We start from the raw sequence: 57,330 nt of genomic DNA, 5'->3' as shown, positions 1-57,330 counted from the left end.
TGGCGGTGCCGTACGACAAGTTGTACCTGGCGGGGCAGACCGCGCCCTCGCCGGGGATCACGCTGATCAAGGGACGGCTGAACGTCGCCGCCGACGACTGCGTGATCCAGCACGTCCGCGTCCGCCTCGGCGACGCGGGCTACGACGAGCCCACCGAGAGCTGGGCGCTCGACGCGGTCAACACCGCCGACGAGACGCGGAACAACGTCATCGACCACGTCTCCGCGAGTTGGAGCGTGGACGAGGTGCTCTCGGTCGGCTACGACACGAGCGACACGACCGTCTCGAACTGCCTCATCGTCGAGGCGCTCCACGACTCGGTCCACCCCAAGGGGAGTCACGGCTACGGCTCGCTCATCGGTAACAACGCCGAGAACGTCGCCCTGCTGGGTAACGTCTGGTCGCAGAACACCGACCGCCACCCGCGGCTCAAGGAGGGCACCGAGAGCGCCGTCGTCGGCAACGTGGTGTTCAACTACGAGGACGGGACGTGGCTGGACCCCGACACGGACGCGAGCATCGAGGGGAACGCCTACCTCGGCCCGCGCACCGACGAGGCCAACGTGTTCGCCGAGGACGGCGTGACCACCGCCGTCGCCCACCTCGCGGACAACTACACCGACGGCGACGTGCCGATGGTCGACGACGACGTGAGCGTGGTCGACGAGCGGCCGCTGTGGCCCGAGGGACTCGAACCGCTCGCCTCCGAGCGGACGGTCGAACACGACCTGCAGAACGCGGGCGCGCGGCCGGCCGACCGAACGTACCACGACCGGCGGGTCGTCGAGGACGTTCGGGAGGGCGTCGAGAACTACATCGACAGCCAGGAGGAGGTCGGCGGCTACCCGAGTCTCGACGAGAACACCCGGTCGCTGACCGTCCCCGCGGGCGGGACGCGCGCGTGGCTCGAATCGCACGCCGCCCGCGTCGAACGGCCGCAGGTGGAGTACTACCAGGTCGACTTCGTCGCGGGCGAACCGATCGAGGAACTCGGCGAGGACGGCCTGTACGCCGACGAGGACCGCCTGATGCGGTTCGCACGCGGCACGCCCGGCGAGGGCTTGGTCGACAAGGACACGGCGTGGCCGAGCGCGGAGCTACGCGACTGCCTCGACTACGGCCACATCTACGCGCCCGAGTCGGGGACGGGGACGGTCGACTTCACCGTCGCCGACGACTGCGAGGAGGTGACGCTGTCGCTGGCGGTCCACTCCGCGCCCACCGCCGAGTTCTCGATGGACACCGTCGACCAACAGGAACTGCTGTACGCGACGACGGAGACGTACGGTCCCGGCGACCACTCCATAGCCGTCGAACTCCCGACCGACGACTGAGCCGGTCCGGCGATAGTTCCCCTCCGGGGAACTCATCGGACGCCGGTACGCGCTCGCGGGCGGGGTCGCCGAGGCGTCGTGTGCCGCGAGACCAACCTTTTTGCCCGGCGGCGCGGACCCGCCGGTCGTGGCGGCCGAAGCGCTCGGGGCGTCGCGGATACGGTACCGGACGGGAGCCGTCGCGCTCGTCGGCGTCTCGCGGGTCGCGTGCGGGTCGCTGTTCGGGACGGCGGTCGCGGTGTACCTGGGCCGGACCGGGTCGCCGTTCACGGTGAGTCTGGCGTACGCCGCCTTCTCGTTCGGACTGCTCGCGTTCGCGCCCGTCTGGGGCGCGGTGGCCGACATCACCGGGCGGCGGCGGCTGATCCTCACCGCGACGGCGTTCCTGTCGGCGCTGGCGGTCGCGCCGCTGGCGTTCCGAGTGTCGGTTCCGCTCCAGATCGCCTGTCGCGGCCTGTTCGCGGTGTTCACCGCCGGGTTCCAGTCGACGATGCTGACGCTCGTGAGCGAGTCGGGCGGCGAGGCGGGTCGCGGTCGGTCGGTCGGCTTCTACAACAGCGCGCGGTCGGTCGGGTCGATCGGCGGACGGCTGTTCGTGGGCTACCTCGTCGGCGTGTTGGTGCCGACCGACCTGTACCTCGTCGTCGTCGGTCTCGGTCTCGCGGGCGGCGTGGCGACCCTGTTCCTCCACGACCCCACGTCGGGGATGGGCGCGTCGCTGACGGCGTCGCGGCTCGCCGCGGAGGTCCGCCGGCGGGCGCTCCCGCGGGGAGCGAGCCGGACGCTGTTCCGCGAGACGGGGCTGGGCTGGCTCTACGTCGGCATCGCGCTCCGGAACGTGACCGAGAAGGGGTTCGTCTCGGTCGTCCCGGTGTACCTCGTCGCCGACGTCGGCCTCTCGGAGTTCACGATGGGCGCGGTGCTGGCTGTCAGCCCCGCGGTCCGGATCGGCTCGATGTACGGGTTCGGGCGGCTGAGCGACGCTATCGGACGGAAGAAGCTGATCGTCGGCGGTCTCGGCGGCAGCGGGGTACAGGCGCTGGCGGCCGTCGCCGCGTTGCTCCCGGCCGCGGCGCTCGCCCGGGTCGGCGTCAGCGGCGCCGTCTTCGTCGTCCACGCGGTGACCTACTCCGCGCTGACCGTCGGAACCGTCGCGTTCGTCGGCGACGTCGCGCCCGACGACCGCGAGTCGGAGCTGATGGGGCTGCGCTCGACCGCGCGCGGTCTCGGCGGCGTGGTGGGACCGCTCGTCGTCGGCACGCTGGCGACGTGGTTCGACTACGCGACCGCGTTCACCTGCATCAGCGTGCTGGCGTTCGTCGCCGCCGGGCTGGTGGCCGCGACGCTCACCGAGAGCCTCGAACCCATCGATAGCCCCGACGGCGGGACGTGAGCGGTCCCCGGCGGACGGTCCACGCTCGGCCACGACCCCTCACGACGACAGCTTGAAGGAACGGCTCCACCCGTGTCCGGTATGGCCTACGAGATAGCCACGATACCCGGCGACGGCATCGGCCCGACGGTGGTCGACGCGGCGCGCCCGGTGCTCGAACGGTTCGGCGCGGACGCGGGCGTCGACGTGACGTGGACCGAGTTCGACTGGGGCAGCGACCGCTACCGCGCGGAGGGGGCGATGATGCCCGACGACGGGCTGGAGACGCTCGAACCGTTCGACGCGATCCTCCTCGGCGCGGTGGGCGACCCCGAGATACCCGACCACGTGACGCTCAACGGGCTGATGCTCCCGATCCGCAAGGGGTTCGACCAGCAGGTGTGCAAGCGTCCGTCGACCCTCTACGACGGCGTGGAGTCGCCGCTCCGGGGGTACGAGGACGGCGACATCGACCTCGTCGTCTTCCGCGAGAACACCGAGGGCGAGTACGCCGACATCGGCGGCCGCGAGCACCGCGGTCACCCCCACGAGGTGGCGGTCCAGTCGGCGGTGTACACCCGGCGGGGGACCGAGGCGGTGGTCCGCGCGGCGTTCGAGGCGGCGGCCGACCGGGCGGGCCACCTGACGAACGTCACCAAGTCCAACGCGCAGGCGCACGGGATGGTGTTCTGGGACGAGGTGGTCGCCGACGTGGCCGCGGAGTTTCCGGAGGTGGAGGTGGAGCGCCTGTTGGTCGACGCCGCGGCGATGGACCTGGTCCGCCGGCCCGACGAGTTCGACGTGCTGGTCGCCTCCAACCTGTTCGGCGACATCCTGACCGACGTGGGCGCCATCGTCTCGGGGAGCATGGGACTGGCGCCGTCGGCGAACCTCAACGTCGACGGCGACTACCCCTCGATGTTCGAACCCGTCCACGGCTCCGCGCCCGACATCGCGGGCGAGGGAGTGGCGAACCCGCTCGCGACGCTCCTGTCGGGAGCGATGCTGTTCGACCACCTCGGCGAGTCGGACGCCGCCGACGCGCTCGAAGGTGCGGTCGCCGACCAGTTGGCCGACCCCGACGCGCCGCGCACGCCCGACCTCGGCGGGAGCGCAGGCACCGAGGAAGTGGCGGAGGACGTGCTCGCGCGCCGGTAACCCCCGAGCCGGCGGTGGGGCGCGCCTCCGATGCGGTCACTCGGACGGTCCGATCGCACCCCGACTGCCGCCGGCTACTCCGTCCGGAGACGGTCGGTCGGGTCCCAGCCGCCGAACACCGCCTCTCGCGTGTGGTCGGCCGCCTCCTCGTCGGTTAGCTGGTGTGACCACTCCACACGCTCGTCGGGCGCGTACCCCGGACCCTCGTTGCGGTACTCGGCGTAGAAGGCGGTCTCCTCCTTGTCGGGGTCGTCCCAGTTGTGCCACCCCGCTGGCCGGACGTGCGGACCGAGATACGAGTTCAGCACGACCGTCCGCGCGTGCGGGCGCCACGGCCGGCCGAGGTAGACCGACCCGTCGGGCCCCTCGCCCACGAACCGGCAGTCGTCGAACACGTAGCCGAACGGCTCGCCTTCGGGGGTGGAGGCGGCGGTCACGTAGCCGCTCTCGCCCTTCGAGACGACCTCACACCCCTCGAAGAACGCGGTCGCCCAGCCGAACACGAAGTCGACCGTCCCCTCGATACGGCAGTCGCGGTAGTACTGACGGGTGCCGCGGCCGTGCGTGTAGAGGGTGTCCTGGTTGCCGACGAACCGGCAGCCGTCGAACACCGCGCGGTCGCTGTCGACGCGGGCGGCGACCGCCTGCCCGACCCGCCCGGCGTCGTTCTCGAACGTCAGGTCGCGCGCGGTGAAGCCGTCGCCGAACAGGAACGCGCTCGCGGAGCCGCTGGTGCCGAACTCCCCGCCGAACCCGTCGGGCTTGCCGTTGTGGTCGTCGTGCGTGAGCACCGTCTCCGCGGCGCCCTCGCCGACGAGCGTCACGTTCGTCTTGTGGGTGGGGACGACGAGTTTCTCGTCGTACCGGCCCGCACGCACGAGGATGCGGGTCTCCTCCTCGCGGAAGGCCGGCACCGCGCCGACCGCCGCCCCCACCGTCTCGAACTCGCCGTCGCCGGCGCCGTCCACCACGATGTCGTAGTCGTCCCGGTCGCTCGTCATGACGCGTGAGCCTCCGGCCGCGGGGGACATATACGCTCCGTCGTCAGTCGGCGGTCAGGGGCTGGGCGTCGACGATCCGGTCGTAGTAGTCGGCCGCGCGGTCGGCGTCCGCCTCCGAGAGGCCGGTCAGCGGCGGGCGGACCGGTCCCGCCCGGTAGCCCGCGAGCCGCATCCCCTCCTTGACCGCGGGAACGTTGTTCGCCGCCGCGAGCGAGTTCCCCTCGCCCGTCTCCTCGCGGAGGTCCTCGAACGGTCGGATCGCCCGCTGGAGGCGCCGCGCGCGCTCCCACTCGCCCGCGTCGACCGCCTCGAACAGCGCGAGCGTCGCCTCGGGCGCGAAGTTACCCACCCCGGTCGTGTAGCCCGCTGCCCCCTCTACCGCGTACGAGAGCGCGAACCGCTCGGCCAACCCGTTCACCCACGTCACCTCCCCCGGGGCGTCCGCGACGGTGGCGGCGAACTCCTTGACGTCGTTGACCGCGAACTTGACCGCGACCACTGACTCGCGCTCGCTCAGGTCCGCGAGCACCTCGCGGGTGAGCTCCGGGCCGCGCTTGTATATCACCACCCCGAGGTCGGTCGACTCACAGACCGCGCGGTAGTACTCCCGCAACCCCTCCTCGTGGACGTACGTGTGGTCGGGGTGCATCACCATGACCGCGTCCGCGCCCGCGTCCTCGTAGGCGTCCGTCAGCGACCGCACGGTCGCGAGGCTGCCGCCCGCGCCGCCGGCGACCGTCGCGTCGTCGCCCGTCGCCTCGACGTGCGTCCGGACGACCCGCTTCCGTTCCGCCTCCGAGAGCGCGTAGTACTCGCCCGTGTTCCCACAGGGGACGAACAGTCGCGCGCCCGCGTCGTACAGGTCGGCGACGTTCTCGGCGAGCGCGTCGTACCGGACGTCGGCCGCGTCGTCGGTGAACGGCACCGCGGTCGTGAACGCCACGTCGCGAAAGCGTCTCCTGAGGGCATCCTCGTTCATCATCCGTTAGGGTTCGACCGAACGATTAAATAAGTTCTTCGTCCGGTCCGGGTCACCCGCCTCCAGATCCATCGGTCCCGGTCGGTCCGAACCAATCGGTTCCGAACTTGGCGGCGTACTGGGCGTACGAGTACTCGCCGACTTCGATGACGAGATACCGGAAGACCGGGTTCTCACCGTCCTGCGGACCGTACGTTCGCCACCGACTCTTGTTCATCCAGTAGCCGCCGATGCCGCCCTCCTCGCTGACGGCGAACAACGGGATCGACTGGTTGTAGATCCAGGCCACCTCCTCGACGAGGCGTCCCCGCTCCTCCTCCGAGAGTTTCGTCTGGAGCCGCCGCATCTTCTCGTAGACGTTGACCTGTTCGAGGTCGCCGTCGGGGTCGCCGACCGGATACGGCACCTCGACCGTCTCGTCCATCCCCCACTCCCGACGGACGTCGATGGAGTCCCCGCTCCAGTTCTTCCGGAAGGGGAAGTCGAGTTCGAAGTCCTTGAGCGCGAGTTTGATGATCGAACCGGGGTACGACGCCATCATGTGCCAGTCGCCGGACTCGAGCGTCTCGCTGTTCCGAATCGACGCCTCCTCCGCCGTCATCTGAGTTCGGAGTCCGAACTCGTTGAGGAACGCCTTGATCCGCTGTGAGACCTTGAAGTGGTTGTTGTCCTCGTTCGTCGGCATCGTGTACAGTTGGAGAGTCACCGGCTCCCCGTCGGCGTCGTGCCATCGGCCGTCCTGCTTCGTCCACCCGGCGTCTTCGAGCAACTGCGTCGCTCGTTCGGTGTCGACGTCCTCCTGCGTGTGGGCGTACTGTTCGAACGACTCCAACGTATCGTTCGGCCAGCCCTCGGCGTCGCCGCCGAAGTGGAGCACCTCCATATCCTGACCGAGCCCGGTGTAGTATCGATCCTCCATCCAGTACTCCTCGTAGGAGGGGTTCCACGACGCGAGCGGCTTGCGCGGGACGACGTGCGCGATGGCCTTCCGGACCCGGCGGTCGCCAGTGATCGGGTCCTGCATGTTGAACCGGTACCCGATCGAGAGGTCCCGCATTCGAGGGTTGATCTGCTCGACCGGGAACGACTCGGCCGGTTCGAACCCGATGTCGCGCATGTCCTGCCGAGCGCTGTCGGACAGAGGTGGGTAACTGATGTCGAGGAGTTCCTCGGACATCGCCTGGGTGCGCTGTTGCTGGTTCGGGAAGTACGTCGACTCCAGCGTGTAGTCGACCTGATCGCCCGTGATCTCCCCTTCGGCCCACTCCGCCTCGCTGTAGGGACTGTAGTAGTCGTCGTACGGCTCGAACCGCAGCGTCTGTCCCTCGACTGCCGTGGGGTTCCACACCGAGTTTCCCGGGAGAACCGAGGAGTCGGTTATCGGCGCCTTGACCTCGTTCGTCAACTGCGTCTGCGCGTCCGCGAGTGCATCGTCCGTCGTGGCGTCGTCGTACAGGTCGGCGTACTTCCCCCAGTTGTCGCGGTGGGCCCAGAGCCACGACTCCCGCTTGGCGTGCCCCCACATGAACAGTTCCGGGCTCATGTCGGGCGTGAGCAGTTCGAACTGGAGTTCGTACTTCCCGGTCGCCTCGACGTTCTCGTAGGCGGGGCGGGTTCCCCATCCCTTGTGGACGAGTCCCATCAGCTGTCCGATCTTCAACTGCGTGACGAGGTCCTCGGCGACGAGATCCGAGCCGTCGTGCCACGTGTACGTGTCCCGGAGGACCCAGGTGACGGTCCCGTCGTCGTTGAACGACCACTCTTTCAGGATCATCCCCTTGGTCTTGTTCGCGACCTGGTCGTGGACCGCCAGCATGTCCCACATCGGGAACCCCCACCGGAGGTCGTCGAAGTGGTGAGAGGGGGCGTACCAGTTGAACTGGGCGTCTTGGGGGACCACTTGGGTGATGATATCGAGCGTAGAGTCGTCGCTCGTGTCGGTCGTCTCGGCGGTGGTGTCCGGCTCACTCGACGTGCCGTCGCCCTCCTCTCCGCCCATACAGCCCGCCAATCCGGCGAGCGCGGCCCCACCGCCGAATGCCTTTCCGAGTAGACGGCGCCGCGTCTGGGTCGGCACCGAGCCCCACTCGTGATCGTCGATCCAGGTCTCCGAATCGCTACTGGTACGGTCTGCCATACCAGGGGGCGTGAGTCTAATCAGATAAAAAGATTAGGATTAATCGGGGGTAGGACGCAAGAAGGTAGCTACGGCGAGTCGGTCAGACGCGTCGGGAGCGGTACACTCCGGCGGAACGTTTATTCGGCCGCTCGTGGATCCCCCGAGGGTGAACCGAGACGCCGAGGAGACCGGAGGCGCCGGAGACGTTCGGGACGTTCGCGAGTACGGTGCGACGGGGGACGGCGAGTCGCTCGACACCGAGGCGATCCAGGGGGCGCTCGACGACTGCGCGGCGAGCGGCGGGACCGTGGTCGTCCCGCCGGGGACGTACACCACCGCGCCGCTGACGGTCGGCGACGACACGACGCTCGACCTCCGCGCGGGGGCGACGCTGTCGTTCGTCCGCGACCACGAGGCGTTCCCCGCCAAGGAGAGCCGGTGGGAGGGGTGGGACCAGACCGGCTTCCACCCGTGTCTGCTGGTCGAAGACGCCGAGAACGTGGAGATAACGGGCCGGGGGACGGTCGACGGCCAGGGCGACTACTGGTGGCAGTTCTACGGCGTCGACGACGACGAACTCCCCGACGACCTGGCCGAGCGACTCGCGGAGTTCGACGCGGCCAACGACCGGTCGGACGACGTGAGCAGTTTCACGCTCCGCCCGCCGCTGTTCCAGGTGAGCGAGTCCGAGAACGTCTCCGTCTCCGGGGTCACGCTGCGCAACTCCCCGTTTTGGAACACGCACGTGGTCTACTCCGAGGACGTCACGCTCCACGACCTCACGATAGAGAACCCCGCGGACGCGCCCAACGGCGACGGCATCGACGTCGACTCCTCGCGGTTCGTCCGGATCAGCGACACGTACATCAACGCGGGCGACGACGCCATCTGTCTCAAGTCGGGGAAAGACGAGGAGGGTCGCCGGGTCGGCCGCCCCTGCGAGAACGTCGTCGTCACCAACTGCACCGTCGAGGCGGGCCACGGCGGCGTCGTCGTCGGGTCGGAGACGGCGGGCGACGTGCGTCACGTGACCGTCACGAACTGCACGTTCACGGGGACCGACCGCGGCATCCGGATCAAGTCGACGCGCGGCCGCGGCGGTACCGTCGAGGACCTCCGGTTCGACACCATCGTGATGCGCCGGGTGGCGTGCCCGTTCGTGATCAACGGCTACTACCAGACCGACATCGACAGCGACCCCGTGGCCGTCGACGAGTCGACGCCCGCGGTCCGCGACGTACACTTCCACCACGTCACCGCCAAGGAGGTGGAGTCGGCCGCCTTCCTGACCGGACTCCCCGAGCGACGCTTCGGCGGCATCACGTTCGACGACGTCGACATCGAGGCGACCCGGTCGTTCGACGCGACGGACCTCTCGCCCGCGATGGCGAAGGGGTACGAACAGCAACACGGGATGTTCTGTAAGTCGCTCGACGACGTCTCCTTCAACGACGTCCGGGTGACCGTCCCGGACGGGACGCCGCTCACCGTCGAGGAGAGCACCGCGGTCACCCTCGACGGGTTCGAGACCGAAGGCGGGGCGCCGCCCGCCGTCCGCGCCGTCGACGTGGAACTGCTCCGCCTGCGCGGCTGTACCGCGCCCGACGGCGGCGACGCGTTCGCCCGCGTCGGCGGCGACGCCCCCGGCGCCGTCTCGCTCGGCGGCAACTACGGTCCCCTCTCGGACGCCGTCGTCGTCGACGAGGGCGCCGATATCGAGGTCCGGGAGTAGCCCGGACCGCGTCCGCGCCGCGGGCGCCGTCCCGCCGGGACGGCGGACTCGACTCGATTCACCGAACTCGATCGGGATGGGGGAACGGCGGGGTGAGACGCCGCGCTCGCTCGCGGTCGGTCGCGGCGCAGGGGTTTTGTTCCGGCCGCGCCGACCCGCGGTATGACACGGATCGCGGACCGCGACCGACTCGCGTCGACACCCGAACGGGCGCTCGCGCTCGACTGTATCGAGACCGCGGTCGAGGCGGCCGACCCCGAAACCGCGACGCTCGCGGCGGTCGACCGCGACGGGGAGACGCTGACCGTCGGCGACCAGCGGTACGACCTGACGGAGTACGACGAGGTCCTCGTCGTCGGGGGCGGGAAGGCCGCCGCCGGCGCGACCCGCGCGCTCGAATCGGTGCTCGGCGACCGCCTCTCCGGGGGGGTGGTCGTCACGAAGGAACCGGCCGCCGTCGAGGGGGTCCGGAACGCCGTCGGCGACCACCCGCTGCCGAGCGCGCGCAACGCCGAGGCGACGGCCGACCTCCTCGCGCGCCTCGACGCGGCCGGCGAGCGGACGCTCGCCCTGTTCGTCCTGACGGGCGGCGCGAGCGCGCTCTTGACCGCCCCCGCGGGCGACGTGACCGTCGACGACCTGCGTGCGACCACCCGGGCGCTGCTCGACGCGGGCGCGCCCATCGGCGAGGTGAACGCGGTCCGGAAGCACCTCTCGGCGGTCAAGGGCGGTCGGGTAGCCGCGGCGGCGGCGCCGGCGACGGTCGCGAGCCTGCTCGTGAGCGACGTGGTGGGCGACGACCCCTCGACGGTGGGTAGCGGCCCGACCGTGCCCGACCCGACGACGTACGCCGACGCGCTCGCCGTCCTCGACCGGCGGGACCTCCGCGTTCCGGACGCCGTCCGCGACCATCTCGACGCGGGGACGGAGGGCGCGTTCCCGGAGACGCCCGCGCCGGACGACCCGGCGTTCGACCGCGCGAGCGTCCACTTCGTCGCGGACAACGCGACGGCGCTCGACGCCGCGCGCGGCGTCGCCGAGGCGGCGGGCTACGAACCCGTGGTGCTCACCTCGCGGCTGCGAGGGGAGGCGCGCGAGGTGGCCAAACCCATCGTCGCCGTCGCGGAGGAGGTCGCGGCGTCCGGCGACCCGGTCGACCCGCCGGCCGTCCTGCTCGCGGGCGGCGAGTGCACCGTCTCCGTCGCGGGCGAGGGCACGGGCGGGCCGAACCAAGAGTTCGCCCTCTCGGCGGCGCTCGAACTCGACGCGGACGCGACCGTCGCCGCCGTCGACACCGACGGCGAGGACGGCAGTACCGACGCCGCGGGCGGTGTCGTCGACCGCGGGACGGTGACCGACCCCGAGGCGGCGCGGGCGGCGCTCCGCGACAGCGACGCCGGGGCGTACCTCTCGTCCGTGGGCGCGGCCGTCCGAACCGGTCCGACCGGGACGAACGTCAACGACGTGGTCGTGGTGGTCGTTCCCGAACGGCCGAGGTGAGTCGCACGCGCCGACGGTCGTCCCGCGTCGTCGGCCGTCGGCGGCGAGTCGGCGGCCGCCGACGCGACGAGTCGCGTCCGTCGCTCCCCCCGCCCCGGGGGTCCGCCGAGAGACACCGGCTTTCCGGTGGAGCGCCGACGATATTCCCCGTGTCTCGGCCGTCGATCCGCCGCGAGTCGACCCGTTCGCCTCTGACGAACCCCCTCGTCCGAGCGGCAGTTTCGGGCGCACCGCGTGAACGGTCACCGAGCGGCGGTTAGCGACCGGATAGTGAGGAACTGCGACCCGTCTGACTGACTGGTCCGGGCGATCCGACCGCAGGAATTACAGTAGTATCGCCGTAATCGAACTCCGCGACCGTTCGCGTCCCCCGATCGATTCCGGACCCAACCCCGAACGGTCGTTTCACGCCGCTCGACCGCTCAGTCCGGAAAACTACCGACGGAGCCGCGAGAGAGGCCGGTCGAACTGCCGGCGATATGTTCTCGTAGAGGGAACAGCTATCGAGGCGGCGGAGTTCGTCGTTCGACCGCCGTATCGGTATCTCGGTCCCTGTATCGACCGCCGAGGGAACCTCGTCGAAGCCGAACGCTGCCGGGCGCTGGAGGGCGGTCCGGCCTGGCGACCCGCGGCGCTGATCGCCCGAGCGTTCGACGCCGCGCTCACCGATGTCGGTGGCGGAGCCGTCGGCGGGGACGGTGATGGACGGTCGGGGACAGTCCGACCGGTGCCGCCCTTCACCGACGGCCGAAGAGCGCGCGGAGACGACTCGCGAGCCCCGCCGACTCGTCGGTGCCGTCGCCGCGCTCCCACCCCGCCTTCTCGGCCGCCTCTCCGACCGGGACGAACTCCCAGCCGGTCCCCTCGGCCGCCATCCGGTCGTCGCGGCTCGTGCCGACGAGGACGTGCCGCGGGGTGTCGGTTTCGGCCCGGAGTTCCCGGAGCGCGAGCCACTTGTCCCGGTCGCCGAGTTCGAAGTCGTGTCGCAAGTCGCGCGCCCGCAGGAACGCCCGCACCGCCTCGGTGTCGTTGCCGACCACGCCGACGTACCGACTCCACTCGCGGGCGTCCGCGAGCACCGCCCCCGGGCGGGCGAACTCCTCGAACGCCGCGAACGTGAACGCGAGCGTCAGCCGCCCTCCCTCCTCGCCGTCGGTCGTCACACCCATGGCTCACCACTCGCGCCCGCGGAGGAAAACGGCTGGGGTGGCGGACGCGCCGACCGGACCGAGGGGGGTCTTCCGACCGCCCGACCGGTCTCCGATTCTCCCTCCCTCGTTGGCTGGTCGTGCGCCTCACGAGCTCTCGAATAGTATTCTATCTGTGCTATTCCCAAATTGGGATCTACTTTCTAGATTCTACCTGTTCTGGCTATTCCTTCTAGAGAAACGTCGAGCGGCTAGTTCACTCGGGCGGGCCGTCGGGGTCAGCCCTTCGAGTCGTCGTCCGGGTTCGCCCGCGCGGACTCGAACCGCTCGGCCACCTCGTCGACGAGGTCCTCCTCGACTACCGTCCGGAGGAGCGCGTCGGTCATCTCGCGGACCACGATCTCACGGTACCCTCGGTCGTCGAGTTCGCGTTCGAGTTCGTAGTTCAGCCACGCGTCGAACGCCTCGACGGTCGCCTCGCGGGCGTAGAAGGGCCGCTGGACGGCCGCCTCGTACGAGAACGCGCGGTCGGTCAGCGGGTCGCGGTCGGCGCCCCCCGCGGCGTCGGAGTCGCCGGACGGCTCGTCGGCTCCGTCCGCCTCGTCGTCGAGCGTCTCGCCGAGGTCCGCGAACGGGTCCTCCTCAGCCACGCCGGACCACGCCTCCCGCCTCGGTGACGTGCGCGAGTTCGTCGAAACAGGCGAGCTGGTCGCAGTCGGGGTCGTAGTCGAGTAAGGGCTGGCGCTCGCCGTACGCCTTCGTGATGCTCGTGCGGTCGCGGATCCCCGGCCGCGGCGATATCTCCCCCGCGTCGACCGCCTCCCAGTCGGTGATGCGTGCGAAGTTCGGGATCCGGTCTTGGAGGCTCTCGTGGGCGTTCAGCCGTTCGAGCAGCCGCCGGTCCTGCGTTCGCTGGTCGATCCGGTCGCTCAGCATGTTGGGGACGAGCGCGAGCACGTCGACGTCCATGTGCTGGCGGAGGGGGGCGATCTGGCGTTCGATCGTGCGTTCGAGCCCCGAGACGGCCTCGTTGCCCGGCGCGAGCGGGAGGACCAGGTTCGCCGTCGCAACCAGCGCGTTGTCGGTCAACCGCGAGCGGTACGCCGGCGAGTCGGTCACGATGTAGTCGTACCGCTCGCCCAACAGCGGGTCGACGACCTCCCGTTTCAAGAGCGACGACGGCTGGAACACGTCGCCGACCACGATCTCGCGTTCGACCTGTTCGAGGTTCTCGCTCGACGGGAGCAGGTCGAACTCGAAGCCGGTGTCGTAGATCACCGCTTCGGGCTCGGTCTCGCCGAAGAACACGTCGCCGACGTCCTCGTCGGTGTCGTGGTACCGGTCGTCGAACCCCAACCCCACCGAGGCGTGTCCGTTGGGGTCGAGATCGACCAGCAGGGCGTCGTGCCCGTGTGCCGCCAGTTGGCGCGTCAGGTTGACCGCGATGGTCGACTTGCCCACTCCACCCTTCAGCATGCAGACCGAGACCGCCCGCGGCTCGCTGTCGCCGTCGGGCGAGTCGTACGGACTATTCGGGCTATTCGTTCTATCTATGCTTCCTCCACTATTCTCCGTACCCATGCTCGAACCGGTCGTCCGGTCCGTACAACAGCCTTTCGGTCGGGGAGCGGAGACGGGTGAACCACGACGGCCGCGATCAGAATAGCTCGCTATTCCAAAATAGCTCTTTGCGGAGCGGGTCATCCCGGTAGTCGTCGGTGGTGTACCTCATCGTTCCAGCGCGGGCGCGACCCCACTAGCCGGGGCCGGGACGCCTATCTCACGCGCGGATTCCCACCGGCTGGGAATCCGCCATCCGTTCATCGTCCGCCTCCCCGTTCGCTAGAGAGACGCAGACAGTCGGATGGGACCTCCCGAGCCGACCCGGACCACTCATGAGCAACAGGGTATCCAACACCGAAACCGACCGCGTCGCCGAACGCGACCCTGCCGAACAGAACGACGAGCGGGCCTGCTGTCCCGAGTGTGAGGGGCAGGTAGTCCACGACGACCGCGGCGAGTCGTGTTGTGCGGACTGCGGGCTGGTGGTCGACGCGGACGCGGTCGACCGCGGGCCGGAGTGGCGCGCGTTCGACGCGGCCGAACGCGACGAGAAGAGCCGGGTGGGCGCCCCCACCACCCACACGATGCACGACAAGGGCCTCTCGACCACCATCGGCTGGCAGAACAAGGACGCTCACGGCCGTGCGGTCGACGCCCGGAAGCGCTCGCGGCTCGAACGGCTCCGGACGTGGGACGAGCGCTTCCGGACGAAGGACGCCCACGAACGGAACCTCAAGCAGGCGCTCGGCGAGATCAGCCGGATGGCCTCCGCGCTCGGGCTGGCGGAACCGGTCAGGGAGACGGCGAGCGTCGTCTACCGCCGCGCCGTCGAGGAGGAACTGCTCCCCGGCCGCTCCATCGAGGGGATGGCAACGGCGTCGCTGTACGCGGCGTCGCGACAGCAGGGGACTCCCCGACAGCTGAGCGCGTTCGCGAGCGTCAGCCGGGTCGAGGAGATCCGGGTCCAGCGGGCGTACCGCTACCTCTCGCGGGAACTCGGTCTCCGGATCGAACCCGAGGAGCCGGCGACGTACGTCCCGCAGTTCGCCTCGTCGCTGGAGGTGAGCGACGAGACCGAGCGGCTGGCGCGCGAACTGCTCGACGTCGCGACGACCGCCGGCGCACACAGCGGGAAGAGCCCCGCGGGGCTGGCCGCGGCCGCGCTGTACGCCGCCGCCCGTCTCACCAACGAGTCGCTGACGCAGGCGACGGTCAGCGACGCGGCGCGGGTCAGCCGCGTCACGATCCGCAACCGGTATCAGGAACTGCTGGAAGTGTACGGGGAGGCGTCGTGACTCGGGGCGTGTCGGCCCGGACGGGCCGGCCGGTCCGCCCGACCCGGCCGCGTCGAACGACCCCGCCGCGGCGGGCGACCGGACCGACCCGGTCGGCCGCACCCGGAGGCGGGTCGTCGAGGAGAGCGTTTATCCCCCCGGTCGGTCAGTGAACGCACGAGGTGACCGCCGTCCGACCGTCCGCCGCGACGCCGGCCGCGACGCGACCCCGACTCCCCGGGGGGGAACGGCACGTGGCCGGTGACGCGCCCGACCCCCGCCGGACGCGAGCGCGCACGCCCCCGGCCCCCGGGTCGCCCGCGTCGGACCCGCGACCGAGCCCTCACGTTCCGGCGCCCGCAGAGCGGGGGCGCCGACCCGACGGCGGGTAACACGATGGTCCGCGACCCGGCACCCTCGGAGGAGTCGCCGTCGCTGCAGACGGTCCTCGAAGCGTTGGACGACGCCGACTGCCGGGCGATCCTCCGCGAGACGACAGAACCCATGACCGCGAACGAACTCAGTGACACCTGCGACATCCCCACGTCGACGCTGTACCGGAAGCTCGAACTCCTCAGCGAGGCCGCCCTCGTCCGCGAGCGGGTCGCGATCAACCCCGGCGGCGGGCGGACCACGCGCTACGTCCGCGACTTCGACGACGTGACCATCTCGATGGACGACGGGGAGTTCGACGTCGCGGTCGAGCGGCCGGCGCGGGGTGCCGACGAGCGGCTGGCGGACATCTGGTCGAAGATGGGTGACGAGCTGTGATGTGGGTCGACACCGCGATCATCGCGGTCAAGACGGTGACCCTGCTGTTGGGGAGCGGCATCACCTACATCGCCTACAAGGCCCACCGCGGGACGGGCGCGCCGTCGCTCCGGATGCTCGCGGTCGGGTTCGGCACGGTCACGCTGGGGGCGCTGCTGGCCGGCATCGCCCACCAACTGCTGTCGGTCCCGCTGGAGGTCGGCGTGCTGATCAACAGCGTCCTCGTCGCGGTAGGGTTCGCGGTGATCATGTACTCGCTGTACCTCGAACGCGGGTGACCGGGGTCGGCGGCGCGGCTCAGAGCGGGCGGTCGAGGTCGGAGAACCGCTGGACCAGGTCGCGGACCGCCTCCTGTTTGTAGTAGCCCACGACCGACAGCACCACCACGACCCCGACCAACGCCATCGCGCCCGCGAACCGCCCGCTCGCCAGTTCGCCGCCCGCGTACACCGTGAGGACGTACGCCGGGAGGCGGCCGATGGTGATGGCGACCATGAACGTCCGGAGCCGCCAACTGGTCAGCCCGGCGAGAAAGCAGATGGCGTCGTCGGGCAGGCCCGGGACGATGACGAACGCGAGCAGTCCCGGGAAGCCGACACGCATGACGAACCCGTCGAACCGCTCGACGACGTCCTCGGTGAGCATGTCCTCGACGAACCCCCGGCCGTACCGCTTCGAGAGCGAGAAGGCGATGGCGCTCCCGAGGAGGACGCCGACGAGGCTGTACACCGTCCCGGCGACCGGGCCGAACAGGTAGCCCGCGACGAACGCGACGACCTGCCCGGGAATGGGAGCCAACACGACCTGTGCCGTCTGGAGGAGGGTGAAGACGACCGGCGCGAGGACGCCGAAGCTGTCGACCCACAGGCGGAGTTCCCTCTGGTCGAAGACGAACGGCGCGTACCGCCGGAGCGCGAGGTAGAGGGCGCCGAACCCCGCGACGACGCCGACGACGAGGAGGACGGCCCGGCGGCGGGCTTTCGCCGACGAGAATAGCTCCATCTACTTCGGCCGGAGGGGACGCCCCGACTTCAATGTATTCGCTCGGACCGCCCGAGCGGCCCGGTCGACCGGACGGGCACACCCGGATGATATATCCACATATGGAAAGAACGATGGATATAATGCGGGAATAGTTTGAACAATACTCCCTCACCGCGAACGGAATCGTGCGAAGACGACGGTGAAGACCCGGGTCGCGGGCCGGCGCGGCGGGTCGACCGACCGGAGTCCCGGGTGACCGCCGGCTCCCTCCCGACCGGCGAGCGGTACGCTTTTGCGGGTCTGACGGCTGTCCGATCCCGAAGCGTGAGCGACGACGCGACGGACGACGGCGCGGGCGGCGAGAGCACGACCGGCGGGAACGCGACCGGCGGCGAGTCGGGAGACGACGCGACCCGACCGCTCGACCGGGCGGTGGAGTGGGTGCTCCTCCACGGCAACCGCGCGATCATCGCCGCGGGCATCGCGGCGGCGTTCGGTGCGGCGTTCGCGGGAGCGCACGCGCTCGGGGTCGCGCCGTTGGCCGACCCCAAGCCCGTGTTCTACCTGTTCGGCGGGCTGGTGAGCGGCAACCTGACGCTGATCACGGTCGTGGTGTCGATCAACCAACTCCTGCTCTCACAGGAGTTGAGCACGCCCGGCGAACTCGGCTCGGAGATCCAAGAGACGATCGACTACCGCGAGGAGGTCGAAACCGCCAGCGGTCGGATCGCGCCGGTCGAGCCGCTGGGGTTTCTCCGGCTGCTGTTCGAGAACACGCGCCGGGAGGCCCAGCGGCTCGGCGGGCTCGCGGCGTCGGAACTCGCGTCCGACGAGCGCGCGCAGGTCGACGAACTGGTCACGGGGATCACCGACCACGTCGACCGGGTCGACGCGCTACTCGAACGGTCGGGGTCGGACGTCTTCAGCGTGCTCTCGGTCACACTGACCACCAACTACGCCCGTCAGATCCACCGGATCCGCCGGTTCCGCGACCGATTCGACGGCGAACGCGAGGTCGCCGACTCCGTCGACGACGCGAGCGAGCGGCTGATCCAGGCGCTCCGCAACGTCGACGTCGCGCGACAGTACTTCAAGTCGATCTACCTCCAAGACGAACTCTCGCAACTGTCGCGGGTCCTCCTGTACGCGGGCCTCCCCGCCGAGGCCGCCGCGGGGGCCGGCCTCCTGTTGTTCACCGGCGCCGGCGGAGCCACGGGGACGCTCGGCGGGTGGGAGACGGTCGACCTGCTCGTCGTGTTGCTTGCCGTCGGGTTCCTCCCGCTGTCGTTGCTGTGTTCGTTCATCCTCCGGATCACGACCGTCGTCCAGCGCACCACCGCCATCCTGCCGTTCACGACGCCCAGACAGGAGCGGTGAGCGGGGCCTCGACCGACGGCGCGGGCGGTCGATCCGCTACTCCGCCGCGCCGTCGGGCAGGGGGACCGAGATGGTGTGCTCGCCGGGACCGAACGACTCCGTCGCGCTCTCGAGGAGGGTCTGGTGGGCGACCGACTCGGCGTCGAACGTCTCGTCGGGCATCGAGTGGACCGCCAGCGACAGGACCACCCCCTCGCAGTCGTCGGCGACGGTGAACGTGACGCTCGCGGTGCCGTCGTCGTGTTCGGTGATGTGGCCGTAGTCGACGCAGTCGCGGACCTCCGCGCTCGGCCACGCGGTGTCCTTCTCCGTGATGCCCTCGCCGGGCGTGCCGAACGCGTACCGCAGCAGCCGGTCCTGCTCGGCGTACAGCGTGTCCGCCGAGAGGTTCTCGATGGGGTCGCCCGCGACGAAGTCCACCTGGTATTGGGGGACGTTCGTCCGCACGCCGGGGTCGCCCGCCGCGACGGAGAAACTCGCGTCCGTCCGGACGGGCGCGTCGGGTTCGGTGACGTACTCGACGACCCGGAAGTTCGTCTCCCACTCGTCGGGGGTGAGCCGGCAGGCGACGTAGCCGCGCTGGTTGTTGTAGTAGCGGACGTTGTCGTTGTCCGCGAGCACCTGCCGGCCGAACTCGTCCATGTCGGCGCCGTCGCCGCCCGACGAGATGGACGTGGCGACGAACTCGGTGGCGACCGTCGGCGAGTCGTCGTTCCGGTAGTCGCGCACCACCTCGTTGGCGAAGTTGGAGTGGAAGTCGCCCGTGATCACCACGGGGTTGTCGACGGCGTCGAACGCGTCGAGCACCGTGTCGCGGTCGGCGACGTAGCCGTCCCACTGGTCCATCCGGTACCCCTCCTCGGGACCCGCCTCGAAGTCCATCGCCGCGAACGGCACCTGGTTGGCGAGCACGTCCCACGTCGCGTCCGACGATTCGAGGTTGTCGACCAGCCACTCCTCTTGGGCGTCGCCGAGGATGGTCCGCTCGTCGTCCAGTCGCGCCTCGCAGTCGACCACGCTGAACCCGTCGTCACACGCCTGGTCGGTGCGGTACTCGCGCGTGTCGAGCACGTTGACCTCCGCGAGGTCGCCGAACGTGAACTCGCGGTAGAGCTTCTGGTCGGGACCGTCGGGCATCTGCGCCGGCCGGAACGGCATGTGCTCGTAGTACGCCTTGAACGCGGCCGCGCGGCGTTCGAGGAACGACTGGAGGTCCTGCTCGTCGGGGTCTTGGGGGGTGTCGCCCGCCCAGTTGTTGTCCACCTCGTGGTCGTCGCGCGTGACCAGCCACGGCGCGCTCGCGTGTGCGGCTTTCAGGTCCTCGTCGGACTTGTAGAGGCCGTACTGGAGGCGGTAGCGGTCGAGCGTCGTCGGCTCCTCGCGGTACGCCTGCGGGACGGAGACGCCGCGTTCGCCGCCGTTCGCGTCGATGCCGTACTCGTAGATGTAGTCGCCGAGGTGGACGACGAAGTCGAACTCCTCGTCGGCCATGTAGCGGTAGGCGGTGTAGAAGCCGTTGTACCACGCCTGACACGACGCGAACGCGAACCGGAGTTCGTCGGGGCTGGCGTCGGCCGCCGGCGCGGTCTTGGTCCGACCGACCTCGCTCTCTACTCCGCCGGCTTCGAACCGGTAGTAGTACTCGGTCGCCGGCCGGAGTCCCTGGACGTCGACGTGGACGGAGTGGGCGGACGAGGGGTCCGCCGAGGCGGTGCCGGTCTGGACCACGTCGGTCATCCCCTCGTCGGTCGCGACGGTCCACTGGACGGGCGTGGACTCGTCGGGCATGCCGCCGCCGACCTCGTACGGGTTCGGCGCGAGCCGCGTCCACAGCACGACGGAGTCGGGCAGCGGGTCGCCCGACGCGACGCCCAGCGAGTAGGGGTCGTCGGTGAACTCGCCCGACTCGTCGACCGCCGCGCTCGCGCCGCCGGACGCCCCGACGACCGCCAGCGCCGTCGCCCCGCCGGTCCGCCGCAGGAAGCCGCGTCGACTGTGCGCGCTCGGGTCCGGGATGGGTGGGTTCTGTAGGTCCACACCTCGTTCGTCCCGCGCGTTCGCTTAGCTACTTATAATATTAAGATTGGAGGGTGAGTAACGATAGCTACCCGCTCGGGAGGGTCCGGAGCGGTACGTACCGCTCCGAGCCGGGGTGTGGGGGATCGGTTCGGGACGGGACCACAGCGGGGTGGCCGGGTCGTCCCCGGACCCGCCGGACGGCTCGCCGGGTCGGGGACTCAGAGCCAGCCGTCGTCCGCCCGGTCGACGAGCGCCGACCCCGCGGCGCGCCAGTCGTCGGTCCCCCGGTCGAACACGGCGTCCGCGCGCTCGTTCGCCTCCCGGACGACCGCGTCGGCGTCGGCGCGGACGAACTCGCCGTCGCGGACGAGCGGTTCGCCGTCGACGAACACGTCCCTGACCTCCCGGCCCGTGGTCGAGTAGACGAGGTTGGGAATCGCGGTCCGGAGCGGCCGCGAGACGGTCGGTGCGACCCCGAGCGCCCCCATATCCACGGTTATCACGTCGGCGCGCTTGCCGACTTCGAGGCTCCCGACGGCGTCGTCGATACCGAGCGCGCGCGCGCCGCCGAGCGTCGCCAGCCGGAGCGCCCGCCACGCGGGGAGCGCGGTCGGGTCCGCGGCGTCGGTCTTCGAGAGCAGGCTGGCGGTCCGCGCCTCCCGCAACACGTTGTGGTGGCCCGGCCCGGGCGCCTGGTCGGTCCCCAGCCCGGCGGTCCCGCCGAGGCCGGCGTACCCGTCGACGGGCGGTACGCGGCCGTCGATGGCGGCGATCGAACTCGGACAGCCCACCAGGCTCGCGCCCGCCTCGACCATCCGCCGTCGCTCGGCGGCGGTCGTCCCGTGGCAGTGGACCGCGACGAGGAACTCGTCGAGAAGGTCGAGGTCGTCGAGCACCGCCACCGTCGTCCGGTCGGCACCGTACCGTTCTTCGATCTGGAGGCGCTCGCGTTCGCCCTGTGCGACGTGGACGTGGACGCGCCGGTCGTCGGCGGCCGCCCGGTCGCGGACCGACCGGAGGAGGTCCGGCGACACCATGTCGAGCGCCTGCGGGCCGTACATCGGCGTGACGAGGTCGGCGTCGGCGTAGCGGTCGAACAGGTCGTTCGCGCGGGCGAACGCCGCCTCCCCCCGCTCGCGGTCGAACTCGTAGAGGTCGCGCGGGCCGAGTCCCGACCGGTCGTCCGCCACCTCGTTGATGGTCTCCGTCGCGACCACTCGGACGCCGTACGGTCGGTACACCGCCTCGACCAGGTCGGCGACCCGGTCGTCGTACTCCGCGACGGTCGTCGCCCCGCCGCGGACCGCCTCCAGGACGCCGAGTTTCGACCCGACGACCCGGTCGTCGGCCGACATCGCGTTCGCGAACGGACCGAGCCCCGCGTTCATCCACTCGATCTCGGGGAGGTCCTGTGCGCCGCCGCGCAACAGCGTGTACCCCGTGTGCGCGTGCGCGTCGACCAGTCCGGGCATCGTGATCAGCCCCGCCCCGTCCACCACCCGGTCGGCGTCCCCGGGGTCGACCCCGTCGGTCGACCCGACGTAGCACAACTCGCCGTCCGCGATCCCGACCGCGCCGTCGTCGACGACGCCGAGACGGTCGTCCGCGAGCGTCACCAGCGTCGTGTCGATGATGGCCGTGTCCATAGACGGATAGTGTCGGATCGCAGTACGTGCGCTTAAATCTACCCGACCGTGCCGCTTCCGAACGGACGATCGTCGTCCAGTGGTTCGATATCGTCTTCGTCGGTCGGGTCGTCGCCCGTCTCGGCGCGGTATCTGTTGGAATACGTACTGAATATGATCGTGTCGTCGGTATTTGCCGTATCAGTGGGGCGTCGACCCGGCGTCGAGACGAAACTGATACCGACCCCGTAACGGCGTTCGATCCCGTCTCATCGCAGTCTCGTCGACTCCGCCGATCCGATCGGCGACGATCGGGTCACGACGTATCGTATACGAAATTCGAGTGGTATTGCGTCCACTCCAGTTTCTGTTATTCGCTACCCGGCACGATTCGGCGGTCGCGGTGGTCTCACTCGGCCGGGAAGTGGACGAGTCCGTCCTCGCCGAACCCGTAGCCCGCCTCGGTCAGCCGCCGTTTCGCCGCCTCGACTCCCTCGTCGTACTCCGGGACCTCGTCGGTGTAGTAGTCGCCGAACGCGGGCGTGACGAGGTTGGAACCGGGTTCGGGGAAGTCGTACAGCAACTGCTCGACGATGGCGGTCTTGGGGATGGCGTGGACCGCCGCCTGCCGGACCGCCTGGTCGGCGAGGCCGTCCCGGCGGGTGTTCATACTCATGTGCCACCACGAGGTGCCCGGCGCCGAGGCGACGCCGATCTGGCTCTCCTCGCGGTTGTCGTTCAACTGCTTGCCGATCCGCGAGAACGGCAGGTAGTTGAGGTCGCCGTTGAGGAGGAGTTCCCACGTGGTCGAACTCTCGGGGATGATCCGCCAGATGCGGCGGTCGAAGTTGACCGGGTTGAAGTGGTCGTCGTACTTGACGAGCGACAGTTCCGACCCCTGGTCCCAGTAGTCGAACTTCAGGGGTCCCGACCCGACGGGCTCGGTCACCTGTAGGTCGAGCGGCGAGTCGCGCGACTCCCAGACGTGTTTGGGAATGATCGGCACCTGAAACGAGAACAGGGTGTGGACCGGTCCGGGCGCGTTCTCCTCGGTGAAGTTGACCCGGACGGTCCGGCTGTCGACCGCCTCCGCGTCCTCGTACATCTCGGTCTGGACGGCGTACAGCGGCGCGTTGTGCTCCTTGAGGTAGTTGAACGTGAACGCGGCGTCCTCCGCGGTCAGGTCCTCGCCGTCGTGCCAGGTGTGGTCCTTGAGCGTGTACTCCATCGTGGTCCGGTCGGGGCGGGTCCACTCGGAGGCGAGACTGATCTCGGGGTCGGGCTGGAGGTCCGAGTCGAACCGGACCAGTTTGTCGTACAGCACGTCCCACTGGACTTCGAGTTTCGTCTGTGCGGCCCCGCCGACCACGTTGAGCGACCCCAGCGACTCCGACCACGACCCGCGGAGTTCGTTGCTGGGGTTGTCGACCTCGATGTTGGTCATGTTGTAGTAGTAGTTGAACGAGGCCGGATGCTGGGTCCAGTTGCTCACCTGGTCGGAGTTGTACGCCATCAACTGCGGCATCCACACGATGGCGTTCGTCGGCGCCGCCTCCACGATCATGTTCTCGAACTGGTGGAGCAGGTCGACGCGCTCGCCGGTGTCGGTCGTCTGCATCTGCTCGGAGAGCACCTCGTCCATCTCCTCGGTGCTGTAGCCGGTGAAGTTCCCCGCCCCACCTTCGAGCCCGCTCGAGTGGAAGAACTCGTACATCAACTGCCCCGGGTCGACCCCGAGTCCGTGGTGCCACGTCGTGAAGTCGAAGTCGCGCTGCTGGCGGACCTTGTCGTAGAGCGCCCCCCACTCGAACACCTCGACGCTCATGTCGAACCCCACGTCGCCGAGCCGCGACCCGATCAGGTTGATCGCGTCGTGTCGCGGCGCGTTGTAGCTCGCCGGGTTGTTGAGATAGAGGTAGGAGGGGAGCGGTTCACCCAACTCCCCGCTCCCGCCGGTCGTGGACCCGGCGCCGGAGTCGCTCGTCTCCTCGTCGCTCGCCGTCGTACCGCCCGCGCCGGCCTCGTTGGTGCCGTCGCCGCCCGAACAGCCCGCGAGGGCGGTCAACCCGGCAAGCCCGCCCGCCGCTCCGGCCGCGGTCAGGAACTCGCGCCGTGCAACACCGCGTCTGTCACTGTCTACCATATGACAGCCGGCACTGTCGACCGGTGGGACAAAAGCGTGACCCCTACACAGCATTAATGTCGGCAAGGATTATAACCAAACTCAGCCCACACGGCCACTATTCTACGATTTTATGATCGTATCGGATACCATATTAGGGGTTTAGACCTCGTATTGTAAACTAGATGTCGGCCGTCGAGGTGGGTGGGACCCAACGGTCGGCGTCGGGTCGCCGAGCCTCGGCTACGCGTGTGGTCGGGCGGGAGGACGGACGACGGAGAACCGAGTTCGGAGGACGCCGACGGGTAGCCGAGGCGGAACGCGGTGGGCGACCCGCGTCCATCTCGGGCCTCGCGCCCGTCTCAGACGTACTTGGACACCTGTCCGATGTTCATCGCGACCAGGAGCGCCACGCCGACGAGGACGATGAGCACCGTCGCCATCGGCTTCATCACGTTCGCGTTCTGGCCGTAGACGACGAGGCTGTACATCGACTTGGTGAGGAGGTCCATCGTCCCGCTGACGAAGAACGCGCGGGTGAAGTCCTCGAACGAGCGCAGCCACGCGAAGACGAACCCGGCGGCGACGGCGGGCGCGACGACCGGCAGGGTGACGTCTCTCATCACCGTGAGGGGGTCGGCACCCAGGTCGCGGGCACTCTCCTCGATCGACCGGTCGAACGTGAGCAGGCGCGCCGCGACCGGGAGCACGATGAACGGCAGTCCGAACACCGAGTGGGTCGCGACGGTCGTGAAGAAGCCCAGCGGGAGGTCGATCACCGACTGGAAGAAGATCAGCATGTCGATCCCCATGATCACCCCCGGGATCAGAAGCGGGAGGATGACGAGCGACCGGAACGCCTCCTTCCCGCGGAAACTGTACCGCGCGAGCGCGAACGCCGCCGGGACGCCGAGTGCGGTCGCCACCACGGCGGAGGTGGTCGCCACCACGAAACTCTGGAACGACGCGCTCATGAGCGACGCGTTCGTGAACAGGTCGACGTAGTTGGCGAGCGTGAACCCCTCGAACGGGACGAGCGACGACGAGTTCACCCCGAACGACAGCACCACGATGAACAGCAACGGCAGCCAGAGGAACGCGATGGTCACCCCGGCGAACAGGTAGAGCCCGTACGTCGCCACCAGGTCCCCGAGCGACGTCTTCGGGAGGAACGCGAAGCGGTCGGCCGTCGCCGACCCGCCGGGCGCGAACCCCTCCGTGGTCTTGTCGGACATCTCAGATCCCCCGCATTCCGCCGAGGTCGGCGTACTTGAAGATCACGAGGAAGCCGATCAGACACGGGATGATCAGGAAGATCGACCCGGCGGAGCCGAAGTCGATCGCGTAGATCTGGTTGATCCGGTCGGCCAGTATCTCCCCGACCATCGCCACCTTCCCCTGTGCGAGGAACTTGGGCGTGATGAACGACCCCAGCGAGGGGACGAACACGAAGATGCTGCCCGTGATCAGCCCCTGTGCCGACAGCGGGACGACGATGTCCTTCGCGACCTCGACCCGCGAGGATCCCAGGTCGCGCGCGGCCTCGACGACGCTGTAGTCGATCCCGTCGAGCGACGAGTACAGCGTGAGCAGCATGTACGGGAAGTACGCGTGCGCGAGTGCGACGACGATCGGGAACACCCCGTAGTTGAACAGGCTCACCGGTCCCGAGACCAGCCCCGTCCACACGAGAAAGGAGTTGATGATCCCCGACGACCCGAAGAACGCGTACCACGAGTAGATCCGGACGATGTAGATGGTGAAGAACGGGAGGAGGATCGTGAACAACAGCGCCTTGAACAGCGTCCCGCTCGCGCGTGCGAGGAGGTACGCCACCGGGAACGCGAACACGATGGTCATGAGCGTCGTCACCACCGCGATGCCCATCGACAGGAGGAACGTGTCGATGAACGGCGTCCGGAACCAGCCGTCCTGCCCTTCGAGCAGGCTGACGTAGTTCGACACCGAGAACTCGTAGACGATCTGGTAAGAGTCGTTGACCGACGCGAAACTGATCGTGACGAGGAACACCAGCGGGAACAACAGGAGCAGGAGCAGCCACACCAGCCCCGGTCCCGCGGTGATCCCGATTTTGGCGTACTCGCCGTACGAACTCTCGAAGAACCGGTCGTACACCGACTGTCTGAGCGTCGTTGAAGTACTCATGGTGAGTGATGTCGTGGGTGTCGCGTGTGAACGAATGTCGTGATACGGTATTACGTTTGTGCCCGCGGAACTTACGCGGCCTGGACCCGCTGCCACGCCTCGACCCAGGCGTCGTTTTTCGCGGCGGGTTTAAACGGGATCATCCCCTCCAGCCGCGAGGGGTCGATCACCAGCCGGTCCTCGTACTCGCCGCCGATGTTCTCCTGGGCTGCCTGACACGTGCTCGCGATCAACCGGGCCTCGGCGAGTTGCGCGCCGATCTCCGGGCTGATGTACTGGTTGAGCACCTCCCACGCCGCCTCCTGGTTCGACGACTCCGAGGAGACGACGGCGCCCTCGAACCACGTGAGTTCGGGCTGTTCGGGGTCGGCGACGCGCATCGTGTCGATGCCGTTGTTCTGGACGTTCAGGATGTTCGTCCGGTTGGTGTACGCGACGGCGGCGCTCTCCTGTTGGAACGACTGGGTGAGCGCCTGCGAGTCGGTGACGTAGCCGAGGACGTTCGACTTCTGTTCGGTGAGCGCCGTCTCCACCTCCGAGATCTGCTCGTCCGAGAGCGTGATCTCCGACCCCTCGAACGCGTCCCGGTAGCCGAGGTGGAGCGCCGTCACCATCATCGACTTGTAGTAGCCGTCGTACATCGAGATCTTCCCCGAGAGGTCGGTGCCCTCGTACGACTCGCTGAACAGGACGTCGAAGCTCTGGGTGTGGTCCTCCGGGAGGACGCTCGAGTCGAACCCGTACGTGTACCAGCCGAACCGGATCGGGAGCCCGTATATCTCCCCGTCGCTGGCGAACTGCGACTCCGAGGCCTGCTTGAACCGGGGGAACAGGTTCTCGTAGTTCGACACCACGTCCTGCGGCATCGGCGCCGCGATGCCCGCCTCCATCATCCGCGGGACGTACTCGTTGTTCGGGATCACGATGTCGTACTCCGAGGCACCCCCCGAGTTCATCGTCGAGAACATCCGCGCGGACCCGTTCGTGACCGAGATGTCGAGGCTGGTCCCGTCGAGTTCCGACTCGATCGCGTCCTGAACGTCCCCGTACCCGGTCCACGTCAGGATCGAGACGGTCGTCGACCCGCCTCCCATGGCCCCCATACATCCCGCGAGGCCCGTGAGTCCCGTCGCGCCCGCTACACCACTCGCTTTGATAAACTTCCGGCGGCTTGCCATCACACGCTAATCTGGACGTCTTCAATTAAGACTTGCGATAGGGTGCCAATATTGAATCGTTTCGCGGTTGGATCGGATCAGTCAGCCAGTAATATCCCCTATTCCCGCCGATAGCTAGAGGGATCGCAATAGCCGTGCGAGGTGGCCGAACGTCGAATCGGCCGGCCGGGGAGCGTACGTAACTGGCATCGATCAGGCTGGTATCGGGGTGTGTTCACGTGGGTAAACGATACTATCGGGTCGGTCGTCCGGAACCGACGACCCCGGCGGCCGGTCGCCGCGGGGGTGCGCTGGCCGGCCGGCCGCGTCTCTTGACAGAGGTACGTCTGTAATATGGAGACTAAGGTCACATAGGTCATTGTATACCTAGGTGGAAGATAACCGGTCGATTGGGCTAGTATCGTGTCGATGATCTCCGAATCCAACGTCTATTCGAGCGAGCCGTCTACGGTCGCACAGAATTGATTGGGGATCCGAGAGCCGGGCGTGAACGCGTGTACGTCGGACCCGGGGTCGGCGGAACCGCGCGCGGCGACCGCTCGCGCGGGGCGAGAGCGCGGAGCGAGCGGCGCGGGACGGGACCGGGGTGGCCGACCCGACAGTTCCCGGGCCGGCGGCGGGCGGAGGGCGGCGGGCGCGGCGGGAGCGGTGTGACGGCCGGTGGGCGCGGCGGTCGGTCGGGCCGCTCAGGCCGCGAACAACTTCAGCGCGTCGGCGTTGAACCCGACGGCCACCCGGTCGCCCGTCGAGACGGGGCTGCGCCCCTGGACGACGACTTCGAGTTCGGGGAGCACCGCCTCGTCGGTGTCGACGATGTAGGTGGTGTGGTTGCCGTGGAAGTGGCTGTCGACCACCTCGCCGTCGACCGTCCCCTCGCCGACCGGGTGGAGGCTCACCTCCTCGGGGCGGACCGACGCGACGGCGTCGCCGCTCACGCTCGGCGCCGCGAGCGGGATCGACGCGTCGGCGTCGTCGACCTGAAAGGCCGCGGTGGTGTCCGTCGTCTCGACGCTGCCCGACAGGAAGTTGGTGTCGCCGATGAAGTCCGCGACGAACTGGGAGGCGGGTTCGCGGTATATCTCCTCGGGCGTCCCGATCTGTTCGATCTCGCCGTCGTTCATCACCGCGAGCCGGTCGGACATGCTCATCGCCACGTCCTGGTCGTGGGTGACGTAGAAGAACGTCCCCTCGACCCGCTCGTGGATCTGCTGGAGTTCGACCTGCATCCGCTGGCGGAGCTTCCGGTCGAGACTCGACAGCGGTTCGTCCAACAGGAGGATGTCGGGTTCGTTGACCAGCGCGCGCGCGATGGCGACCCGCTGCTGTTGGCCGCCCGACAGTTCCGTCGGGTTGCGGTCCTCGTACCCCGAGAGACCGACGATGTCGAGGTAGTCCTCGACGCGGCGCTCGCGTTCGTCGGCGTCGACGCCCGCCTTCTTCAGCCCGTAGCCGACGTTCTCGGCGACGGACATGTGCGGGAACAGCGAGAGGCCCTGGAACACCAGGTTGGTGTTCCGCTTGTTCGGCGGGAGACTGACCACGTTCTCGCCTTCGATCTCGATCCGACCGTTCGTCGGCGTCTCGAAGCCGCTGATCATCCGGAGCGTCGTCGTCTTCCCGCAGCCGCTGGGTCCCAGCAGCGAGAAGAACTCGCCCTGTCTGAGGTCGAAGTCGATGCCGTCGACCGCGAGCGTCTCCCCGAACTGCTTGCGCACGTCGGAGAGGTTGACTACCGAGTCCGTCGTTGCCATGCCTCGGGGTGCTGCCCAGTGAGTATTCAACCTTTCGACCGATCCGGTCTCGGAGAGCGCGAACGCGAACGTATTCGCCGATGTCCACCACTATCGAACAACTATCCGTCGACTTTCTGTACATCCTCGCGTCCCGGTCGAGCGAATGTGGGAGGATTTATGCGGGCGGTCGCCCGAGGGCGTACCATGTCGGATGGAACCACCGTACTGCTCCACCACAGCGTGACCGGGGTGTTCGGCGACGAACTGGGGGAGGAACTCCACTCCCGTCTCGAATCGTCGCTCCCCGCCGAGGTGGCGATCGAGACGTCGAACACGCCGACACGCACCGAGCGGGCGATCGGCGACGCCGACGCGGTGTTGACCATCCGCGACGTGAGCGGCCTGCTCGACGACGCCCCCGACCTCCGGTGGGTCCAGACGCTCAACGCGGGCGTCGACTCGTACGACCTCGACCGGTTGGACGACCGGAACGTCGTCGTCACCAACGGGTCGGGCGTGGCCGCTCGCCCCATCGCCGAACAGGTGCTCGGGTACGCCTTCGTCTTCGAGCGGCGCATCCACCGCGGGATCCGCCAGCAGGAGCGCAACGGCGTCTGGGAGCGGTACGCGGGCGGGGAACTCGGCGGCAAGACCGTCGGCGTCGTCGGTGTCGGCGCCATCGGCACCGAGGTGGCCGAACTCGCCACGGCGCTCGACATGGAGGTGGTCGGCACCAAACGCGACCCCGACACCGCGCCCGACGTCGTCGACGAGGTGTACCCCCCCGAGGGGCTCGACCGGGTGCTCGAACGCGCCGACTACCTCGTCCTCTCGTGTCCGCTGGTGGAGTCGACCCGCGGGCTGATCGGGTCGCGGGAGCTGATGGCGATGAAGTCCGAGGCGGTGCTGATCAACGTCGCCCGCGGCGGCGTGGTCGACCAGCCCGCCCTCGAAACCGCACTCCAGCAGGGGCGGATCCGCGGCGCCGCCCTCGACGTGTTCGAGGAGGAACCGCTGCCCGCCGACTCCGTCCTCTGGGAGCTGTCGAACGTCGTCGTCACGCCCCACATGGCGGGGTCGACCCCGCGGTACGCCGAGCGGATCGCCGCGCTGTTCGCCGACAACTACGAGCGGTTCGCCGCCGGAAAGCTGGACGAACTCGAAAACCGCGTCCTCTGACCGCCGGACGGACGGGCCGGCGGGGTCGGCTCAGTCGTCGGCGGTGCTCTCGACGCTCGTCGCCGTCCGGGTCGCGGCCGCGAGCGCCTCGATACCCCGCTCCATCTCGTCGAGCGGAACGTGACTGAAGGAGATCCGCAGGCAGTCGTGGCCGCGGTCGTCGGGGTAGAACAGGTGACCCGGGAGGTAGACCACGCCCTCCTCGACGGCCTCGGGGAGCATCTCCTCGGCGTCGACCCCCTCGGGGAGTTCGACCCAGACGAAGAAGCCGCCGTCGGGGTCGCTCCAGTCGGCGCCCGCGGGCATGTACTCGTCGAGACACGCGAGCATGTGCGCACAGCGCTCGCTGTACGACTCGCGGAGGTCGACGACGTTCTCCTCCAACAGCCCCGCCTCGCAGTAGCGGCCGACGACGCCCTGCGTGAACGTGTTGGTCCCCCCGGCGTTGATCCGACGCATCTCCTCGGCGAGTTCCTCGTCGGCGACGATCCACCCGGTGCGGATCCCCGGGGCGATGGTCTTCGAGAACGTGCTGACGCGGACCACCAGCCCGGTGTCGTCGAGCGCCGCGAGCGACGGCACGTCCGCACCCTCGTAGCGGAGTTCGCCGTACGCGTCGTCCTCCAAGACCACGAACTCGTACTCGGCGGCCAGTTCGAGCAGGCGCTTGCGGCGGTCCTCGGCGAGCGTGACGCCGGTGGGGTTGTGGAACGTCGGGATGGTGTACAGCAGTTTGGGGAGCGGCCGGCCCTCGCTCTCGCGGGCTTCCAGGTCGGCCGCGAGCGCGTCCACGTCGAGTCCGTCGGCGTCCATCTCCACCCCCTCGATGTCGACGCCGTAGTTGCGGAACAGGCTCAACGCGCCCATGAACGTGGGCGCCTCGGTGACCACGAGGTCGCCCGGGTCGAGGAACGTCTGGCTCACGACGTCGATGGCGTGGGTCGACCCGTTCGTGAGGATCACCTCGTCGTCCTCGCAGTCGATCCCGCGGTCGCGCGCACGGTCGGCCACGACCCCCGAGAGGCCGCTCGCGTACTCGCCGCCGGTGTACTGGAGGGCGACGTCGCCCTCGGCCTCGAAGACGGCCTCCGCCGAGGCGACCAACTCGTCGTTGGGGAACGACTCCGGGAAGGGGAAGCCGAAACTCAACGACACCGCCGCCGGGTCGGAGATGGACCGCCACGACCCGTAGCCCGCGTTGTTCATCGTCTCCTGTACGGTCTCCGAGAACAGGTGGGTAAAGTCGCGTTCCCGCTCGTTCGTTGTCATCGGGTGGCTCGTTCTACTGGAATGGTACTCTCTCCCATAAGTATACTGTTGCCCCTCGGTAGAGCCGGTTGATCGGGTGTCCACGGCGAATCGGCTAGGAGAGCGGCGTGACGCACGCCGCGTCGACCACCCGACAGGCTCGAACCCCCGACCGTTGAATCCTCCGACCGGGGGCGACTCCCCGGTGGGGACCGCTCCGGCCCGCGCCGTCGGGTCAGTCGCCTCCGTCCGACGCCGCCGCGGTGAGCACCGCGGTCATCGACTCGATGCCGACCGCCAGCGACGCCTCGTCGACGTCGAAGCGCGCGGTGTGGTGGGCGTCGGCGAGGTCGGTGCCGATGCCGACGTAGGTGGCCTCGCCGCCGTGGTCGCGGACCCGTTGCATCAGGTAGCAGGCGTCCTCGCTCCCCGACACCGCCCGGTGCGTCTCCACCGCGTCGACGCCGTCGACGTTCGCGGCCTCGACGGCCGCCGCGACCCGTTCGGCGGTCGCGGGGTCGTGGTCCGCCGAGACGGTCCGCCCGCGGGTCGTCACCTCCCCCTCGACGCCGTGGGTGGTGGCGGCGCCCTCGACGACCTCCCGCAGCCGCGTCTCCATGTACGCACAGAGGTCGTCGGTCTCGCCGCGGGTCACGACGCTCATCTCCGCCGACTCGGGGATGACGTTCCCCGCGGTCCCGGCGTCGAGCGTCCCGACGTTGATGCGGGTCGCCCCCTCGGCGTGTCGCGAAACCGCGTAGAGGTTCTGCGTCGCCGTCGCGGCCGCCAACAGCGCGTTCCGCCCCTCCTCGGGGGCGGCCGCGGAGTGGGCCGCCCGCCCGGTGAACGTCACGTCGTGGCCGCTGACCGCGAGGAACTCCAGGCTCGTCACCACCGTCCCCATCGGGACGCCGAGCCCGAGGTGGAGCGCGACGAACAGGTCGACGTCGTCGAGGTGGCCCGAGGCCGTCATCGCGCGCCCGCCGCCGCCGCCCTCCTCCGCCGGCTGGAAGAACAGTTTGACCGTCCCGTCGAAGTCGGCGGCGGCGACGCGTTCGGCGACCCCGAGACCGATGGCGGTGTGACCGTCGTGGCCGCACGCGTGCATCACGCCCGGCGCCTCCGAAGTGAACCCCTCGCGGGCGGGCCGGTGGTCGTCGTCGTCCGACTCCCGGACCGGGAGCGCGTCCATGTCGACGCGGAGACCCGCCACGGGGCCGTCGCCCCGGCTCAGGCTGGCGACGACGCCCGTCCCCCCCTCGCGGAGGCGCTCGACGAAGGCCGGGTCGACACCCGCCTCGACCGCCCGGTCGGCGTGTTCCGCCACCACCTCCTCGTCCGGCGGGGTCGTTTCCGTCTCGGTGTCGACGGCGTCGGGACCGACCGCCACGTCGTAGCCGAGTTCGCGGAGTCGGTCGGCCACGAGTGCGGTCGTTCGGAACTCGCACCACCCCACCTCGGGGTGGGCGTGCAGGCGCCGCCGCGTCTCCACTGGTGCGGCCGCAGTGTCACTCCGTGCCACGACAGTCGATCCCCCGTTCGTCACAAAACGCTTCGGCTCCCGGCGAGGGGCACGCGACCCCGCCGACGCGCCGACGGGATGGAGTGGGTCCGCGACGGCATACCGAGTCGGTGCTCGCCGGGGTATCTCCCGGGGAGAATTTTTGATATAGTATCGATAAGAGTGAAGACGTTCTACCGATCCGACACCCGGTCGAGCGAGTGTGTTCGGGGTAACCGACCGACGGCTCGTTTCGAACTGTGAATAATTCGTTGAATGATCCCAAAAATATACAGTCGTCCGAGCGGTGGCGAGTGTACGGCCGCGGATCACGGTCGGCCGTAGCCCCCGTCGACGTGTCGCGTTCGACTCGGCCCGAACCCCGACCGAGGGGTCGGATACCGTTGTATAAGCGTTCTTTCTATACTTCCATTCGGATAGACAAGGAGTAAAAATCACGCTCACCCGCGCGGGCCGGGCGGCGGGTCCGTCGACGCCCGCGCCGAAAGCGGCGGGCGTTCGGGGCGTTGGGGCCGGTCGATCCAGTCGCCCGGCCGGGTCGCGCCGACCGGAGAGGGACGCGAGACGGAGCGGCGGTCAGCGACCCTCACCGCCGCTGATACCGGGGACGGCGACGCGGCGGCCGACGTACTCCATCAGGTTCGTGGCCGTGACCACGACGCCGAGGTACAGCACGGCGGCGAGGACGAACATCGACGTGTACCGGTAGTTGGACGAGGCGATGTTCTGGGCCGCCCGGAACAGTTCGGGGACGGTGATGAACGCCGCCAGCGAGGAGTACTTGACGAGGTAGACGAGTTCGTTCGTCCACCCCGGGATGGCGTACCGGAGCGCCTGCGGGAGCACGACGAACCGTACCCCCTCGACCCGCGAGAGACCGACCGACCGCGCGGCGACGAGTTGGCCGGGCGCGACGCTCTCGATGGCCCCGCGGATGTACTCCGCCTGGTAAGCGGCGCTGTTGAGGGTGAACCCGATGACCGCGACGAACACCGCCTGCCCCGGGAGGACCCCCTGCCCGACGCCCGGGAGACCCCGGAAGAAGCGGGTGAGCCAGGGGAACCCGTAGTAGAGCACGAACAGTTGGGCTAAAAGCGGCGTGCCGCGGAGGAGTTCGATGTACGCCACCGACACCCACGCCGACACCCGGCCGTAGACGCGCGACGCCGCCAGCGGGACGGCGATAACGAACCCGAGCGCGATGCTGACGACGGTCAACACCACCGTGAGCCACAGCGCGTTCACGAGCGCGGGGGCGTACTCGAACGCGAACGCGAGCGCCTCGAACGCCCCGCCGACGACGGGGACGCCCGCGGCGACGCCGCGGAACAGCGACGGCGGCACGAACGCCTGCCGGGCGGGGACGAACACGCCGCCCGACCAGTCGTTGAGCCAGCGGAGGAAGATCCACCCCCAGAAGAGGGCGCCGGCGAGGTACGTCGCGAGCGTCCCGACGTCCCGGTCGCCGAACCGCGCCCGCGAGCCGGAGGCCGAGTCGGCGTCCGTCCCGGCCGCCCGCTCAGCCATGGTCGCCGCCGTGGAGGCTGGTGAGGCGGTCGAGGAACTGTGCGGTCCGCTCGTGTCGTGGGTTCTCGAACAACTGCTCGGGCGGGCCGTGTTCGACCAGGTGGCCCCCTTCGAGGAACATGATGTCGGTCGCCACCTGCCGGGCGAACCCCATCTCGTGGGTGACACACAGCATCGTCATCCCCTGGTCCGCCAGGTCGCGCATCACGCCGAGCACCTCGCCGATGAGTTCCGGGTCGAGCGCGGACGTGGGTTCGTCGAACAGCATCAGCTTCGGGTCCATCGCGAGCGCGCGCGCGATGCCGACGCGCTGTTGCTGTCCGCCCGACAGCTCGGCGGGGTACGAGTCGGCTTGGTCTCCGAGTCCGACCTGTTCGAGTTCCTCGAGCGCGCGCGCCTCCGCCTCCTCCTTCGAGTGACCGCGGACGCGCCGGAGACCGAGCATGACGTTTCGCTTCGCGGTCAGGTGGGCGAACAGGTTGAAGTCCTGAAACACCATCCCGACCTGTCGGCGCAGGTCGTTCTCGTCCATCTCGTCGGTCGGGGTGCCGTCGAGGGCGATGCGGCCGCCCTCGAACTCGGTGAGGCGGTTGACACAGCGCAGCAGCGTCGACTTGCCCGACCCCGAGGGACCGACGAGCACCTGAACGTCCTGGGCGTCCATGTCGAACGAGACGCCGTTCAACACCTCCTCGTCGCCGTAGCGCTTGTAGAGGTCTTCGACCCGCAGCAGGGGCGGATCGGACGGCGACTCCGAACTCATCCGCGCTCACCCCCCGGTACCGAGACGGCCTCGTTGAGCGCTTCGAGCGACCGGTTGGCGGCGAACGTGAGCACGAAGTACGCCGCGCTCACGACCAGGATGAGTTCGAAGATGGCGGTGGTGTGGCCGACGCTCTGGAACAGGTCGTAGCTCTTGGTCAGCAGTTCCGCGAGACCGATCGCGAACGCGATCGAAGTGTCTTTCAACACGATCGTCACCTCGTTTTGGAACCCCGGGACGCTCCGTCGGAGCGCCTGCGGGAGCACGACGTGACGGATCGACTGGTACTTCGACATTCCGACCGACCGGGCGGCCTCCATCTGTCCGGCGCCGACGCTCTCGATGGCGCCGCGGAAGATCTGCGTCTGGTAGGCCGCGCTCCGGAACCCCAACGCGGCGGTGGCCGCGAGGAACGCGGGCGAGATGCCGAACGAGAAGTACGCGAGCATGATGATCACCACGATGGGCGTGCCGCGGAGGACGACGCCCGCGTTCCGGACCGCGCGGCCGACCCACCTGACGGGCGCGCTGTCGGACTGCCGGCCGTACACCTCCGCGACGCCCGCCGGCAGTCCAGCGGCGAAGCCGACGACGAGACTGGCGGCGGTCAGCGCCAGCGTCACCGCCAGCCCGTCGCCGAGGTAGCACGCGTTCTCGAACACGTACCGCCAGTCGGCCGACAGCCCGCCCGGGACCGGAACTGGACACGGCATCCGTCTACTCGCTCGTCCCGGTCGTCGTCGAGTTGGCGGTCGCCGAGTCGGCCGTTCCGGTGGACTCGGCCGACCCGCCGAACCACTCGTTGCGGACCTCCTCGTACTGGCCGGAGTCGCGGACGGCCTGGAGCCCCTGGTTCAGCCCGGTCTGGAGTTCGCTCGCTCCCTCGCGAATCCCGAACCCGTAGCGCTCGCCCGTCTCGACCACGAACGCGACCTCGACGGGTCGCTGCTGGGCGAACGTCCGCGCGACCGGTACGTCGAGGACCACGGCGTCGATGTTGCCGTTCTCCAGGTCCTGAACCGCGAACACGTAGCTGTCGTAGGAGTTGTAGTTCGTCCCCTCGACGTTCTCCTGGGCGACGGTCTCGCCGGTCGTCCCCGACTGCGCGCCGACCGGGTGACCCGAGAGCGCCTCGAGGTCGCTCGGGGCGAAGTCGCCGTCGGTGCGCACCAACACCGCCTGGTCCGCGTTGTAGTAGGGGTCGCTGAAGTCGATCGTCTGGTCGCGGTCGTCGTTGATCGTGAGCGCGGCCGCGATGACGTCGATGTTGTCGCTCGTGAGCGCGGGGATCAGCGAGTCGAAGTCGAACGTCTGCCACTCGCCGAGTTCGTAGCCGTCGGCTTCCGCGACCACCGCCGACAGCAGGTCGACGTCGAAGCCGACCAGTTCGCCGCTCTCCATCATCTCGAACGGGGGGAACCCCGGCGCCGTACCAGGAGTGACGGTCGTGACCTCGCCGTCACCGCCGCTCTCCGTTCCCGTTTCGGTTCCGGTTCCGGTCTCGCCGCCGGCCGAGTCGTCGGTCGTCTCCTCGGCGGGCGGACTCGCCTCGCCGCCGTCGCCGCTACAGCCCGCGAGTGTGAGTGCGACCGCGCTTCCACCGACCGACCGCAGGTAAGTTCGACGATCCATACGGGCGAGTGGTAGCAGACAACGTAAAAAGCCCTCGTCTGCGAGTCGTCGCCGTACCGAACGCGCTCGCGTTCGCTCTCGACGGTCGACCGCACGGGTCGCCCGGGTGGCTCGAACCCGCTTCGGATCGACGCGGAGTAAAGGGAGCGCCCCGACCGTCGGGACGACTGACATGCTACTGGCGCCGATGACGGCGACGAGGCGGTCTCGGTGTCGTCTCCCCGTCGGGAGGAGCAGCGACGACCGGCAGAGGTGCGCCCGGAGCGGACCGGGACGGGCGAGCCCTCGGGTCGACAGCCGGGGCGTCGCCGCCGCGGATCGCCCGCTCGGCCGGCCGGTGACACGGACGCCGCGGAGTAGCGCATGACGTTGCTGTACACGGTCGTCGGCGCGGTCGTCCTCGTCGGGACGGTCACGGACCTCCTCTGGACGACGGTCTGGGTCGAGGGACGGGCGGGGCCGGTGACGACCCGGCTGATGGCGGGAACGTGGAACCGGCTCCGGCGGGTCGGCGGACGCGGGTCGCGGCTCCTCACGCTCGCCGGTCCGCTCGTTCTGCTCGTGAGCCTGGTGACGTGGATCGCGTCGCTGTGGCTCGGGTGGACGCTCGTGTTCGCGGGCGTCGAGGGGTCGATAGTCGAGACGAACGCCGCGGGACCGGTCTCGTGGAGCGAGCGGTTCTACTTCACGGGGTACTCGCTGTTCACGCTCGGCAACGGCGGGTACGCGCCCGGGGGAGCCGTCTGGCGGATCGTCACCGTGTTCACGTCCGGCAGCGGGATGCTGTTCGTCACCCTGATCGTCACGTACGTCCTCTCGGTCCTCGACGCGGTCACGCAGAAGCGGGCGTTCGCCAGCACCGTGAGCGGACTCGGCGAGACGGGCGGGGCGGTGGTCGTCGCCGGGTGGACCGGCGAGCGGTTCGACGGGTTCGACCTCCCGTTGAACTCGGTCTCGACGCAGTTGAACGAACTCACGGTGAACCACATGGCCTACCCCGTGCTCCACTACTTCTACACGGCCGACCGGCGGTACGCGGCCGTCGTCGGCGTCGCCACCCTCGACGAGGCGCTTACGACCCTCCAGCGGGGGGTCCCGGAGCGGAGACGCTCGGAGACTGCGGTGGTAGAGAGCGCGCGCTCGACGGTCGACACCTACCTGGAGATGGTGGACGCGACGTTCGCGCCGGCGGACGACCCGCCGCCCGCTCCCGACCTCGACCGCCTCCGCGAGGCGGGGGTGCCGACGGTCTCCGACGAGGCATTCGACCGACGGGTCGCCGAACTCGCCGACCGACGCCGGGACCTCCTCGGTCTCGTCGAAGCCGACGGCCACCGCTGGTCCCGAGACGACGGGTGACGCCGTTGTGACCGTCCGTCCCCGTCCCGCTACGCTCCCGGGGGTCGAAGTCGATATCGCGATATACGGTTGATAGCGTCGGTATCCCCGCCGAGCGTCACTCGCCGTCAGACGGGTCGAACCCGCGGGTTCGGACGACCATCGCGGCGATCTCGTCGGGGGAGAACCGTTCGAGCGCCAACCGGACGAGCGCGGTGTCGATCTCCCGTTGCTCGACGTTTCGCACGTCGAACGTCCGGCGGAGTTCGAGTTCGGCGTCGAACCCGAGGTCCTCGAACTCGTCCCACAGACCGCCGCGGACGTACATCTGCTTCTGTTCGGTCTCGGAGTAGGGGAACGGCGGCGAACTGTTCTCCAGGGTCGGTCCGGCGACCGTGTCCGCCCCCGGGGCGGCGTCGGCGCCGTCGCTCCCTCCGGGGTCGCTCCCCCCGTCTCGGCTCGCGGTCCCGCCCGCGGAGCGTCCGTCGTCCGCCCCGGCCGCGTCGGTCGTCGACCCCGCCTCGGCGGGGTCGTTCCGGTCGCCACCCGCGACCTCCTCCGCGAGGTCGTCGAACGGGTTCGACCCGCTCATCGGTCGGTCCCCCCCGCGCCGACGGCGGCTTCGGTGGCTTCGGCGGCGCGGCCGCCGGCCGGCGTCTCGGTGTCGCTCGCTCGAGCCGTCGCCTCCCGGTCCGACCGAATCGACCGGTCGGGGCGGGTCGGTCCGTCGGGTCGGTCCCCGTCCATACGCGGCGGGTCGGACCGCGTCACATTAACTGTGCGTCAGACGTTCGGCGTGCGCCGCACCCCGTTCGCCGTCATCGGCTGAGGCACCGCAGAGACCTCACTAAGCATAGGTACCTGAGTTACCTAAGGCGCCTGGGTAACCTAAGGTAACACCGGTGCCTGAGAAGAGGTGCGGTCGGACGGCGGGCGGTCACCCGAAACGAACGCCGAGACGGTCGAATTCGGGCGTCTCGAAGCGTCGCTGCGCCGACAGCGGCCGCCGGGCGAGTTCGTGCTCGTCCTGCCGACGGACGATCTTTGGCTCGAAAACACGCGACCGGTGCCGGCGGGAGGGGCGGGAGTCGAGCGAACTACTCGTAGACGTGGACGCTACCCGTGGCGTTCTCCTCGATGAACTCCCAGTCGTAGTCGACGCCGAGCCCCGGCCCGTCCGGGACGGGGACGGTGCCGTCGTCGTCGACGGCGTCGAGTTGGTCGGCGTAGTCGCCCGCGTAGATGGGGGGCGTCGTGTTGTCGGCGTCGGGGTGGACCAGCGCCATCTCGTAGTAGTTGGCGTTCCGGATCGCGGCGAGACACTGCCGCTGGGCCGGGCCGGGCGCGTGGAACTCCACGTCCATCCCGAACCCCTCGGCGACGCGCGCGAGTTTGACCGCGCCCGTGATACCGGCGTCGTACTCGGGGTCCGCGCGGAGGAACTCGGTCGACCCGTTGGCCATGAAGTCCGTGTGCGGTTCCAGCCCGCGGACGTGTTCGGTCTGGAGGATCGGCGTGTCGAGCATCTCCGCGAGTTTGCCGTGGCCGTGCTGGGAGATGCCGCCGTCGCGGTAGGGGTCCTCGTACCAGAAGAACCCCTCCTCGTCGAGCGCGCGCCCGAGGGTGAGCGCGTCCGCGAACGTCTCCAACTCGCAGGCGGGGTCGTGCATCAGGTCCATCTCGTCGCCGACGCGTTCGCCGACGGCGTGAACCGTGTCGAGTTCGCGGCTCAGGTCGCGGGCGTCGTCGCCGCCGCCCCAGCCGTGGATCTTGAACCCCGAGTAGCCCAAGTCGAGACAGTGCTCGGCGAAGTCGGCGAACGCCTCGGGCGAGTCGAGCCCGCCGTTGTCGTCGCCGTGGTACGTCGACGCGTACGCGGGAATGCGGTGGCGGTACGTGCCGAGCAGTTCGTGGATCGCCGCGTCGTAGTACTTGCCGGCGAAGTCCCACAGCGCGATGTCGATCGGACCCATTCCCATGCGGTCGTACTTCCGGAGCGCGCGCTTGATCTCCGACCAGTGGCGCTCCCGTTCGAGGGGGTTCTCGCCGATCAGGTAGTCGGCGAACATGTTGATCTGGGCCGCGGCGGGGGAGTTCCCCCCCACGTACTCCCCGGTGATCCCCTCGTCGGTGTGGATCTTGATCCCGAAGAGTTTGCGTTCGGTCGTCTCGCCCGGTTCGTACACCAGGTTGAACCCGCTGTCGTCCGTGCTCAGGTCGTCGAGCGAGTAGCTGAACTCCGTGCTCTCGATGCGAGTGATCGTCGGTGCCACACGTCGCCCGTACGAGCGGGGGGGTGTAAGTCCCGGTCATCTCGGCCCGTCGATTGCTCCTACCAACACGCCATAGCCGGTCGGCGCGCTACCGCCGCGCATGTCACTCGACCCGAGACGAGGTGGGCGACGGTGAGCGGCGACGACGTGCTGGTGCTCCGGAAGGGCGGCCACGGCATCTCGACCGAGCGGTACGCCGAGGCGCTCCGCGAACGGCTACCGGCGGACGCGACGGTCGTCCGGCCGGGAACGCCCGCCGCCGAACGGGCGGCGGCCGAGACGGCCACCGTCATCACCGGCCACAACGTCGACGCCGAACTGGTCGAACGAGCCGACAACCTGCGGCTGTTCGCGTGCGCGTCGGCGGGGTACGAGTCGCTCCCCCTGGAGACGCTGGCGGCGAACGACGTGGCGGTGACGAACGCGTCGGGCGTCCACGGCCCCAACATCGCCGAGCACGTCGTCGGGTCGATGCTCGCGTTCGCCCGCGAGTTCGGCCGGTTCCGCCGCCAACAGGACCGCCACGAGTGGCGGCGCGGGCAGGCGAGCGAACTGTACGGCTCCACCGTCACCGTCGTCGGTCTGGGTGCCATCGGCGAGGCGGTGGTGGAGCGGCTCGACGGGTTCGGCGTCGACACCATCGGCGCGCGCTACACCCCCGAGAAGGGCGGCCCGACGGACGAAGTCGTCGGGTTCGACGAAGCGGCGGTCCACGACGCGTTCGCGCGGAGCGACTACGTCGTCGTCGCCTGCCCGCTCACCGACGAGACGGAGGGGCTGGTCGGCGCGGCGGAACTCGCGACGCTCGAACCGCACGCCGTCCTGGTCAACGTCGGCCGCGGGCCGATAGTCGACACCGACGCCTTAGTCGACGCGCTCCAGTCGAACGCGCTCGGCGGCGCGGCGCTCGACGTGACGGACCCCGAACCGCTCCCGCCGGACCACGAACTGTGGGACCTCGACAACGTGTTTCTCACCCCCCACACGTCGGGGCACACCCCCCACTACTACGAGCGCGTCGCCGATATCCTCGCCGCGAACTGGCCGGCGGTGAGCGACGGGTCGCTCGACGACCTCGAAAACCGGGTTCAGTAGGCGTTCACCGCTGCTCTACCGAGTTCCGTCTCTCTCGTCGGTACCGTCGCTTCGCGACTGCTGGAAACCGAATGTTCCGAGTTGGGTTAGTTACCTCACTAAGGGTAGGTACCACAGGAAGCGTAGTAACCTGAGGTACCGAGAACAGTTATCACGGCCACGGTGCCGTCGTCCGTCAGATACGAAGTCACCGCTCACCGGCTCTCGCTCGGCTGCCTCGACGAGTCGCCTCCGATCCGGTCGGCCACCGATCGGGCGGTCGGGATAGCGAACGAGAGCGAACCGGATCTCGACCGCTCGCTTGCCGGTTCCGACATCGACGGGGCGGCGGGGAGAACGTGATCGACCCGCGACCGCTTCCGACCGTCACTCCACGCGCGCGATCACGAAGTCGGCCTCGGCGTACGGCGGGCCACCGAAGTCGAGCGGTTGGACGCGCGGACCCGGCCCGCGAACCCCGGTCGTCGGTCGGCGGAGCCGACGCGCGGACCCGCGGGCGTCGACCCGCCGATATCCACGTGTGCTTACGACACTAAGCAGAAGTGGCCTCTTCTCAGTAGCGGTGTGACGATAGACCGCGTCTCGACGGTGAATTCGGCGGTTGCAAGCGAGACATGGATCTGATAAACTTCATACAGCTATATCGAACGTTGGAGCTACGGGGCCAGATCGTCGCAGTTTGGATTTCTACAAATCAGACGCCGAGTGATAGGTCTGACAGCAGGGAAGTGAATACCGGAAAAATCAATCCGATTTAGTCGTCTATAGCCCCGATTGAATGTCGGCGAAGCGTCGGGCTGATGTTCTCTTCAACGTACGCCAACTCCGTCTCGTACACCCGCGTCAGGTCGGCGTACCACTCGGCCATCCGCCCGGCCAGATCGGGCTCCTCGGTCGCGCGGTAGGACTCCAGCAGAGAACCACGAGCCCCCTCGTTGATCACCGTCCGCGATTCACCTTCGATGAACACTGTAAGAACGTCCTGCATTACGTCGTCACTGACATCATACGCACCCTCGTCGTGAAGCACCGGTTCGAACAGGCCGCCGGCGAAATGAGGGGGATTCCCGAACTTGTCCTCTTCGCGTTCTCCCTTCGGTTCCGACAGCACATCGTAGAAGAGGGGCTTGAGATGGGTGTCGTAGAACGAACCTTGGAACCGATTCAGACCCTTGTTGTGATGACTCCACTCCTCATGTAACTTGACCTTCAGCACTCCACGGTCGCGCATCAGTCGGACGAAGGTCAGTCGATCGAGAAGCAGTGCCGCGAACGCGGTCTTCTCGGCTTCACCCGTGCCGGCCGGCGCATCAACGGCTTCGGCAAGTGGTGTGTCGATGCCGTTATGGTTGTAGTCTCCTTCGCCGATGATCGTCTCGGCGTACAGGTCGTGGAAGTCCGACAGGCCACCGGTGGCCCGCCGTACGTGGTGATGGCCGAGATTCTGAAAGAAGGTGGCAAGCAGACCGTCCAGTTCAGGGAGCCCGTTGAGGTCGGCGTAAGGAACCATCCGCCCCTCCCGGGCGACGTACTGCACGACCTGCTTCAAGCTTTGGGGTTCGACAATCGGTTCGAGCGCGAGACTTCGCCCATCTGTCTCGGCAATCTCGTAAACTCCCCATTGAAATCCATCGGTCGCGATGCCGTACTCGTAGCGGGTGTTGTCAAGGTAGTCGAGTAGTTCTGTCTTGGAAGTCTCGATGTCATTGACCGACTTGTTCTCGCCGATGACCATAGCCGGGAGGTTGTCCACGCGGAAGTCGGGGTACTCCTCTCGGCTCTGGCCCGGCGAGTCCGGTCGCGGCGTAACTGCGTATCCGAGGACGTCGAGTACCGGCCAGATCAGGTGATCCTCTACGAATCTTTCGGGAAACTGGCGAAGGTCGGCGCCTTCGAACTCGGCGTCAGCCTCGATGATTTCCCCGAGTCGGTCTGCCGAGAGATTGCGGTCGGCTAGCTCATCCAGAAAATCCTCAACCACAGCCCGCAGATCGGAGACGGCGCCATCGACAATCGCGGAATCCATTTGTTTGGATTCTGAGACAGCCTCACGTATCAATATTTACCCTTCGAGAGGGCATGATGTACGACGAAGACGGATGGGAGAAGCTGACAGTTCCAGAGTTTCTTCTCGGTGACGTCCTTTGAGGAGACGAAACGGCGGACAAGTTCGCCGATTTCCCACGTGCGGTGGACGTCAGCGAGGTTGTGCAAGCAGACGGGAAGGAGGTCGTCCTCCCGGTAGTGGGCCGCCGCGCTGCCCGAGTCCTCAAACGGGTCGTACAGCTCCTAGTACCACGCGTGTCCGTCTAGATCATTCAACAGCACCGGCAGGCGGTCGTTCTGACCGAACAGGAGTTCGGCCAAGCGGTCGCCGCACCAACAGGCGTAGCTCGGTGTACTCCGGCCGTAGCGGGCACCTGAGCGTACCGCGCGTCTCGTCTCTCTCGTTGCCGCGCGACTCGTTGTCCCTGTCCCGGATGGGGAGAGCGGATAGCGAGCGCTAGCGACGGTGTGTACGCGCCTCAGAAAATTTGATCTCCGCCCGTCACTTCGAGCGACGAGCAGAAGACGTGGTTACTTGCGGACGAGGTTCGTCGCGCGGGGTCCCTTCGGGGATGATTCGATGTCGAACTCGACTTCCTGACCCTCTTCGAGGTCCTCGCCGCCGACGTCTTCCATGTGGAAAAACACGTCCTCGTCGTCGTCTACCTCGTCGCTGTCAGTCGAAATGAAACCGTAGCCGCCCGTGTCGTTGAAGAAGTCAACCTTACCGTTTGCCATTGCAAATGAGCATACTCCCCGGTGGCAGATAATACTTCCGAGAGTCACGCTCCCACGACTCTAGCTGTACCAGGTGCGAGCGGTCCGTGGCGCGGGCGGGTTCGGCGCTCGGCGATTCGCCCCCCTTCGGGGCCAACTATTTACGATGTGGTCACGAGGTACTCTACGCATCGCTATGCAACCGTGTCACAACTGCCAGACGGTCATCGACGAGTATCTCCTGGATAAACAACTCGAACCCCTGCGCGAACTCACGGTCGACGAGTTCAACGTCTGTGCGGACTGTGTGACCATCGTCGCGGATGCATGCGTGAGGTGCGGCGGCGCGGTGTACGTTCCTCGAAGCGAGTCCGTCACTCCGGACTACTGCCCGGCGTGTCGCTCCGATCTCATCGACCACACCGGCCACGACCCGGGTTGGACGCGCAGTCACGTGTCCACCTGAACGGCGACTGCTCTCGAACCCTATTTTCGTCGATGGGTCGTTCGACCGGTGTATCCGATCGATAGCGCACTGGGGAAGGACAGGCGTTGCCTGTCCGCCCGGCGACGGGGTCGAGTTTCTCGCGGAGAGCGGAGCCGAGCGGGTCCCGATACCGGATAGTAGACAGCCCTACCGTTCGGCGAGCGTTCGTTCGGGGATCACACGTGGATACTCCAGCGATTCTGTCGACCGAGTTCACGGAGTTCGATGTCGGGACCCCACTGTCGAGGGTGCGTTCGAAGACCAGCGACTCGATGCCGTCGTCGGTACCGACGGCGAGTATCGCGGTGTCGTCGGCCGCCGACAGCTCGCGTCGCCGTCCAATCGACCGTCGGCCGAGGTTGGAACGCGAGTCCAGCACGTCCCGACCGTCGACCGAGCCGAGAGCGTCCGCGGAGGACGGCGACGTGAGCGTGCTCACGGCGAGTGTCGAACTCCACGAACACGACGAACGCAGCCGAGGGGTACCGCTCGTACTAGCCCGGATCCGACTCGCCACGGACCGGGGCTACGTCACGGCCGATGGCGAGGGGTACGGCGCTACGCACGCGCTTCGTCTCCTCGCGAACGCGGTCGAACGCCAACTCCTCGAGGGGAAGATCTACCGGCAGTCGAAGAAGCGCCCCGCGCCGGACGAGCAGCAGCGACTCTACGGCTGGTGGCCCGGCAGGTGACGGTCCGCCCGGGTTAGCGTTCCGTCCGGTCGACGAACTCGTCGAGTTGGTCCGCGATGAGCGTCGCGACACGCTCGCTGTACCGCCAGAGGGCCGCGTTGAGTCGCTCCTCGGTTTCGTCGTCGATGCCGTCGTCCCCCCGGAGCACGGAGTCGGCGGTGATCTGTGGGTGGTACACACAGACGACACCGATCGATCCGCCCCCAGTCGTGTGGATTCCGTACTGGTCCGTGCCCCAGACACCGTCGCCCCCTCCCCGTTCCATCGCCGAGTCGAGCGAATCCAGTCGGCGCATCTCCTCGGGAGCGAGGAGCGGGTCCTCGCCCTCGAACAGTTCGACGTACGCTCGGGTACGGGCGCCGTTCGTCCACTCCTCCAGCCGGGACTGCGCCTGGACAACGAGTTGACGTTCGTCGGGGAGTTCGGTCATACGCGCTAGAGGAGTAGCACACGTATCAACGTTCGTCCGACCGCTCCCGAACACGGAGGGAGTATCGACTCCGTCGAAACCGCCTTGCGGTCCCGCGATCGGCTGTGAATCTAGGTTCGGTCGAACCGGTCGAACCGGGCGGCAAGAGCAACGCTTCGCGGAATCGACGCGAGCGTGTCTAAACGGAGGTATCGTGTTCAGTCGGGACACGCGCTGACCCGTTCCAGCTACGGGGAGGGTGGGTTTCGCCACCCTCGCCCGCGCTCCGGGAAGGTGTCGTGATACCGCGACTCTCGGAAGGGTTATGCCGCGACGGCGACTACGTTCGTTTGTAATGGCACACGGTACGGTTGACTTCTTCAACGACACGGGCGGCTACGGTTTCATCTCCACCGAGGATTCGGACGACGACGTGTTCTTCCACATGGAAGACGTTGGCGGCGAGGATCTGACGGAAGGCAGTGAGATCGACTTCGACATCGAACAGGCCCCCAAGGGCCCCCGCGCGACGAACGTCGTCCGCAACTGAACTGAGACCGACGTCGCCCGACGGCGACGACCGGCTCGTTTCGATTCTTCCCGACGCCGTGACTCACCCCCGAGCCGCGCTCGCGTCTCTCCGTCGCGCGTCCGCCCGACAGCGAGAGCGCGCAGCGCGCTTCCTCGGCATCTACTTGTGCGCCGCCCCTGAGAGCCTACCATGAGCACAGCCCCGACGCACGTCGTCGTCCCGCTCGACGGGTCACCGCTCGCCAGCGAGGCGCTGGTCCACGCGCTCGACACGTACGACTGCCGGGTGTCGGTACTGAACGTGGTGACGCCGCTCGGGGACTCGATGAGCGAGGGCGGCATCCTCGAACCCGACGAGACGCGACTCGAGGACGCCAGAGAGCGGACCGAGTCGATGATCGAGACCGCCAAGCGCCGCGTGTCGGACCCCGACCGGCGCGTCGAACCGGTGGTCGAAACGGGCGACCCCGCCGAGACGATCATCGACTACGTCGAGAAACACGGGGTCGACCACGTCGTCATGGGGGGGCACGGCGGCGACCGAAGCGAACTCGCCCGTCGGCTGCTCGGTACGGTCGCAACAGCCGTCGTGAGCGAGGCGCCCGCAACCGTGACCGTCGTCCGGTAGCCGTGAACGCGGAGCCCGCGGGTCGACCTCACCGGATCCCGAGTACCGTCGAGAGCAGTCGGTAGAGTCCGAACCCGACGACGATCGAGGTGACGAGCGTGATGACCCAGAACGCGAGCGTCACGCCGATCTTTCGCCGGGAGACGCCCGCCGAGCCACCGGCGAGACCGCCGCCGATGACGCCGGAGATGATGATGTTGTTGAACGAGATGGGGATACCGAGTGCGATGGCGGCCTGAGCGATGATGAACCCCGGGACGAGTGCGGCGATGGACCGGCGGACGCCCAGTTGCGCGTACTCCCGGGATGTCGCCTGGAGCAGACGCGGGGCGCCCATCCACGCGCCCCCGAGGATACCGGTCGCGCCGACCGCCAGTAGGACCAGCCCCGGGAGTCCGAGTTCGACCCGGTAGAGGTTCTCCAACGGCCCGGTCGCGAGTCCCACCTGGCTCCCGCCGCTGGAGAAGGCGACGACGCTCCCGAGTGCGACGAGGAACGTCCTGATGCCGCGGTCGACCGACTCCTGGGTCCGGCGGCGAATGAACGCGAACCCCGCGGCCGCGAACAGGGCGGTCACCACGACGACTCCGGATTCGACGCCGGCGACCGCGGGGGCGCCGGCGGTCCGCGCGAGGAAGGCCGCGATCGAGGTCTGTTCGGTCCCCGGCGGGGTCGGGACGACCGAGAGTTCGACGTTCGCGACGATGCCGCCGACGACGGCCGCCAACACCGGTACGCCGACCGTCTCGGGGACGTCGTCGCGGCGCAACAGGGTGGCAGTGAGGTACGCCAGCCCGCCCGACACCGGCGGGACGAGCAGCCAGAACGTCGCGATGCGTCGATACGTGTCGAACGCGGGTGCGCCCCCGAGGGACAACCCGACGCCGACCATCGCGCCCGTCGTCGCGAAGGCGGCGGGAACCGGGTAGCCGGTGTAGACGCCGACCCCCATGAACACCGTCGCGGTCAACAGCCCCGAAATCGCCGCCAACGACGTTATCGCGACGCCGTTTATCAGCCCCGCTCCGACCGTCTCTGAGATGCTCCCACCCTGTGCGAGCGCCCCTAACGCGGCGAGGATGCCGATGAGGAACGCGGCCCGCATCGTCGAGATGGCGTTCGCGCCGATAGCCGGGGCGAACGGCGGCGAGTTGCTGTTCGCCCCCAGCGCCCACGCGGTGAACAGCGCGGTGACCGTCGCGAGGGCGACCAACACCCAGAACACGACGGTTACCATTCGACGGGGGGGACTGGCGCGGCGGGCGTTTGGCGGGGAGGCTGTGTGCGGGCGTCGGTGCCACGGGCACCGGCTCCCGTTCCGCCCTGACTCGCACCGATGTCGGTCATGAACTCGGAGGTAGTCAGCCTGCTTCATAAGCGTTCGCGCCCGGTCCGGACGACGGGCCGTCCGTTCGACCCACGCAGAGTAACAGCCCTCCGGGATCGTCGCGGGTCGCGTCGCCGTTCGACGGGTACCTCGTTCCGCGCGTCCGCGCGTCACGTCGCTCGCGGCTGGTTACTCGGGGCGTGTGAGACGCCGCTGTCGTCCGAGCGGCGCTTCCAGCATCACAGCAGGAGTTCGAACACCGGATAGGAGGCAGCGACCGCCAGCGAGGGCGTCAACACCCACATCGTAACGATACGCTTGGCGGCCACCGGATCGAAGAGGCTCCGCTCGTCGAGGTCCGCGGGCCCCTCCGTGCCGACACCGGGAACGTCCGGGACCTCCGACGGTTTCTCTACCGGGTCCTCCTGTCGGGCGATATCGCCGATAGTCGGGCTAGCGGGAGCCTCCTCGACGCGCGAGGTCACCAACGCTCCCGTCGAGACGTCGACGTCCGGCCCTTCGGGGGCGGGTGTCGCCAACTCCGCCAGCGTCGCCGCCCGACTCGCTCGGCCCCATCCGAGTCCGATGATCGTCGACGTCGTACTCACCGCGAGACTCGCGGGGATGCCGAGGTAGGAGAGAATCGTGATGACCGTGCCGCCGACGATGGAGACGATCAGTGACGCCAGAATCGGCAGTTCGGTGATGTCGTCCCCGACCGTCTCCAGCGTACGACGAGCGATGGTGAAACTGCCCAGAGCGAAGGCGAACACCGCGAGGAGGACGCCCAGGTCGACGGTGAGCGGCCCCCCTTCGCCGACGAGGGGGGCGACGGCGTTCGCCGCGTTCGACGCCCCCGCCGAAAAGGCCATGTAGCAGGCGATGATCACCACGGAGAGCGACCCGGCGACGTCCTGCAGTGACGCGTTCCGATTCAGGTACGGACGCGGGATCACCCCCGACTGGTCGAGTTGGATGAAGTGGAGGTCGAACTTCGTGAACGCGACGTAGCGGTCGAGATACGGGTAGACGTAGCGTCCGACCACCGCTCCGATGGCCAAACACAGCAGCGGCGCGACGATCCACGCCGAGACGATGGTGAACATCAACGCCTGGTTGAGCGTTCCCGACGCGAGTCCCAGTCCGACGATGGCGCCGACGGCCGTCATCGACGTCGAGGCCGGGACGCCGTAGAGGTTCGAGATCAGGAGCGACGCGCCGGTGAAGAACAGAACGGCGACGCTCGTCGCAGGCGTGAACTGTGTCGCCGGTACGATACTACTGCTCATCGTCGCGATGACGTTCCGACCGACGGTCCACGCACCGAGGAAGCCGAAACAGACGAACAGGGCCCCCGCAGTTGCCTTTCGAACGAGGCGCGACCCGACCGCCGGACCGAACGCCACGCCCGTCGACGATCCACCGATGTTGAAGCCGACGAACACCGCGACGACGACACCAGCGACGGTTAGCAGTGACACCACTGTGTTGTACCTACGTCCGTGTAACCTGGGCGCCATATATAATCCCTGAAGCCGACTCCGCGTCGAACCCCACTGGCTGTCGGCCGGCCCGTTCGGGCGGGAAGCGAGAACGTCGGTTCTGAACAGGGGTGTACGGATCTGACCGCCGCTTACGGGGTAGCCGACGGTGGAGAACGACCCGAGCGACTCGTCGGGGCTGATCCGTGTGATGGGAAGAGCCGAACGACCGAGTGTCTCCCGGCACGCCCCGAGCGGTACGTGCCGCCCTCGGCGTTCACGGCTCTCCGGTCACCGTCGCGGCGCCGGCGCAACGGCTAAGTCGCCGCAACAGAATTGTATAGTATGTCCTATACTATGGACAAGCGAGTCGACGGAGAGTTCGACGCGGTCGTCGACCGGACGACGGACGCGCTCTCGGATGAGGGGTTCGGCGTCCTCTGTGACGTCGACGTCCGCGAGACGTTCGCGAAGAAACTCGACGAGGAGTTCCGCCGGTACCGCATCCTCGGGGCGTGCAACCCCGAACTCGCGTACGACGCGCTCGAAACCGAACTCCGGCTGGGTGCGCTCCTGCCCTGTAACGTCGTGGTCTACGAAACCGACGACGGCGAGGTGGGCGTGAGCGCGGTCGACCCCGAGACGCTCCTCGGCGTCGTCGGCGACGCCGACCTCGACTCGATCGCGACGGACGTACGCGAGCGGTTCGAACGCGTCCTCGACGCACTCCCCGAAGCGAGCGACGAATAACGCCCACGTGACTGACTCTACATGACACCACCACCCGACGACGACTCCGCCGAGGAGGCGCCCGGTCCTGCCGACGCGACGGCGCCGCACGTCGGCGAGGGACTGCTCGACGAGGAGATGGGACCGAGTTCCGCGATGGCGCACCTCTACCGCGGGGAGATCCACCGGATGAAACTGTGGCGCGAACGGCTCGACCAGACCGCCAACTGGGCGGTGATCGTGATGGCCGCGATCCTGACGTGGTCGTTCTCGAACCCCGGCCATCCCCACTACATCCTCCTGGTCGGCGTCGCGACGCTGACGGTGTTTCTCACCATCGAAGCGCGGCGCTACCGCGGCTACGAGATCTGGCGGACGCGCGTCCGCACGCTCCAGCAGAACGTCTGGGCGTACGGACTCGACCCCGACGGGGGTCTCGTCGACGAGGAGTGGCGCGAACGCCTCGGCGCCGACTACCGAACGCCGACGATCAAGATCACCGCCGAGGAGGCGGTCGCTCACCGTCTCCGCCGGGTGTACCTCCCGCTGTTCGTCGTCCTCCTCGGGGCGTGGATCGTCCGGATCACCGCGTTCACGCCCGAGCCGTGGATCGACGCTGCGAGTATCGGGATGCTCCCCGGCCGGGTCGTCGTCGCGCTCGTCGCCGTGTTCTACGTGGGGGCGACCGTCGTCGCCTTCCGCCCCCGGACGTGGCACGCGAAGGGGGAGCTTCGAACCGAGGACCTCCGGAAGACGCGGGATCAGACGGACTCCAGTGGGATCCGACTCTTCGGGAGGGACTGACGCTGGTGACGCCCGAGCGGGGATCACCGCGACTACGCCACCCCGCCGAGGAGGGTCCCGACGGTGTACGCGACGACCGCGGCGGCCATCCCGACGACGAACATCTCGATACCGTTGACGTACCACGCGCGCGTGGTCACGAGGCTCCGACTCGCCCCGACGACGAAGAACGTGACGCCGGTGAACGCGACCGACAACGGGAACGCCGGGGCGAGCCCGACGATATACGGGAGTAGTGGCGCCCAGCCGGCGACGACGAACGCGAGGAAGGTGACGAACGCGGTCCGTTTCGGGGACTTCCCGTCGGCCATCGTGCGTTCGGCCGCCTCCGCCCCGTGGACCGAATCCTGGTAGTCGAGCTCCGAACGGCGGCTGAGGTAGTTGCTCATCCCCATCGAGAACCCGTCGGCGAACAGGTTCGCGGCGCCCAACACGAGGACGATAGCCGGGTCGAGAGCCGCACCGGCGACACCCGAGACGACCGCGAACGTGGTCACGATCCCGTCGTTGGCGCCGTAGATCACCTCCGCGAGGTACTTGCCGGACGATTCCACCTCGTCGCCGAGGAGCCGTTCGAGCACGCACGAACCGTGCCGAGCAGTGACGATAAGTACCGTGAATGTCCCCGGGGGTGGGAGAGGTCTACGGGCAACAGTTGCCCCCAGCTACGTCGCTCGTATTTCGTCGCTCCCCGGTATCGAGCGGTCTTCCAGCCGTACGTTGGGGGTACGGTGTCAGCTCGGTGCCCGACACTGCCGCATCCCTTACTGACTACCGCGGATGGAAAGGTCGCGACCCGTTACCTCCCGTACCGACCGGCGGACGGTCGGCGTTACGTTCGATACCGCTATGAGCACCGACGAACCACAACTCGACGCGAGGCGGTTCTTGACGAACCTGATCGACTTCCAGTACCGGGAGGTGATGATGGCGGTCGCAACCCTCGCCGTCGTCGCTGGTTCGATCCTCCTGTTCCCCGGCGTGGAGAACGTCGGCAAGGGGGTCCAATCGAACGTCTCTGTCGGCCTGCTCGCACTGTTCGTCGTCGTGGCCGTCGTCGCCGGTGCGGTCAAGGGGATGATCGGGTTCGGGTACGCGCTGATCACGACACCCATCTTCGCGTCGGTGATCGACCCGACGCTCGCGGTGGTCGTCCTCGCCGTGCCGCCGTGGATGATCAACATGTTCCAAGTCGGGGAGACGAACACCGGAGTCGCGTTCGTCCGCGAGGAGTGGGTGCTGATGGCGCTCGCAGTCGTAGGATCCGTCGTCGGCGTGTTCTTCCTCGCGGAGTTCAGTACCGGCCCGATCGTCCCGTTCCTCATCGGGGTCGTCATCCTCGCGTACGTGGTCTTCCAGGTCGTACAGAACTTCGTGACGATCCGCGAGGCTCACCACCCGGTCGCGCTCAGTGTCGCCGGCTTCCTCGAGGGGTTCCTCCTCGCCGTCTCGAATCTCGGTCCGCTCCTCCCCGCGTACTTCCACACGTTCGAACGGGACGTCGACCGCTACATCGGCGGTCTCTCGATGGTGCTCGGAACGATCTTCACCGTTCGGCTCGTCCAGATGGTCCTCTTTACGGACCTCATGACGACCTACCGGCTGTGGCTCGGCTGCGTCGTCGCCGTCGTGACCGTCGTCGGTCTCCTCGCCGGGACGTATCTCCGACGGTTGGAGATCGACGAGGAGAAGTTCAACTGGTTCGTGGTCGGCCTGCTGTTCGTGATCACGCTCAACATCTTCCGGAACACGATCCCGGCGTTGTTCCTCTAACCAGGGGTGGCCGTTACGCTACGGAGTGATGTAGGCGTACCCCTCGTTCTGGAGGCGAGTGAGTTCCCCGACGCCGGAGGGGACGAGTTCCACGCCGTCGATCAGGTCCGCCTCGGCGGTGTCGGTCCCGGCGATCGTGTTTCGACACTGCTTGAACGCGACGCCGCGCTCTTGGAGTCCTCGAACCCGCTCGCGATGTGGGGACACCTCGCGGAGGAGTTCGAGACCGCCGCTGTTGGCGACGAGCGCGACCGCATCGATGTCGAGCGTCTCGTCGTCGAGGAGGTTGGCGACGTTGCCGACCACGCGGTCGTGGAGTTCCGGGTCGTCGTTCGAGTGGTGGAAAACCGCTTTCACACTCCCAAACTGGAGTCGTCGCGCAAAAACTGGAAGGGTATCTCTACCCGTCGACGGCGTTCGCCCCTCCGTCGACCGAACCGCTCGCTCGTCCGTACCGGGCTGGACCTGCCGGATCCTTCCGGGGTCGGACGTCTCCCCGGAGTTCGGGAGCTACCCGTCCCCGCGCCGCCGGACTAGGATGGCCAAAAAATATCACTCGAACTGCCGGCCTGTACTTGTGAACTTCCCCACTACTCTTTAGGCTAGCCGAAGAACTATCGGAATAGTGAAAGGACTTTTGGGCGGCGAACGCGTACCCCGAAGTAGGAATGGCGCTGTTGGAATCCCTCGCGTTCGTGTTCGTCGCCGGGTTGATCACGGCGCTCGCGACGGGGATCGGTGCGCTGCCGTTCTTCCTCGTCGACGACGTGAGCGACCGCTGGAACGTCGCGTTGTGGGGACTCGCGTCGGGCATCATGGTCGCGGCGTCCGGGTTCGGGCTGATCGACGAGGGGATGGCCGAGGCGGGCGGGCTCACCGTCAAGTTGCTGCTCGGACTCCTCGCGGGTGTCGTCCTCGTCGTCGTCGCCGACGAGGTGCTCTCGTACGTCAACGTGAGTGACCACGCCGACACCGAACCCGCTACCGACGGCGGGCACCCCCACGCTCACGAGGAGGACCACGACCACCACGTCGACCCGCAGGCGCTCGCGGAGGGGAACCTCAAGAAGATGGTCCTCATCTTGGGGATCCTGACGGTCCACAGCTTCCCCGAGGGGGTCGCAGTCGGCGTCTCGTTCGCCGAACTCGGTCTCGAAGGCGCGGGCGGCGTCTCGATACTCGGGTTCGCGGTGCCGGTCCTCGCGGTGTTCATGACGCTCGCCATCTCGATCCACAACATCCCCGAGGGGCTGGCGATCTCGATCCCGCTACGGTCGCTCGACGTGAGCGAGTGGCGGATGGTCGGACTGGCGGTCTTTTCGAGTCTGCCCCAGCCGATCGGCGCGGTGATCGCGTTCTACTTCGTGCGGGTCGCCCGCGAGTGGCTCCCGTTCGGATTCGGCTTCGCCGCCGGCGCGATGGTGTTCCTCGTGTTGACGGAGTTCATCCCAGAGGCGCTCGAATCCGGAGTGGACCTGCGGTGGAACGGCTACCCCGAACTCGCCGCCGGGGTGAGCGTCGGCGTCGCGGTGATGGTGCCGCTCGCGATGATCTGATCGGTATCCTCCGACGGCTCACCCGCGTCTCGACGGTACACGCCACCCGATACACCCTGTTGCTCCGTCTCGGAGGCGGAAGACTACCACGTATCGGATGTTCTCGACGAACTCGTCGAGTTCGACGGAGCCGACCGGACCGGAGCGCGGACTCAGTCCGCGGAGGGGTCGCTCGGCTGGAACACCTGAATCGTCCCGTCGCTTCTGATCTGGACGAAGTACTCGTTGTACGCGAACTCGACGGTGTTCGTGTTCCCCGGGGCCGTGTCGTCCGCGGTCGGTTCGAAGAACGCCTCCCCGAGTGATGTTACGTCGAAACGCTCGTACAACGGGGGTGAGTGGACGTCCATCGGGCGAACCCCTTCCGCCTCCGCGATCGCGGAGACGACGACGGCCGTCAGGCCGTCGCTCCCGTCCGGGTCGTACTGCCGTTGGACGCTCCCCGATCGGGTGGCGTTCGGCGTACCGGCGGCTTCCTCGGTCATCGCTGCTCGCGTTGCTCGCTGGGCTGTGATCGCTCCGCGCTGACCCCCTTGAGCGCAGCCAGCACTCGGTCCGCGTTCGCGCCGGCCGACACTCGTTCGCTCACCTCGTCGAAGGCGACGACGCCCAAGTCGACTAACTTCGGCACGTGAGAGTGGTACAACTCGATGTACATCTGTTCTTTCTCGGGGTCGGTGACGGTTTCGGGAGCGACGTCGTTTTCTAACGCGGTGAGTTCGGTCGCGAGATCGACCAGCGACCACTCCGGATTCTTGGCGAGCGCGTAACAGATGTATCGACGATGAGGATGGGAGAGGGATTCGAAGACGGTCTCGTCGGCCAACACCTCTTCTGCGATCTCGCAGTCGGTAATCGAGAGGGCAGAACGCTCCCCCGAGCCCTCCCCACCGTTACTGTCGCCCATACGAACACTATCAAGAAGTAGATGGATAAGTATTCGTGCCCGCTACCTGCGTACACGGGCAGGATAGTTCAAAAATGAGGTTGATTAGCGAAGGTTGGGAACCTACTGGGTACCGTTGTTGACCACCGCAACCTCTCAGTCTCCCCCGGCGGGAAGCCACGACGGGCGCCAGCCGTGACGGTTGCCTCCCGCCGAATCGGGTGAAGAACGGTCACCTACCAGCTCTGTAGTCCCGCTTCGAACGCGTAGACGACCACCGCGTTACTCACCGACAGACAGCCGTACGCGAGCGCCGGGACGACCAGCGAGTCCGTCCGGCTGTACGTGTAGGCGGCGACTCCCAAGACCGCGAGATGCGTGGCCGCGAACAGCCCGCCGGCGACCGAATCGACTTCGGCGACGCTCGCGAGGACGATGGCGCCGGCGACGGTCACCGCGGGTACGTAGGTCAGGTACCGGAGTCCGACGTGAGCAACCTGCTTCCGTCCGTAGACGCCGACCCCGAGCGCGACGACGCCCACGGCTGCGCCGACGAGTCGTCCGAGTTCCGGCGCGACGGAGAGCCCGCCGGTCGAACTCCCGACGAGGAAGCCGGCCAGGAGTGTGGTCAAAACGATCGCACCGTCGTCCTCGACGGCCCGCGTGACGCTCGCTTGGACGAACACCTGACAGACGGCTACGAGCGTCGGTACGCCGACGAGTAGGCCCAGCCCCGCGAGCGTCGCGACCGGCGCCAGCGGCGCGTCGGCCGCGTAGGAGGTCATCGTCAGCGAGTTGTACGGCACACCCGTCACCGTCCCCACGAGTTTCGTCGAACCGACGAGGGTGGGCGGGGCGAGAGCCGCGAGTACGACGAACGGGAGGTCGGCTCGCGTCGGACGCCGTAGCCCGACGTCGAGGTCGCGGATGCGCACGTACGCGGCGGCGAGGCCGACGACACCGCCGACGAGGAGTCCGCCCGAGACGAGGCCCGTGAGTAGGAGGCTCTCCGTCGTCGGGAGGGGTCCGAGGAGAGCGGTCCGTGCGACGACGACGAACCGCCGCCAGAGGAACACCCCGGTAAGCAGGACGGTGACGAACCCGAACTCGACGAGCAGCGGTTGGTCGACTCGGAAGGGAGGCAGGGACCAAGTTCGAAGCGCCATAGCCACTACCGTACCGGTGACGTACTTACTACTTCCCGCCACAGTATCAGATTCGACACCGTCGCAGGGTCGAGAGGGAGCGACAACGGAACTGCGTCGTCGACACTCGGACGTGCCCTATCCGACAACAGTATATTTCATATACTGAATTGATATTATACAAGTAGATGCACTGATATTTCCACAACACCCACGACACCCACCGATCGATATCGAGACGGTCGAGTGGTCCACACCGAACGGTTCGAACGGAACGAGGAGACGAACGCCGACCGAGTCGTGCGTTTCCTCACCACGTATCCGAACCACCCGCTCACCTAAATCGAGACCCGTGACGAGACTGGCGCGAGAATCGAGAGCGTCAGC

51 protein-coding genes and 2 pseudogenes (1 of these 53 running past the window's edge) are annotated in these 57,330 nt (G+C 68.1%); 20 read left to right on the top strand and 33 right to left on the bottom strand.

All coding sequences use genetic code 11. The annotated features are described in order from the left end of the window. The 3 genes and pseudogenes from K933_RS01420 to K933_RS01410 form a co-directional block, all read left to right on the top strand. Positions 1-938: pseudogene (locus tag K933_RS01420) on the top strand (pectate lyase) (its annotated part extends 1,153 nt beyond the left edge of the window); the annotation flags it as partial. A 523-nt stretch (positions 939-1,461) separates the two neighbouring features. Next, positions 1,462-2,727 (top strand): MFS transporter, encoded by a 1,266-nt coding sequence (locus tag K933_RS01415; protein ID WP_235063400.1) that lies wholly within the window; start codon positions 1,462-1,464, stop codon positions 2,725-2,727. Positions 2,728-2,808: 81 nt separating this feature from the next. Further along, complete coding sequence (locus K933_RS01410; RefSeq protein WP_023392885.1) at positions 2,809-3,864, top strand: isocitrate/isopropylmalate dehydrogenase family protein; 1,056 nt, start codon at positions 2,809-2,811, stop codon at positions 3,862-3,864. A gap of 74 nt (positions 3,865-3,938) precedes the next feature. Here K933_RS01410 and K933_RS01405 read toward each other — a convergent pair whose 3' ends face one another. Genes K933_RS01405 through K933_RS01395 form a run of 3 tightly spaced genes read right to left on the bottom strand, consistent with a single transcriptional unit; the run spans position 3,939 to position 7,981 of the window. Beyond that, the gene (locus K933_RS01405) at positions 3,939-4,865 is read right to left on the bottom strand and encodes a pectinesterase family protein (protein WP_023392884.1); all 927 of its coding nucleotides are present in this window, start codon (positions 4,863-4,865) and stop codon (positions 3,939-3,941) included. A 43-nt stretch (positions 4,866-4,908) separates the two neighbouring features. Then, positions 4,909-5,844: a dihydrodipicolinate synthase family protein gene (locus K933_RS01400; RefSeq protein WP_049947463.1), complete on the bottom strand. Its 936-nt coding sequence runs from the start codon at positions 5,842-5,844 to the stop codon at positions 4,909-4,911. A gap of 52 nt (positions 5,845-5,896) precedes the next feature. Then, positions 5,897-7,981: an ABC transporter substrate-binding protein gene (locus K933_RS01395; protein WP_049947439.1), complete on the bottom strand. Its 2,085-nt coding sequence runs from the start codon at positions 7,979-7,981 to the stop codon at positions 5,897-5,899. A 148-nt stretch (positions 7,982-8,129) separates the two neighbouring features. Between K933_RS01395 and K933_RS01390 the strand changes: the two genes are divergently transcribed. Both K933_RS01390 and K933_RS01385 read left to right on the top strand, forming a co-directional pair. Then, positions 8,130-9,695: a glycoside hydrolase family 28 protein gene (locus K933_RS01390; protein WP_023392881.1), complete on the top strand. Its 1,566-nt coding sequence runs from the start codon at positions 8,130-8,132 to the stop codon at positions 9,693-9,695. Positions 9,696-9,857: 162 nt separating this feature from the next. Next, a complete protein-coding gene (locus K933_RS01385) occupies positions 9,858-11,195 on the top strand; it encodes a glycerate kinase type-2 family protein (protein ID WP_023392880.1) in 1,338 nt (445 codons plus the stop codon). A gap of 737 nt (positions 11,196-11,932) precedes the next feature. On the opposite strand, the gene K933_RS01380 is transcribed toward K933_RS01385, so the two are convergent. The 3 genes from K933_RS01380 to K933_RS01370 form a co-directional block, all read right to left on the bottom strand. Further along, entirely contained in the window at positions 11,933-12,364 is a 432-nt protein-coding gene (locus K933_RS01380) for a DUF7124 domain-containing protein (RefSeq protein WP_023392879.1), read from the bottom strand. 257 nt (positions 12,365-12,621) lie between these two features. Then, the gene (locus K933_RS01375) at positions 12,622-12,993 is read right to left on the bottom strand and encodes a hypothetical protein (protein ID WP_023392878.1); all 372 of its coding nucleotides are present in this window, start codon (positions 12,991-12,993) and stop codon (positions 12,622-12,624) included. Next, positions 12,986-13,924: an AAA family ATPase gene (locus K933_RS01370; RefSeq protein WP_080509153.1), complete on the bottom strand. Its 939-nt coding sequence runs from the start codon at positions 13,922-13,924 to the stop codon at positions 12,986-12,988. Before K933_RS01370 ends, K933_RS01375 begins: the two co-directional genes overlap by 8 nt. Before the next feature lie 314 nt (positions 13,925-14,238). On the opposite strand from K933_RS01370, the gene K933_RS01365 reads away from it, so the two are divergent. The 3 genes from K933_RS01365 (at position 14,239) to K933_RS01355 (ending at position 16,229) form a co-directional block, all read left to right on the top strand. Continuing rightward, the gene (locus K933_RS01365) at positions 14,239-15,201 is read left to right on the top strand and encodes a transcription initiation factor IIB (protein WP_023392876.1); all 963 of its coding nucleotides are present in this window, start codon (positions 14,239-14,241) and stop codon (positions 15,199-15,201) included. Positions 15,202-15,576: 375 nt separating this feature from the next. Further along, on the top strand, positions 15,577-15,951 hold the full coding sequence (locus K933_RS01360; RefSeq protein WP_023392875.1) for a winged helix-turn-helix domain-containing protein: 375 nt from the start codon (positions 15,577-15,579) through the stop codon (positions 15,949-15,951). Then, on the top strand, positions 15,951-16,229 hold the full coding sequence (locus K933_RS01355) for a DUF7521 family protein (protein WP_023392874.1): 279 nt from the start codon (positions 15,951-15,953) through the stop codon (positions 16,227-16,229). The genes K933_RS01360 and K933_RS01355 overlap by 1 nt, the downstream gene beginning before the upstream one ends. A gap of 19 nt (positions 16,230-16,248) precedes the next feature. Here K933_RS01355 and K933_RS01350 read toward each other — a convergent pair whose 3' ends face one another. After that, a complete protein-coding gene (locus K933_RS01350; protein ID WP_023392873.1) occupies positions 16,249-16,953 on the bottom strand; it encodes a TVP38/TMEM64 family protein in 705 nt (234 codons plus the stop codon). A gap of 306 nt (positions 16,954-17,259) precedes the next feature. Here K933_RS01350 and K933_RS01345 point away from each other — a divergent pair, with 306 nt between their 5' ends. Further along, positions 17,260-18,312: a hypothetical protein gene (locus K933_RS01345; RefSeq protein ID WP_023392872.1), complete on the top strand. Its 1,053-nt coding sequence runs from the start codon at positions 17,260-17,262 to the stop codon at positions 18,310-18,312. Between the two features lie 36 nt (positions 18,313-18,348). On the opposite strand, the gene K933_RS01340 is transcribed toward K933_RS01345, so the two are convergent. The 7 genes from K933_RS01340 to K933_RS01310 form a co-directional block, all read right to left on the bottom strand. After that, positions 18,349-20,349: an alkaline phosphatase D family protein gene (locus tag K933_RS01340; RefSeq protein WP_023392871.1), complete on the bottom strand. Its 2,001-nt coding sequence runs from the start codon at positions 20,347-20,349 to the stop codon at positions 18,349-18,351. 200 nt (positions 20,350-20,549) lie between these two features. Then, a complete protein-coding gene (locus K933_RS01335) occupies positions 20,550-21,977 on the bottom strand; it encodes an amidohydrolase family protein (protein ID WP_023392870.1) in 1,428 nt (475 codons plus the stop codon). A gap of 388 nt (positions 21,978-22,365) precedes the next feature. Beyond that, positions 22,366-24,099: an ABC transporter substrate-binding protein gene (locus tag K933_RS01330; RefSeq protein ID WP_049947437.1), complete on the bottom strand. Its 1,734-nt coding sequence runs from the start codon at positions 24,097-24,099 to the stop codon at positions 22,366-22,368. 341 nt (positions 24,100-24,440) lie between these two features. After that, positions 24,441-25,313: an ABC transporter permease gene (locus tag K933_RS01325; protein WP_023392868.1), complete on the bottom strand. Its 873-nt coding sequence runs from the start codon at positions 25,311-25,313 to the stop codon at positions 24,441-24,443. A 1-nt stretch (position 25,314) separates the two neighbouring features. Continuing rightward, positions 25,315-26,244 carry an ABC transporter permease gene (locus K933_RS01320; RefSeq protein WP_049947436.1) on the bottom strand — a complete coding sequence of 310 codons (930 nt, stop codon included), beginning with the start codon at positions 26,242-26,244 and terminating at the stop codon, positions 25,315-25,317. A gap of 71 nt (positions 26,245-26,315) precedes the next feature. Further along, complete coding sequence (locus K933_RS01315; RefSeq protein ID WP_049947435.1) at positions 26,316-27,347, bottom strand: ABC transporter substrate-binding protein; 1,032 nt, start codon at positions 27,345-27,347, stop codon at positions 26,316-26,318. A 761-nt stretch (positions 27,348-28,108) separates the two neighbouring features. Then, entirely contained in the window at positions 28,109-29,173 is a 1,065-nt protein-coding gene (locus tag K933_RS01310) for an ABC transporter ATP-binding protein (protein WP_023392865.1), read from the bottom strand. 186 nt (positions 29,174-29,359) lie between these two features. Here K933_RS01310 and K933_RS01305 point away from each other — a divergent pair, with 186 nt between their 5' ends. Continuing rightward, positions 29,360-30,334 carry a D-2-hydroxyacid dehydrogenase gene (locus K933_RS01305; protein WP_023392864.1) on the top strand — a complete coding sequence of 325 codons (975 nt, stop codon included), beginning with the start codon at positions 29,360-29,362 and terminating at the stop codon, positions 30,332-30,334. A gap of 30 nt (positions 30,335-30,364) precedes the next feature. Here the strand turns inward: K933_RS01305 and K933_RS01300 are convergent, their stop codons facing one another. The 6 genes from K933_RS01300 to K933_RS01275 all read right to left on the bottom strand — a co-directional run bounded on the left by K933_RS01300 (position 30,365) and on the right by K933_RS01275 (position 37,026). Beyond that, on the bottom strand, positions 30,365-31,603 hold the full coding sequence (locus K933_RS01300; RefSeq protein WP_023392863.1) for an aminotransferase-like domain-containing protein: 1,239 nt from the start codon (positions 31,601-31,603) through the stop codon (positions 30,365-30,367). A 214-nt stretch (positions 31,604-31,817) separates the two neighbouring features. Further along, complete coding sequence (locus tag K933_RS01295; RefSeq protein WP_049947434.1) at positions 31,818-33,104, bottom strand: amidohydrolase; 1,287 nt, start codon at positions 33,102-33,104, stop codon at positions 31,818-31,820. Between the two features lie 576 nt (positions 33,105-33,680). Beyond that, complete coding sequence (locus K933_RS01290) at positions 33,681-34,631, bottom strand: amino acid ABC transporter permease (protein WP_023392861.1); 951 nt, start codon at positions 34,629-34,631, stop codon at positions 33,681-33,683. After that, positions 34,624-35,394, bottom strand: a complete 771-nt coding sequence (locus K933_RS01285; RefSeq protein WP_023392860.1) for an amino acid ABC transporter ATP-binding protein — start codon at positions 35,392-35,394, stop codon at positions 34,624-34,626. The genes K933_RS01290 and K933_RS01285 overlap by 8 nt, the downstream gene beginning before the upstream one ends. Beyond that, entirely contained in the window at positions 35,391-36,107 is a 717-nt protein-coding gene (locus tag K933_RS01280; RefSeq protein WP_023392859.1) for an amino acid ABC transporter permease, read from the bottom strand. The genes K933_RS01285 and K933_RS01280 overlap by 4 nt, the downstream gene beginning before the upstream one ends. 4 nt (positions 36,108-36,111) lie before the next feature. Continuing rightward, positions 36,112-37,026: a basic amino acid ABC transporter substrate-binding protein gene (locus tag K933_RS01275; protein WP_023392858.1), complete on the bottom strand. Its 915-nt coding sequence runs from the start codon at positions 37,024-37,026 to the stop codon at positions 36,112-36,114. A gap of 363 nt (positions 37,027-37,389) precedes the next feature. On the opposite strand from K933_RS01275, the gene K933_RS01270 reads away from it, so the two are divergent. Continuing rightward, positions 37,390-38,385: a potassium channel family protein gene (locus tag K933_RS01270; RefSeq protein ID WP_023392857.1), complete on the top strand. Its 996-nt coding sequence runs from the start codon at positions 37,390-37,392 to the stop codon at positions 38,383-38,385. Between the two features lie 97 nt (positions 38,386-38,482). Here the strand turns inward: K933_RS01270 and K933_RS01265 are convergent, their stop codons facing one another. The 3 genes from K933_RS01265 to K933_RS01260 form a co-directional block, all read right to left on the bottom strand. Beyond that, positions 38,483-38,956 (bottom strand): hypothetical protein, encoded by a 474-nt coding sequence (locus tag K933_RS01265; protein ID WP_023392856.1) that lies wholly within the window; start codon positions 38,954-38,956, stop codon positions 38,483-38,485. Continuing rightward, complete coding sequence (locus K933_RS18205; RefSeq protein ID WP_161631394.1) at positions 38,953-39,111, bottom strand: hypothetical protein; 159 nt, start codon at positions 39,109-39,111, stop codon at positions 38,953-38,955. The genes K933_RS01265 and K933_RS18205 overlap by 4 nt, the downstream gene beginning before the upstream one ends. A gap of 350 nt (positions 39,112-39,461) precedes the next feature. Continuing rightward, on the bottom strand, positions 39,462-40,637 hold the full coding sequence (locus K933_RS01260; RefSeq protein WP_023392855.1) for an enolase C-terminal domain-like protein: 1,176 nt from the start codon (positions 40,635-40,637) through the stop codon (positions 39,462-39,464). 132 nt (positions 40,638-40,769) lie between these two features. Between K933_RS01260 and K933_RS01255 the strand changes: the two genes are divergently transcribed. Then, positions 40,770-41,732, top strand: a complete 963-nt coding sequence (locus K933_RS01255) for a D-2-hydroxyacid dehydrogenase (RefSeq protein ID WP_023392854.1) — start codon at positions 40,770-40,772, stop codon at positions 41,730-41,732. A 754-nt stretch (positions 41,733-42,486) separates the two neighbouring features. Here the strand turns inward: K933_RS01255 and K933_RS01245 are convergent. Continuing rightward, a complete protein-coding gene (locus K933_RS01245; protein WP_023392853.1) occupies positions 42,487-43,758 on the bottom strand; it encodes a hypothetical protein in 1,272 nt (423 codons plus the stop codon). Positions 43,759-44,309: 551 nt separating this feature from the next. After that, a complete protein-coding gene (locus K933_RS01240; protein WP_023392852.1) occupies positions 44,310-44,516 on the bottom strand; it encodes a cold-shock protein in 207 nt (68 codons plus the stop codon). A gap of 175 nt (positions 44,517-44,691) precedes the next feature. Between K933_RS01240 and K933_RS01235 the strand changes: the two genes are divergently transcribed. After that, positions 44,692-44,961, top strand: coding sequence for a DUF7571 family protein (locus K933_RS01235; RefSeq protein ID WP_023392851.1), 270 nt, complete (start codon positions 44,692-44,694; stop codon positions 44,959-44,961). A 440-nt stretch (positions 44,962-45,401) separates the two neighbouring features. Then, positions 45,402-45,674, top strand: a pseudogene (locus tag K933_RS19445) (CBS domain-containing protein); the annotation flags it as partial. Between the two features lie 13 nt (positions 45,675-45,687). Here K933_RS19445 and K933_RS01225 read toward each other — a convergent pair. Next, a complete protein-coding gene (locus K933_RS01225) occupies positions 45,688-46,104 on the bottom strand; it encodes a DUF7539 family protein (protein ID WP_023392849.1) in 417 nt (138 codons plus the stop codon). Between the two features lie 334 nt (positions 46,105-46,438). On the opposite strand from K933_RS01225, the gene K933_RS01220 reads away from it, so the two are divergent. Together K933_RS01220 and K933_RS01215 are read left to right on the top strand one after the other, a co-directional pair. Next, positions 46,439-46,633, top strand: coding sequence for a cold-shock protein (locus K933_RS01220; protein ID WP_023392848.1), 195 nt, complete (start codon positions 46,439-46,441; stop codon positions 46,631-46,633). A gap of 171 nt (positions 46,634-46,804) precedes the next feature. Further along, positions 46,805-47,242 (top strand): universal stress protein, encoded by a 438-nt coding sequence (locus K933_RS01215; protein ID WP_023392847.1) that lies wholly within the window; start codon positions 46,805-46,807, stop codon positions 47,240-47,242. A gap of 28 nt (positions 47,243-47,270) precedes the next feature. Here the strand turns inward: K933_RS01215 and K933_RS01210 are convergent, their stop codons facing one another. Together K933_RS01210 and K933_RS01205 are read right to left on the bottom strand one after the other, a co-directional pair. Continuing rightward, complete coding sequence (locus tag K933_RS01210) at positions 47,271-48,479, bottom strand: inorganic phosphate transporter (protein ID WP_023392846.1); 1,209 nt, start codon at positions 48,477-48,479, stop codon at positions 47,271-47,273. Positions 48,480-48,808: 329 nt separating this feature from the next. Then, positions 48,809-50,053, bottom strand: a complete 1,245-nt coding sequence (locus tag K933_RS01205) for an inorganic phosphate transporter (protein ID WP_049947431.1) — start codon at positions 50,051-50,053, stop codon at positions 48,809-48,811. Positions 50,054-50,395: 342 nt separating this feature from the next. Here K933_RS01205 and K933_RS01200 point away from each other — a divergent pair, with 342 nt between their 5' ends. Both K933_RS01200 and K933_RS01195 read left to right on the top strand, forming a co-directional pair. Further along, positions 50,396-50,800 carry a DUF302 domain-containing protein gene (locus K933_RS01200; RefSeq protein WP_049947430.1) on the top strand — a complete coding sequence of 135 codons (405 nt, stop codon included), beginning with the start codon at positions 50,396-50,398 and terminating at the stop codon, positions 50,798-50,800. Positions 50,801-50,821: 21 nt separating this feature from the next. Beyond that, complete coding sequence (locus tag K933_RS01195; RefSeq protein WP_023392843.1) at positions 50,822-51,583, top strand: DUF2270 domain-containing protein; 762 nt, start codon at positions 50,822-50,824, stop codon at positions 51,581-51,583. Between the two features lie 32 nt (positions 51,584-51,615). Here K933_RS01195 and K933_RS01190 read toward each other — a convergent pair whose 3' ends face one another. Further along, positions 51,616-52,164: a VIT1/CCC1 transporter family protein gene (locus K933_RS01190; protein WP_023392842.1), complete on the bottom strand. Its 549-nt coding sequence runs from the start codon at positions 52,162-52,164 to the stop codon at positions 51,616-51,618. A gap of 268 nt (positions 52,165-52,432) precedes the next feature. Here K933_RS01190 and K933_RS01185 point away from each other — a divergent pair, with 268 nt between their 5' ends. Beyond that, the gene (locus K933_RS01185) at positions 52,433-53,356 is read left to right on the top strand and encodes a TSUP family transporter (RefSeq protein ID WP_023392841.1); all 924 of its coding nucleotides are present in this window, start codon (positions 52,433-52,435) and stop codon (positions 53,354-53,356) included. Between the two features lie 18 nt (positions 53,357-53,374). Here the strand turns inward: K933_RS01185 and K933_RS01180 are convergent, their stop codons facing one another. Further along, a complete protein-coding gene (locus K933_RS01180) occupies positions 53,375-53,713 on the bottom strand; it encodes a DsrE family protein (protein ID WP_023392840.1) in 339 nt (112 codons plus the stop codon). 311 nt (positions 53,714-54,024) lie between these two features. Between K933_RS01180 and K933_RS01175 the strand changes: the two genes are divergently transcribed. Next, complete coding sequence (locus tag K933_RS01175) at positions 54,025-54,912, top strand: ZIP family metal transporter (protein ID WP_023392839.1); 888 nt, start codon at positions 54,025-54,027, stop codon at positions 54,910-54,912. A gap of 152 nt (positions 54,913-55,064) precedes the next feature. On the opposite strand, the gene K933_RS01170 is transcribed toward K933_RS01175, so the two are convergent. The 3 genes from K933_RS01170 to K933_RS01160 all read right to left on the bottom strand — a co-directional run bounded on the left by K933_RS01170 (position 55,065) and on the right by K933_RS01160 (position 56,964). After that, a complete protein-coding gene (locus K933_RS01170) occupies positions 55,065-55,397 on the bottom strand; it encodes a HalOD1 output domain-containing protein (protein ID WP_023392838.1) in 333 nt (110 codons plus the stop codon). Beyond that, positions 55,394-55,819: a DUF7344 domain-containing protein gene (locus K933_RS01165; protein ID WP_023392837.1), complete on the bottom strand. Its 426-nt coding sequence runs from the start codon at positions 55,817-55,819 to the stop codon at positions 55,394-55,396. Before K933_RS01165 ends, K933_RS01170 begins: the two co-directional genes overlap by 4 nt. A 215-nt stretch (positions 55,820-56,034) precedes the next feature. Then, positions 56,035-56,964, bottom strand: coding sequence for a hypothetical protein (locus tag K933_RS01160; RefSeq protein ID WP_023392836.1), 930 nt, complete (start codon positions 56,962-56,964; stop codon positions 56,035-56,037). Positions 56,965-57,330 lie beyond the last annotated feature (366 nt).

Source organism: Candidatus Halobonum tyrrellensis G22 (assembly GCF_000495475.1).
Taxonomy (GTDB): Archaea; Halobacteriota; Halobacteria; order Halobacteriales; family Haloferacaceae; genus Halobonum; species Halobonum tyrrellense.
Note: the sequence above shows the minus strand (reverse complement) of the source record. Positions and strands in the feature narration are given on the sequence as shown.

Excerpts from the sequence above, each read along its gene's own strand:
- K933_RS01410 (WP_023392885.1), top strand. The coding sequence starts at position 2,809 with ATGGCCTACGAGATAGCCACGATACCCGGCGACGGCATCGGCCCGACG.
- K933_RS01405 (WP_023392884.1), bottom strand. The coding sequence starts at position 4,865 with ATGACGAGCGACCGGGACGACTACGACATCGTGGTGGACGGCGCCGGC.
- K933_RS01400 (WP_049947463.1), bottom strand. The coding sequence starts at position 5,844 with ATGAACGAGGATGCCCTCAGGAGACGCTTTCGCGACGTGGCGTTCACG.
- K933_RS01395 (WP_049947439.1), bottom strand. The coding sequence starts at position 7,981 with ATGGCAGACCGTACCAGTAGCGATTCGGAGACCTGGATCGACGATCAC.
- K933_RS01385 (WP_023392880.1), top strand. The coding sequence starts at position 9,858 with ATGACACGGATCGCGGACCGCGACCGACTCGCGTCGACACCCGAACGG.
- K933_RS01380 (WP_023392879.1), bottom strand. The coding sequence starts at position 12,364 with ATGGGTGTGACGACCGACGGCGAGGAGGGAGGGCGGCTGACGCTCGCG.
- K933_RS01370 (WP_080509153.1), bottom strand. The coding sequence starts at position 13,924 with ATGGGTACGGAGAATAGTGGAGGAAGCATAGATAGAACGAATAGCCCG.
- K933_RS01365 (WP_023392876.1), top strand. The coding sequence starts at position 14,239 with ATGAGCAACAGGGTATCCAACACCGAAACCGACCGCGTCGCCGAACGC.
- K933_RS01360 (WP_023392875.1), top strand. The coding sequence starts at position 15,577 with ATGGTCCGCGACCCGGCACCCTCGGAGGAGTCGCCGTCGCTGCAGACG.
- K933_RS01355 (WP_023392874.1), top strand. The coding sequence starts at position 15,951 with ATGTGGGTCGACACCGCGATCATCGCGGTCAAGACGGTGACCCTGCTG.
- K933_RS01350 (WP_023392873.1), bottom strand. The coding sequence starts at position 16,953 with ATGGAGCTATTCTCGTCGGCGAAAGCCCGCCGCCGGGCCGTCCTCCTC.
- K933_RS01335 (WP_023392870.1), bottom strand. The coding sequence starts at position 21,977 with ATGGACACGGCCATCATCGACACGACGCTGGTGACGCTCGCGGACGAC.
- K933_RS01330 (WP_049947437.1), bottom strand. The coding sequence starts at position 24,099 with ATGGTAGACAGTGACAGACGCGGTGTTGCACGGCGCGAGTTCCTGACC.
- K933_RS01325 (WP_023392868.1), bottom strand. The coding sequence starts at position 25,313 with ATGTCCGACAAGACCACGGAGGGGTTCGCGCCCGGCGGGTCGGCGACG.
- K933_RS01320 (WP_049947436.1), bottom strand. The coding sequence starts at position 26,244 with ATGAGTACTTCAACGACGCTCAGACAGTCGGTGTACGACCGGTTCTTC.
- K933_RS01315 (WP_049947435.1), bottom strand. The coding sequence starts at position 27,347 with ATGGGGGCCATGGGAGGCGGGTCGACGACCGTCTCGATCCTGACGTGG.
- K933_RS01310 (WP_023392865.1), bottom strand. The coding sequence starts at position 29,173 with ATGGCAACGACGGACTCGGTAGTCAACCTCTCCGACGTGCGCAAGCAG.
- K933_RS01305 (WP_023392864.1), top strand. The coding sequence starts at position 29,360 with ATGTCGGATGGAACCACCGTACTGCTCCACCACAGCGTGACCGGGGTG.
- K933_RS01300 (WP_023392863.1), bottom strand. The coding sequence starts at position 31,603 with ATGACAACGAACGAGCGGGAACGCGACTTTACCCACCTGTTCTCGGAG.
- K933_RS01290 (WP_023392861.1), bottom strand. The coding sequence starts at position 34,631 with ATGGCTGAGCGGGCGGCCGGGACGGACGCCGACTCGGCCTCCGGCTCG.
- K933_RS01285 (WP_023392860.1), bottom strand. The coding sequence starts at position 35,394 with ATGAGTTCGGAGTCGCCGTCCGATCCGCCCCTGCTGCGGGTCGAAGAC.
- K933_RS01280 (WP_023392859.1), bottom strand. The coding sequence starts at position 36,107 with ATGCCGTGTCCAGTTCCGGTCCCGGGCGGGCTGTCGGCCGACTGGCGG.
- K933_RS01275 (WP_023392858.1), bottom strand. The coding sequence starts at position 37,026 with ATGGATCGTCGAACTTACCTGCGGTCGGTCGGTGGAAGCGCGGTCGCA.
- K933_RS01270 (WP_023392857.1), top strand. The coding sequence starts at position 37,390 with ATGACGTTGCTGTACACGGTCGTCGGCGCGGTCGTCCTCGTCGGGACG.
- K933_RS01265 (WP_023392856.1), bottom strand. The coding sequence starts at position 38,956 with ATGAGCGGGTCGAACCCGTTCGACGACCTCGCGGAGGAGGTCGCGGGT.
- K933_RS18205 (WP_161631394.1), bottom strand. The coding sequence starts at position 39,111 with ATGGACGGGGACCGACCCGACGGACCGACCCGCCCCGACCGGTCGATT.
- K933_RS01245 (WP_023392853.1), bottom strand. The coding sequence starts at position 43,758 with ATGGATTCCGCGATTGTCGATGGCGCCGTCTCCGATCTGCGGGCTGTG.
- K933_RS01240 (WP_023392852.1), bottom strand. The coding sequence starts at position 44,516 with ATGGCAAACGGTAAGGTTGACTTCTTCAACGACACGGGCGGCTACGGT.
- K933_RS01235 (WP_023392851.1), top strand. The coding sequence starts at position 44,692 with ATGCAACCGTGTCACAACTGCCAGACGGTCATCGACGAGTATCTCCTG.
- K933_RS01225 (WP_023392849.1), bottom strand. The coding sequence starts at position 46,104 with ATGACCGAACTCCCCGACGAACGTCAACTCGTTGTCCAGGCGCAGTCC.
- K933_RS01220 (WP_023392848.1), top strand. The coding sequence starts at position 46,439 with ATGGCACACGGTACGGTTGACTTCTTCAACGACACGGGCGGCTACGGT.
- K933_RS01215 (WP_023392847.1), top strand. The coding sequence starts at position 46,805 with ATGAGCACAGCCCCGACGCACGTCGTCGTCCCGCTCGACGGGTCACCG.
- K933_RS01210 (WP_023392846.1), bottom strand. The coding sequence starts at position 48,479 with ATGGTAACCGTCGTGTTCTGGGTGTTGGTCGCCCTCGCGACGGTCACC.
- K933_RS01200 (WP_049947430.1), top strand. The coding sequence starts at position 50,396 with ATGTCCTATACTATGGACAAGCGAGTCGACGGAGAGTTCGACGCGGTC.
- K933_RS01195 (WP_023392843.1), top strand. The coding sequence starts at position 50,822 with ATGACACCACCACCCGACGACGACTCCGCCGAGGAGGCGCCCGGTCCT.
- K933_RS01185 (WP_023392841.1), top strand. The coding sequence starts at position 52,433 with ATGAGCACCGACGAACCACAACTCGACGCGAGGCGGTTCTTGACGAAC.
- K933_RS01175 (WP_023392839.1), top strand. The coding sequence starts at position 54,025 with ATGGCGCTGTTGGAATCCCTCGCGTTCGTGTTCGTCGCCGGGTTGATC.
- K933_RS01170 (WP_023392838.1), bottom strand. The coding sequence starts at position 55,397 with ATGACCGAGGAAGCCGCCGGTACGCCGAACGCCACCCGATCGGGGAGC.
- K933_RS01165 (WP_023392837.1), bottom strand. The coding sequence starts at position 55,819 with ATGGGCGACAGTAACGGTGGGGAGGGCTCGGGGGAGCGTTCTGCCCTC.
- K933_RS01160 (WP_023392836.1), bottom strand. The coding sequence starts at position 56,964 with ATGGCGCTTCGAACTTGGTCCCTGCCTCCCTTCCGAGTCGACCAACCG.